This is a genomic window from Maribacter spongiicola (assembly GCF_004364165.1).
GTDB lineage: Bacteria > Bacteroidota > Bacteroidia > Flavobacteriales > Flavobacteriaceae > Maribacter > Maribacter spongiicola.
In genome coordinates, this window is sequence record NZ_SOAY01000011.1 from 288358 (window position 1) to 346028 (window position 57671).

Here is a 57671-nt window from a genome sequence, read left to right on the forward strand (position 1 = left end):
GTCATCAGGGGAATTAAATTTTGTTTCAAGTTTATTTCATTTATAGTTTTAGATTTATAAATAGTTATATGGAATTGAATTTTAAATTTTTTTTGAAGAGATACTTAGTAATCATTATATGGGTTGGTCTAACTTTTTTACCCAAAAGTGTATTCTCACAAACGGTTTTTAAAGGGGTAGTTACAGATGCTGATACAGGTCTTTCATTGCCATACGTGAATATTGGTTTTATAGATAAAGGTCTTGGTACGGTTTCAGATGAATTCGGTGCATTTAATTTTTTGTTTGATACCGCTAAATTATCAGACTTAGATACATTAAAAGTTTCTTCTATTGGTTACAAGGAGTTTAAATTGCCATTTACTATGGTGATTGCTCAAGACATGAAATCAACCAAAATAGAATTGGAGCCTGATGTTGTTAGCCTTAACGAGGTTGTCTTAACGAGTAGTAAGAGAAAGAAAAGAAGTAAAACCGAAAAAATGGTCGGGTATTCTTTTGTAGGGCAGTTGAAAAATGGTTCTTGGGAAGGTGATGGTGCTTTAGGGGGTGAGCTAGTTACTAAAATAAATGTCAATAAGAAAAAAAGGGAACTTAATGCATTCTATTTTTATGTGTTAAAGAATACTTCAGATAGTCTTTTGTTACGGGTAAATGTATATGATGGTACAACAATGGTTCCGGAGAAAAAGCTATCCAACAAGAATATAACATATACCCTTAAAACAAAAATAGGAAAGGTCGGTATAGATTTAACTCCATTTAATATTACTGTTGAAAATGATTTTAGTATCGGTATAGAGTTATTAAAAGTGTACGGAGATAAAATTGACCTTGTAGTTGCTGGTGATGATACGCCTGGGGTCTCGTATCGTAGATATATTAGTCAAGGGGAATGGAAACGATACTCAAAAGATGCTTTGACCTATTTTGTGAGTACAACCATGCTAGAGGAAGAGGATGAAGAAGATGTAGTGTTGCTAGATGAAAAACTAATAACCAATTACACCAACGAGCAATTACTACAAAGCATGGGTAGAAATATTGGTGTTGTCAATGGGTTTGTATTTAAGGATGGAGAAAGAGTACAAGGGGTACAAATTCGAAATTTGACTACTGGCGAAGTAACTACTACCGATGATAGTGGTAGATATAATATCAAAGCTTCTATGAGCGATGAACTAGAATACAGTTATTCAAACTTAGAAACTCAAGTAAAAACTGTATTGGAAACTACTTTCGCCATAAATGTAGCTTTAGAGGAAAAAGTATTAGAACTTGAAGAGGTGACAGTAACAAGTTTGGCTAAGAAAAAGAGAAGTCAAGAAGAGTTGTTTAATGATTATAATGAAGATAAAGGAATCATTAAAACATCTTTTGGGCTTTTTAGTAAGGAAACTTCAGGGTATTCTATGAGTATTGTAGACGAATCAGAATTTGGTAGTACGGCTTCCTCATTAGGCAATTTGTTACGCGGTAAGGTTCCCGGTTTAAGCATGTTGTCCACAGACAATACTGATGGTTCTACACAAATATTTTTAAGACAGCAAGGTACTATGAACCCTATTCCTGCAGCTTATGAGGTAGATGGACTTTTAGTTTCAGGTTTTCCTTCTTTTCTTGATGTAGCGCAAATAAAGCGTATTGCGGTATTATCAGGGTTGGCATCTGTCGCAAAATATGGTACAATGGGTGCTGGCGGTGTTATCATTATTAATACAAAAGCAGCTAATTTTTCATCTTCGCCTTCAGGTTCAACTAAAAAAATGAAGGTGTTTACCCAAGAAATGAATGAGAAGGTAATTACAGAAGAGGAAGCTCGTCGTAATTGGCCCGATTTTTTACAAGAACTTTATGTTAGTGAAAACCTCGTAAAAGCACAAGAGATTTATAATTCTTATGAACCCAAATTTGGCACAAATCCTAATTTTAATATCGATGCAACAAATTACTTTCTCGAATTTTGGGGTAGTGAGGTTTTTACGTCAGAATTGGTTTCTAAGAATATAGATCGTTTTAAAACTGATATCAACTATTTAAAGGCTTTAGCTTTTGTGCTAGATAAAAATGAAAAGTATGACCAATCTGTAATTTTATACAAACAAATTTTACTACTGAAATCTAATTCTGTAGAGTCATATAGAGATTTGGCAAATGCCTATGTCAATAATAACCAGCAAGAAAGAGGAGAAAATCTATATGCTAGATATTTCAACTTAACCAAAGAAGGCTTTTTCTCTAAGCAACCAGAGGCCTTACAGAATGTTATTAACTCTGAAGTGAAAACACTATTAGATATCTCTGAGGACAAATTAGATAGTTCCATATCAAGTTTTATTACTAAAGCAGATACAAAAACGAGAATTGTATTAGAATGGAATGATGATGATGCTGAATTAAACTTTCAGTTCGTGTCACCTGATAATAATTTAAGTACTTGGTCAAATACTATGGATGGGGAATTAAGTGAAAGTCTATTATCTAAAGGCTATACTAGTAAAGATTTTTTCATTTATGGCGATCAACGTAATTGGCGTATTAATGCAGATTACAAAGGAAATAAAACTGGTTTAGCTACTTATTTAAAAATAACGGTAAGTACAAATTATGGTGCTGAGAATCAAAAAGACATTATTAAAATCTTTAGAATGGATGTCAAAAATGTGAATAGAAATTTAGTTCAGCTCCCTTAGTTTTCGAAACTAAACCTGCAAAACTCCCATATTAAAAGGCTTCTCTATAGGTGCATGATCAGCAGCCTCTATACCCATTGATATCCATTTACGGGTGTCTTTTGGGTCTATGATAGCATCTGTCCATAACCTTGATGCTGCGTAATATGGAGATACTTGGTTGTCGTAACGTTTCTTTATTTTATCAAAAAGTTCAGTTTCCTTTTCTTCGGTAATAGTTTCTCCTTTCTTTTTCAAAGAAGCTTTTTCGATTTGTAACAGAACTTTAGCAGCAGAGTTACCACTCATAACCGCTAGTTCTGCGCTTGGCCACGCAACAATTAATCTTGGGTCATAGGCTTTACCGCACATGGCATAATTACCTGCTCCGTAGCTATTACCTATAATAATCGTAAATTTTGGAACAACGGAATTACTTACCGCATTTACCATTTTGGCACCATCTTTAATAATGCCGCCATGTTCACTTTTACTGCCTACCATAAAACCGGTAACATCTTGTAAGAACACTAACGGAATTTTCTTTTGGTTACAATTTGCTATAAATCGGGTTGCTTTATCAGCAGAGTCAGAATAGATGACTCCGCCAAATTGCATTTCACCTTTTGCAGTTTTTACTACTTTTCTTTGGTTTGCTACAATACCAACTGCCCATCCGTCTATTCGAGCATATCCGGTTAATATAGTTTGTCCGTAGCCAGCTTTATATTCTTCAAATTCAGAATCGTCTACTAAACGCTTAATGATTTCCATCATATCGTATTGCTCTGCTCTGGAGCTTGGTAGTATTCCGTAAATATCATCAGGATTTTCCTTTGGCTTCATGCTTTTCTTACGGTTGTATCCCGCTTTAGGGAAATTACCGATTTTATCCATAATATTCTTTATGGTATCCAAAGCGGCTGCATCATCTTTTGCCTTATAATCGGTTACTCCGCTAATTTCACAATGTGTAGTAGCGCCACCTAAAGTTTCGTTATCAATACTTTCGCCAATAGCAGCTTTTACCAAGTAACTACCTGCCAAAAATATACTAGCGGTTTTATCTACAATTAGTGCTTCATCGCTCATTATCGGTAAATAAGCCCCACCAGCAACACAACTACCCATAACGGCAGATATTTGTGTAATACCCATACTGCTCATAATGGCATTATTTCTAAATATGCGACCAAAGTGTTCTTTGTCAGGAAAAATTTCATCCTGTAAAGGCAAGTACACTCCTGCGCTATCTACCAAGTATATAATTGGAAGTTTATTCTCTATCGCTATTTCTTGTGCTCTTAGATTCTTTTTTGCGGTAATTGGGAACCAGGCTCCTGCTTTTACTGTAGCGTCATTAGCAACAACAATACATTGTTTTCCTTTTACGTAGCCAATTATAATAACCACGCCTCCAGAAGGGCAACCACCATGTTCTTCGTACATTCCATCTCCAACAAAAGCACCAACTTCAATGCGTTCAGATTTTGGGTCTAATAGATAATCAATACGTTCTCTAGCCGTCATTTTACCCTGGTCATGTTGCTTGGCAATTTTTGCCTTGCCACCACCCAAATATACCTCGTTAAGTTTGCGTCTTAAGTCCGATAATAACAACTTATTCCTATCTTCGTTTTGATTGAATTTTAAATCCATTCCTTCTATTTTCTTTTCTTTCGATAAAGATAAGGAGTTAATTTTGGTGTTCATGCAACAAAAAACAAAAAGTATGATTAAGTGGGGTATTGTTGGGGCAGGTAACATTGCGCATAGTTTTTCTAAAGACCTAGCCTTGGTAAATGGCGGTAAATTGGTATCTGTAGCTTCAAGAAGCTTAGAGAAAGCTCAAGATTTTGCCAATGAATATGGTGCGCCAAATGCTTACGGTAGTTATGAAGAGTTATTTAATAGCGGTACGGTAGATATCATTTACTTGGCAACGCCACATACATCACATGCAGATTTAAGCATTGCGGCAATGAAAGTCGGTAATGCTGTACTATGCGAAAAGCCAATGGGTGTAAATAAGACTGAAGTGGAGCAAATGGTTGCTATTGCCAAAGAAAATAATGTTTTTTTGATGGAAGCATTATGGTCGCGATTTAACCCTACTATTAAAAAGGTAAAAGAATTGGTTGATAATGGGGCAATAGGTGAAGTGGGATATTTACATGCGGATTTTGCTTTTTATGCGCTGGATAGGGATGAAAAAGGGAGATTGTTAAATGCCAATCTTGCTGGTGGTTCTTTGTTAGATATCGGTATCTACCCTATATTTTTAGCTTATTTAATATTAGGAAAGCCAAAGGATATAAAAGCGACAGCGAATTTTTATAAAACCGGAGTTGAGGTGCAATGCAGTATGATTTTTAATTATGATAATGCTCAGGCTATTTTGTATAGCGGACTCAATTCGAATTCAGAAAAGAAGGCAGAAATTGCTGGTAGCGAAGGTTCTATTTTTATTCACCCCAGATGGCATGAAACTACGGGGTTTTCCTTAGAGAAAGATGGTGAATCAACTTCTAATGAAGTTGGTAAAATGGGTAAAGGCTATGTTCATGAGATTGAAGAAGTGCACGATTGTCTCAACTCTGGCAAGAAGGAAAGCAAATTATGGTCTCATCAAAATAGTTTAGATTTAATTGAGATTATGGATTCTGTTCGTGAAAAAACAGGAATTGAGTTTCCGTTTGAATAATTGCAAGTATAATAGTGGAAAAATATCTTAAAATTTCCGATATTTGATGTTCGCTTAATTTTTAATTGATTCGAAAATGAACAAGAATACCGTGCTCTCTTGGGCAACTTTTATTATGATTTTTGTAGGTCTGGCTCTTATTGCATTAGGTGCTTTTCGCTATGATGATGTTGCAGGTTGGGGTTTTGCATCTGTAGGTATAGGCTTTTTTGCTATTGCTTGGGTGTTTAATGCGCTTAAAGGTAGAGTATAATATATTTTATTGTCGCCATTGAATTTATCTGGTAGGCTTTAATATTTCACTAAACACTATAATTTTATGTCAGACGATAAGAAGGTAATCTTCTCCATGTCAGGAGTTACGAAAACCTATAAAAATGCGAATACCCCAGTTTTAAAGAACATATACCTAAGTTTTTTCTACGGTGCCAAGATTGGTATCTTAGGTTTAAACGGTTCTGGTAAATCTACTTTACTGAAAATTATTGCGGGAGTCGATAAAAACTTTCAAGGTGATGTTGTTTTTTCTCCTGGTTACAATGTTGGTTACTTAGAGCAAGAGCCAGAATTGGATGAAAACAAAACCGTTCTAGAAATTGTAAAAGAAGGTGTAGCAGAAACTGTTGCTATTCTTGATGAATACAATAAGATAAATGATATGTTCGGACTCCCAGAAGTTTATGAGAATCCTGACAAAATGCAGAAGTTGATGGATCAACAGGCTGTTTTACAAGATAAAATTGATGCTGCAAATGCTTGGGAATTAGATACCAAGCTAGAAATTGCAATGGATGCTTTACGTACGCCAGAGCCAGATAAGAAAATTGCAGTACTGTCGGGTGGTGAAAGAAGAAGGGTCGCTTTATGTAGATTATTACTTCAAGAACCTGAAATTTTATTATTAGATGAACCTACCAACCACTTAGATGCAGAGTCTGTACATTGGTTAGAGCATCATTTAGCACAATATAAAGGAACCGTAATTGCCGTAACGCACGATAGATACTTTTTGGATAATGTTGCTGGTTGGATTCTTGAATTGGACAGGGGAGAAGGTATTCCTTGGAAAGGAAATTATTCTTCTTGGTTAGAACAAAAATCGAAACGTTTAGCGCAAGAAAGTAAAACTGCTTCTAAGAGACAGAAAACTTTAGAACGAGAGCTAGAATGGGTACGTCAAGGTGCAAAAGGAAGACAGACCAAGCAGAAAGCACGTCTTAAGAACTATGATAAGTTAATGAGTCAAGATCAAAAACAACTTGACGAAAAACTTGAAATCTATATACCGAACGGACCTCGTTTGGGTACAAATGTAATTGAAGCAAAGGGCGTAAGTAAAGCTTTTGATGATAAATTACTTTACGAAGATTTGAACTTTAAATTACCACAAGCAGGTATTGTTGGTATTATTGGTCCGAATGGTGCTGGTAAGACTACTATTTTTAGAATGATTATGGGAGAAGAGACTCCTGATAAAGGAGAATTTGAAACCGGTGAAACTGCTAAAATTGCTTATGTGGATCAAAGTCACTCTAATATCGATCCTGAAAAAACCATCTGGCAAAATTTCAGTGATGAGCAAGAGATGGTAATGATGGGCGGTAAGCAGGTGAATTCCCGTGCTTATTTAAGTAGATTTAATTTTACGGGTAGTGAGCAAAATAAAAAGGTGAATATGTTGTCTGGTGGTGAGCGTAACCGTTTACACCTAGCAATGACATTAAAAGAAGAAGGAAACGTTCTTCTATTAGATGAGCCTACCAATGATTTAGATGTTAATACATTACGTGCCTTAGAAGAAGGTTTAGAGAACTTTGCTGGTTGCGCTGTGGTAATATCGCATGATAGATGGTTCTTAGATCGTATATGTACGCACATCTTAGCTTTTGAAGGTGATTCGCAGGTTTATTTCTTTGAAGGTTCTTTCTCTGATTATGAAGAGAATAAGAAGAAACGATTAGGCGGAGATCTAATGCCGAAACGAATTAAGTATAAGAAACTGATCAGATAATCACGTAGTTATATAGAAAAAGCCCGCAATTGCGGGCTTTTTTATTTTCAGCTAACAGCTAACAGCTAACCTAATATTCATCATTAGGATACCAATCTAATTGAACAACCTCAATGCCTTGATTGCCAGCGTCGACTAATTGCTTAAATTTTGCAACATCGCTAACATCTGGTTTGCCTCTGTAGTGGTAAGGGTAAACTTGCTCAGGTTTAAAATCTAAGACTGCAGAAGTAGCGCTTTCAACTGTCATCGTGTATGGTAAATTCATACATACAAAAGCCTTATCTATATTTTTCAAAGAACGCATTTCAGGAATGTCTTCGGTATCGCCAGAAAAATAGATTCGCTGCTTATCTATAGTAAGAACATAACCGTTACCGCGACCTTTAGTATGAAAATTTAAAGCTTCTTTTCTCAGGTTATACATAGGTATGGCTTCAATGGTAATTCCTGCTAATTTCTTGCTGGCGCCATTCTCCATAATTTCTAGTTGCTTTGAATATGTTGCAGGTAACTCATCGGCAACTGCTTGCGGTACAATTAAAATTGCATTAGAAGTATCTAAAGCATCAAGAGTTTCTGTACTTAAGTGGTCACCATGTATATCGGTAATCAATATTAAAGTTGGATTTTTTTGACCATCAAAAGCAGTTGCTCCACCAGTAGGGTCAACGTATATAACAACATCGTTCCATTCAATTACTGCAGTTGCATGCTCTATAGGTATAATTTCAATTTCATCAGATTTACGTTCACTCATTTCAACTGGCGCGGCCATATTTTCTTCGATTTCAGTAGTAGAATCTATTTCACCCTCGGATTTTTTAACTTCTTTACAAGAAAAAGAGATAGTACCAATCATTAGTAAAACAAGTAATTCTTTTAGTTTCATTATGTTATGTTTAAAGTGTTAGTTCCATTTTAATATCTGATCTAAGATACTCTAAATTATCCTCTAAAGGAACATTTATAAATCCGAATTTCTTATATATATGCAGCGCCGTGTCTAATTTTGTACTGGAGTAAAGTTCTAAGGTGTGCCAATTTTTATTTTTAGAAAAATCTATGGCATAGGCTAGTAATTTTTGACCGATCTGTAAACCATGGTAATTTTTATCAACAGCCATTTTACCTAAATCGAATCTTCGATTATCTTTTTTAATTAACGCAAAGCATCCTACGGGTTCATTATTCCATAACCCTATAAAAATAAATCCGCCTTTGTCAATAATAGAAGTCTGGCTTTTTTCTAGCAACTCCCTATCTTTTTCTTCCACAGTAAAAAATTCTGTTATCCAAGCTATATTCAACTCTTTAAAGTTTTGAGTATATTTAGATTCATAAGGTACAATGGTAAGCATAATCTTAAATTGGTAAATTTATGACCCTAAGTTATGCCTTATTATATGGTATTTATTATGATCAAGAAAATATTTTAAGGTTAAAAAATCTAAAAATTAAATTAACTCGTATATAACCTGAACAAACAGACACTTATTAAATTTAAAATTATGACTGAAACAAAAAACAATAATGGCTTAAAAGTTTTGACCGCTCTTTTAGGTGTTGTGCTTTTAGGAACTATCATTTACACAGTAAGTCTTTACCAAGATAAAAAGAAGACCGAAGTTGTTCTTTCTAAGGAGAAAGAATTGGTGGTTGAAGATTTAAATAGCTTAAAATCTGAATATGATAAAGCTATTTTGGAGAGCAATGCAACTAACGAGGAGTTAGTTAGTGCTAGAGATAATATTGCAAAATATATTGACTCTGTGAAGACAATGAAAGCTGATATTGGATCTTTATCTAGATACAGAAGACAAGTTGGTGTTCTTAAAGCTGAAAGAGAGCAATTATTAAAGCAAGTTGATTCATTAACTCGTTCTAACTCTATGATTGCTATGCAACGTGACAGTACGTATGTTGAATTAGAGAAGCAAACCGTTTTTAATGATTCTTTAGTGGTACAAAATACAAACTTGGCTCAGGTAGTTGAAAAAGGTTCTGCTTTAAACTTATCTAAATTTAATGTTGATGCAGTTAAAGAGCGTAACAACGGTAAATTAGTTTCTACACAACGTGCTAAAGCAACTGACAAGTTTAAAATTTGTTTTACTGTTGCAGATAACGTTATTGCACAAGCTGGAGATAGAGAGTTTTTCTTAGAGGTTTTAGATCCTCAAGGTAACGTTCTAGGTGGTAGTAACTCTAAAACTAATGAAAATGGAGCTTCTATTACTTACAGTAAGCAAACTGGTTTCTACTATGAGAACAAATCTTTAGATGTATGTGATTATATTAGCAAGCCATCTGGTGACTTCAAAGACGGTAACTATATGGTAAACGTTTATGATGATCAATTAAAATTATTGGGTACTTCTAAATTCATGTTGAAGTAAGATTACCTTAATAGATATAAAAATGGCGACCAATTGGTCGCCATTTTTCGTTTCTACAAGTTTGGTTTTAGTTCTTTAAACTACCAACCATATTTTCTGGTTTTACCCAATCGTCATAATCTTCTGCAGTAACGTAACCTAAGTTTATAGCTTCCTCTTTTAAGGTTGTACCATTTTTATGGGCCGTATTTGCAATTTCAGCAGCTTTATAATATCCTATTTTAGTATTTAAAGCAGTAACTAGCATTAAAGAGTTATTCAATAATTGCTTGATTACTTCGTGATTTGGCTCTATACCAGCAGCACAATGCTCTTCGAAACTAACACAGGCGTCGCCAATTAATTGTGCCGATTGTAATATGTTGGCAGCCATCATCGGTTTAAAAACATTTAATTCATAATGCCCTTGTGTACCTCCAATGCTAATAGCGACATCGTTACCCATAACTTGAGCACATACCATAGTAAGCGCCTCGCATTGTGTAGGGTTCACTTTACCTGGCATAATAGAGCTACCTGGCTCATTTGCAGGAATAATGATTTCACCGATACCTGAACGTGGTCCTGATGCCATCATTCTAATATCATTGGCTATCTTATTTAAAGAAACAGCTAATTGTTTCAATGCACCGTGACTTTCAACAATTGCGTCATGTGCAGCTAGTGCTTCAAATTTATTTTCTGCAGTAATAAAAGGTAAGCCCGTAAATTCTGCTATATATTTTGCTACTAAAACATCATACCCTTCTGGAGTATTCAAACCGGTACCTACTGCAGTACCGCCAAGTGCCAATTCACTTAAATGTGACAGTGTATTATTTAATGCTTTTAGGCCGTGATCTAATTGCGATACGTAACCAGAAAATTCTTGCCCTAAGGTAAGGGGTGTAGCATCCATTAAATGGGTACGACCTATCTTAACTACATTTTTAAATTCAACTGACTTTTTATGAAGTGTATCTCTTAATTGCTTAACGCCAGGTATGGTGACTTCAACAATTTTTTTGTAAGCTGCAATATGCATACCTGTTGGGAAGGTATCGTTAGATGATTGAGATTTATTTACATCATCATTTGGTTGAATTGTTTTTTCGCCTTCACCGATTACTTTACCGGCAATTTCATGAGCTCTGTTTGCAACAACTTCATTAACGTTCATGTTACTTTGAGTACCAGAACCTGTTTGCCAAATTACTAAAGGAAACTGGTCATCAAGCTTACCTTCTAAAATCTCTTCGCAAACCTGTGCAATTAAATCTCTTTTCTCTGCTGCTAAAACACCAAGCTCACAGTTAGCATAAGCTGCTGATTTCTTTAAATAGGCGAAACCATAAACAATGTCTAATGGCATTGAGGCTACTGGACCTATTTTAAAATTGTTACGAGAACGTTCTGTTTGCGCTCCCCAATATTTGTCTTTGGGAACTTCGACATTACCCATAGTATCTTTTTCGATTCTAAATTTCATGATTGTATATTTTAATGAATCTTAAGTTAACTTATTTTATAACTTCAAAAATAAGGTTTACATTTATTTTAATAGTGACAACATTGTTCAGATTAGTGAAATAAATTTTGCCTAACGTTTGCAAAAAATAATTCGTTTATGGTATCTTTGTAATATATAAGTAAAAAGATATGTTTGATTTTGACCAATATTTAGGATTTTTAGCTTTCTTGACCATATTAACCATTGGTTTCTGGCTGATGATGTTTTTGTTATTATTTGTTGTCCCTTACTGGTTAGGAGGTAACATTATAGAGTTATTGAAAGAAAGACGCGACAAGAAAAAAGCCGCAAGAGAAGCATAAAAATATAGTATAAAAAAAGGAGCCAAAAGGCTCCTTTTTTTATACCTAATAATTTTTAACTGTTAACTCCCGTATTCATCATCTCCACCATCATCATTTCTTTCACCTTCTCTTTCTCTTCGCTGTTTTTTCTGATTTAAACGGTAGACAAAGGAAAGTGTTATTTGTCGCTCACGCCATTGAAATTCACTTTCTGATGTAAAAAACGGTGTTTGCGTGGAAGATATTCTTCTTCTTGAATTTAATAGGTCACTTACATTTAATGCCAGTGTGCCTTTTTCTTTAAGAATATCCTTGCTAAACGCCAAGTTCAATGAAAATATACCTTCGTTTACGGTTTGTGCGTTGTTGGTCGGCCCACGGTAAAATGCGTTGGTCTGCCATTCAATTTTACTTGGAAGGGTTACTTTTGAACTAAATCTGGAAAACCAACTTGTATTTCTTGCTCCAAAATTAATACCATTAAATTCTCCGTCTGAGTTGAATTCAAAGAAATTAAAACTACCGTTTAACCTAAGCCATTTAGTAGGGTTGTACAACAAGCCTAGCTCTGCACCCACACGCTCGTTGGTCGCCAGGTTTATTGGTATGGAACGGATCACTACGATACCATCTGTGGTAATCTGACCTGTTTCTTCCTGTATACGTTCAAATGAATTGGTTTCTTTTTGATAATAAACAGATGAGGTCAAGGTTAGCTTATCCCATCTTTTTAAATACCCTAAATCAAATGCATTGGCAAATGCTGGGTCTAAATCAGGATTCCCTTGAAAAATATTCGTGCGACTAGATTGAGATGGAAACGGATTGATAAAGCGCCCTCTAGGCCTATTGATACGACGGTTATACCCAATGCTGATATTTTCGTTTTCCGCCAACTCATAGATTAGGTTTAGGGTAGGGAAAAGGCCTAAATAATTTTTATCAAAATTAACCTCTATACCTTCACCTATAATTTCTTGTAATTGTTCTATATCTGCACCTACAATTTCTCCTTTAAGTTGGGTATTTTCCAATCTAAGTCCGGCAAGAAAAGAAAAATCACCAAGCTTATTTCCGTATTGAGTGTAAAAAGAATTCACGTTTTGATTGAAAACAAAGCGGTTGATTAATCCTAAATTAGGAACGAAAGCACCTGTATCAAAATTAAAATCTTCGAGATAAAAATCGGTATCGGACTGTTCCCAGTTACCTCTGTAGCCTGCTTCAAATTGGGCGTCTCCAATAGGCAATATATAGTCTACTTGGGCTAAATATTCATTTTGTAACTCTAGTTCTTCTATGTTTAGTCTTGCCCCATCAAAGCCTGTATTTGTAATGGTTTCTTGTTCATTTATTGGTGTTGGTTTAAATTCTTCATTGTATGAAAGTTGAAGATCTACGGTTAACTTGTGTCCTTCAGTATTAAAGTCATTGTTGTAATTAAGAGAAAATTGCGCACTCTTTTCTTCTTCTTGTTCATCTTCTATACGTTGTGTAATTCGATTAATATCGTTTCCAACGAAATTTGTAGATACAATTTCGGTAATATCTTCACCATTATTGGTTCTACCAAAAGCGCTTGCTGTAACTGAGGAGGTTTCTGTTAAGAAATATTCCATTCCAAGATTTAGATTAAATCCACTATTCATTCTGTTGATGTCGCGGTCTTCAATAATTCTATCAAATACACTTTCATCGCCCAAATAGATGTTGTCAGCGAATCCATTTCCTGGTGGTGTACGGTAAGAATACCCCAAAGTGGTAAAGACATTGTACTTTTCTTTTCTTAAATTCATATTAGCGGTGAGAGAAGCGGCATCAGGAAACCCAACAGTAGTATTTATAGTACCATTTATACCTCTGGTTTTTTCTTTTTTTAGAACAATGTTCAAAATTCCGGCAGTACCCTCGGCATCATAGCGTGCTGATGGACTCGTAATTACTTCAACTTTCTCAATGGCGTCAGCAGGTAGTTGTTGAAGGGCATCGGTGGAGCCAAATCCGGCAAGTGCGGATGGCCTACCATTTATTAATATTCTAACATTTCCGTTTCCACGGAGGGCAACTGCTCCATCTGCATCAACCGTTACCGAAGGAATATTGTCAAGAGCGTCACTAATAGTTGCTCCGCTATTGGTTAAGTCTTTTCCAATATTATAAATTTTCTTGTCTAAACGAACCTCAACAGTTGTTTTTTCTCCAACAACCTCAACAGCTTCTAGTTGAGCAACATCTAGGGCAAGTCTAACAGTACCTAAATCTTTATTTTCTGTAAGTGTTTGATTAGGTAACTTGAATGTTTTGTATGAAATGTATTCTATAGATATATTGTACTTGCCAGGTGATGCTTCTACTTTGAAATTACCATCAATATCTGTAATGCCACCTGTAATTTGATCAGGATTATTTACACTTTGTAGTACTAGTGTGGCATATTCTAAAGGAAGGTTGTCGTCTTTATCAAGAACCTTCCCGCTTATTGTAATCGGACCTCTTTCCCGGTCTCCTCCCGGTCTTTGACTATATGTATAATTGAAGGATAGTGCTAGGAGTAGGAGTAAGGGAAAAAGTTGTCTCATTAAGTCAGTTTTTAGTTTTCTTTCGTTTTTCTTTTTTGTTCTTTTTATTCTTCTTCAAAGTTTTTGCAACACCATCTTTTTGTAATGCAACAAAAGCCTCGTACTTTTCTAAAGGCAAACCAGCCTTTAATTCTTCATCTTGTCTTTTTGTAATATTCTCATATACCTCTGCCATTTTTTCTGGCGGAAGCTTCAATATTTGAGCTTCTATACGTTCTTGCACATATTTCTTTAAAACAGAACTTAATACAGCCTGTTCAAAATCATTTAATGCTAACGCTTCAGTAATTCTTGGCATTTCGCCGTCAACCAATTCTTCGGCAGTCTTAGGTTTTGGTTCTTCAGCTGGTGTTTGTGCTTGAGGTATTGAACTACCTTGTCTGCCGTAACCGTTGCCACCTCTTGATCCATAACCGCTATTGCCATAACCGTATTGTGCGTAAATTTCAGAACTTCCTAATAGAATTAATAGCAAGCCCAAAAACTTTAGATTGCTACATTTTATTACTTTTTTCATATGATTAGATTATAAAGTTATACTATGGTTTAACTGAAAATGGTTAATACTTTGTTAAGATAATTTACTGCGCAATTATAATGAATTCTATTATAGCAAAACATCAATGTTAGAAGCTGGTCTACCAATAACAGCTCTATTGCCATTTATGACTATAGGCCTTTCTATTAATTTAGGGTATTCTATCATCGCAGTTATTAATTCTTCGTCAGATAAGGGTACGTTTTTAAACTTCTCTTTCCAAATTGCTTCAGATTTACGTACCAGATTAATAGGTTTAATATCTAGACAGCTAATAACATTTCTTAATTCTTCCTTTGTTGGAATTTCTTCTAAATAGTTCACTACTTCAAAAGTCTTGCCAGAATTTTCAAGTACTTTTAGTCCTTCTCTAGATTTGCTACATCTAGAATTATGATATATTTTAATCATGATTTTTTAAATTTAATAAATGTAATGCCAATTCATTACATCCATATGAATTGGCATTACATTTTTATTCTTCTTCTCTCTGACCCATTAACATTAGAAAGGCCTTAAGAAATTGATCAATATCTCCGTTCATTACATTTTCGACATTACCTGTTTCTTCGCCTGTGCGTACATCTTTAATTAATTTATAAGGATGCATTACATAGTTTCTTATCTGTGACCCCCATTCAATTTTCATTTTAGAAGACTCAATTTCTTGCCGTGCTTCCATTTTCTTTCGCAGTTCGATTTCATACAATTGAGACTTTAGCATTTTCATTGCCGTAGCCCTATTTTCATGTTGACTTCTACTATCTGAACAAGAAATTTGAATACCTGTAGGGTGATGGGTTAATTGAACTTTAGTCTCAACTTTGTTAACATTCTGTCCGCCGGCACCACTTGACCTTGCGGTGGTAATGGTAATATCTGCCGGATTTACATCAATCTCTATACTGTCATCTACCAATGGGTAAACATATACCGATGCGAAAGAAGTATGTCTCTTTGCATTACTATCGAACGGAGAAATTCGTACCAATCTATGTACGCCGTTTTCACCTTTCAGCCATCCGAAGGCATATTCACCATCAATTTCTAATGTTACGGTTTTAATACCTGCAACATCACCTTCTTGGTAATTGAGCTCTTTGATCTTGTAACCGTTCTTTTCTGCCCACATCATATACATGCGCATAAGCATTGCGGCCCAATCGCAGCTTTCCGTTCCACCTGCACCTGCAGTAATTTGCAAAACAGCCGGTAGTTCATCACCTTCTTCGGACAACATGTTTTTGAATTCCATCTTTTCAATGGTATTCAAAGCTTTTATATATTGACCTTCAACTTCCTCTTCTGAAACTTCTCCTTCTTGTTGAAATTCAATGAGTATTTCTAATTCTGCAATTAAATTTTCTGCAGTATTATAATCATCTACCCATTGCTTTTTAGATTGGATAAATTTCATATGAGCCTGTGCTTCTTGGGGATTATTCCAAAAATCAGGTGCCAAGGTTTTCTCTTGTTCGTTCTCTATTTCTATTAATTTGCCATCGATGTCAAAGATACCTCCTCAACGCACCAAGGCGATCTATAAGACCTTTGTAGTGGTCCATACTTACGTTCATAAAATTTTTATTTTGGGTAAAAATAATACTCTTTTGTTGATTGCAAAGAATGATTTTTTTGGAATTACTGTTCTTGGCTTTGCACCTTTACAGTATGTGTAGTTTTATTTTTTCCGTACGAATAAATTATCCCTCTTAAAGGTGAACAATCATTATAGTCTTTGCCATGACAAACCTTTATATGATTCGTATTTGCCAAAATGTTATTAGTGGGGTCAAAACCTTTCCATCCAACTTGTGGAATATAACATTCTGCCCATGCATGCATTTGAGAATCTCCTAAAAGGCCATGTTCTTGATTTATGTATCCAGACACATATCTTGTTGGTATACCATTTTGTCTAGCTATAGCACAGAATAAATGTGTAAAATCTTGGCAAACACCCTGTTTGGCTGATATGATGTCAGTCAATTTTGTGTCAACATGAGTTACACCTGTTTTAAATTGTAGATTATTAAAGGTCCAATTGTTTAACTCTTGTAAATTTTCGAAAATTGTATTCGATAAATTAAATTCAAAAATAGAATTTACACCCTTTGGTATATTGGTTAGTGGTGTACTTCTTAAAAAGGATTCGAAATTAATTTTAAAAGTTAATTCCTCAATTTCTTTATACGCCAAAGCATCATTGATGTCTAATGGAAAATTAAAGGGATCTATATGGTCTTTTATAAAACTAAACTTTGCCTCAAAATTTATTTTCTTGAATTTTTTCTTAGGGTGAACTCGTATGGTTCTAAAACCATATCCGTTTATTGAAAAGTCGTTTACAGCAAATAATGAATTGGAAAATTCAACATCGATATGATGTTGTGAATTATTTTCCATAGGAATAATCAGAAATTGCCAATAGGCATCATTTACCCAATTCTCATATGTATTTTCTGTTCTATAGGTTATATTATATTGGTTTGGCATAATAATCAAAGATACCCCTAATAAATGGTCTTAATAGTTAAAAAACTCTTCATCAACTTTGTTACTTATTTTAACTAGACTATCTAAAATATCTTCGATAAATGATTTAATATCTTTTTCTATTTCTTCGACATACTTAAACTCATATTCTGCTCTGACCCTGCCAATTAAAAATGCGGTTGAATCGTTGTTATACCTTTTCTCTGGGTTTAGCATTCTAACATGTTCGTTAACTTGATTTAATGAATTCATAACTGACCTAGGGCAGTTAGGGTTTAAAATCAAAAATTCTAACGTACTTATACTAGTAGGTGTTTTTTTGTAAAACCTACGCATCATATCATATGATTCTGCACATTTTAAGAGTGTTGTCCATTCAAAGCTTTTGCTGAATTTATCGCCATGATTTCCTTGAGATAAAAGCGCATCGTTGTACTTTGAATTTATCATTCTTGTTATTTGTGTAGCCCGCTCAATATTTACACCCATCATAATTATTGCATAGACAGAATCATGTAGTAATGTTCCTCTTATTTTGCCACGTAAAATGGCGGTCATTTCTGAAATATTACTTGTAAAGTCATGAAGACCATTTTTTACAAAAATTTCTTTTGGGTAACTAAGTACAAAATGATAAAACTTATTAATTGCTTCATATAGCTCTGTCGATATTAAATCTCTTGCACTATTAGCATTTTCTCTAGCTAGTTTAACTGTGCTAATGATAGAAAAAGGATTATTAGGGTCTAGACCGATACTATATAATACGTCTTGTTCTTTAAGAAACTTACTTTCATCTTTCTCGGGGTCGCCGAGCATGAACAGCATTGATCTTAATACAAATTGTCTATCTTGCGATTTTATATTAGGTGCATCTAATGATGAAAAATAGTTCACGTTTAAATAACGTGCAACATGTTCTGAGCGTTCAATGTAACGCCCCATCCAGAATAAATTATTGGCTACTCTTGCTAGCATATTTTTTAATTATTTTTTTAATACCCATGTATCTTTCGAACCACCACCTTGAGAAGAGTTTACTATTAAATTTCCTCTCTTTAATGCTACTCTAGTTAATCCTCCTTTTAACACAAATTCTTTGTCCTTGCCTAGAACTGTATATGTTCTTAAATCTACATGGCGTTGTTCAAAAGATTCGGTTTCATCAATGTATGTTGGGTGAACACTTAGCGACATAATTGGTTGTGCCACATACTTTCTTGGGTTCTCCTTAATTTCAGCTTTTACTTTTTCAATTTCTGCTTTGGTTAATTTATTACCTATAGAAATGCCATAACCACCTGCCTCATCAACCGGTTTTATAACTAATTCTTGTATATGTTCTAGTACGTATTTCAACTCATCTGGTCTACTACAATGGTAGGTATGAACATTATTGAGTATTGGTTCTTCGTCTAAATAATACTTAATGATTTGCGGCATGTAGGTATACACAGCTTTGTCATCTGCCACACCAGTACCCGGTGCATTGGCTAAAGTTACGTTTCCTTTTTTATAAGCAGCAAACAAACCTGGTACACCAAGGGCTGAGTCTGCCCTAAATTCTAATGGATCTATAAATTGGTCATCTATTCGTCTATAGATGACATCAACTTTTTCAGGACCTTTTATAGTTTTCATATACACAAAATCGTTCTCCACAAATAAATCGCGACCTTCTACCAATTCTACACCCATGGTCTTTGCCAAATACGAATGCTCATAAAATGCAGAGTTATACATACCTGGTGTTATTACAACCACATTAGGTACATCTACACCTTTTGGTTTAACTGATTCAAGTAGCTCTAATAAATTTTCTGCATAATTGGTAACTGAATGGGTTTGGTAGTGATTAAAAACTCCAAATAAGGCTTTTTTGAGTGCCGTACGATTACATATTACATAACTAACACCAGATGGGCACCTAATATTATCTTCTAAAACATAGTATTTACCATCATTATGTTTAATAATATCAATACCAGAAATATGGTTATAAATACCTCCCGGAGGATTTATTCCGTTCATCTGATCTAAGTAGTTGGCAGAAGAAGTTATTAAATCAATGGGAACAATTTTATCTTTTAGTATTTTCTTGTCATGATAAACATCCCATAGAAATAAATTTAAAGCCTTACTTCTTTGTATAGATCCACGCTCTATAATATCCCATTCTTTATGGTCTATAATACGGGGAAATAAATCAAAAGGAAATATTTTTTCTTGTACATCGCTATCACCATACACCTGAAATGTAATTCCTTGATTAAAAAAAGAAGATTTAGCCTTAGAGTTTAAATTGACATAATCACTTATGGTGTGTTCTCCATAAATTTCGAAAAGCTTTTGGTATATTTCTTTTACTTTTCCTTCCTTATCATAAATTTCGTCATACAAATCTGGGTTTCTCTGATAAGAAGAGAATATTTGATTTTCAATGTTGGTCATAGAAATTGTTTTTGTAAAAGGTACATGATAAAAAGCAATAAACAAATGGCATTTTTATAATAATCGTTAGTATTTTTCTTTATTCTGTAATTATTTGATAGCTTTTTTAACAAGTATAGTATTTATAATTTAGTTAGCTACAGCTGTTTTACATTCATTAGTTTTTCTATACTTTTAAGCAAAACTTATAGAAAATGAGAAAGAATTACGTTCTTCTGCTAGGGCTGGTGTTACTGTCCTTTAATATGCTATCAGCACAGTTTAGTGAACAAAAGAAAAATTTTGTCAAGTACGAAGGTCTATACGATTTCTATTATGACGGCGAAACAGATAAAATTTTTTTAGAGGTCGATAATTTAAATGAAGAGTTTTTATATGTATACTCATTAAGCAGTGGTATAGGTAGTAATGATATTGGTTTAGATCGCGGTCAACTAGGTAATGAACAAGTTGTGTTTTTTAAGAAAGCAGGTAATAAGCTTTTGTTGGTTCAGCCTAATATGAAATATAGAGCAATTACCGATAATGAATTAGAGCGAAAATCTGTTGAGCAGGCTTTTGCTAAATCTGTATTGTTCGGTTTCCCTATTGTAGAAGAGAAAGGTGGTATGTATGTTATTGATATCACCGATTTTTTAATGCAAGATGCTCATGGTGTATCATCGCGTCTAAAAAGAGCGGAACAAGGTTCTTATAGTTTAGATAAAACTAAAAGTGCATTTGCTTTAGATAGAACCAAAGCATTCCCTAAAAATGTTGAGTTCGATGTAACCATGACTTTTACAGGTGAGGCAAAAGGAGCTTATATAAGAAGTGTAGCCCCAAATGCTAATTTGGTAACCGTGGCAGAACACCATTCTTTTATTGAGTTGCCAGATGATAAATATGAGAAACGTGTGTTTGATCCTAGATCAGGTTCTTCTCCTTTTAATTATTATGATTACGCAACGCCGGTTGAGTCAAATATTCTAAAGCAATTTATAAGAAGACATCGATTAGAGAAAAAAGACCCTACTGCTAAAGTTAGTGAGGCGGTTGAGCCAATTATTTATTATTTAGATAATGGTACTCCAGAACCTGTACGTTCTGCTCTTTTAGAAGGTGGTCGTTGGTGGAACCAAGCTTTTGAGGCAATTGGTTATAAAGATGCTTTTCAATTAAAAATGTTACCAGATGATGCCGATCCTTTAGATGTGCGTTATAATGTAATACAATGGGTACATCGTTCTACAAGAGGATGGAGCTATGGTAGTAGTATTACCGATCCAAGAACTGGAGAGATAATGAAAGGTCATGTAAGTTTAGGTAGTTTAAGAATTCGTCAAGATTTTTTAATTGCCCAAGCATTAATGAACAAGCCTTTTGCAGAAAGAGATGATAACTACCAACCAATGTTAGAAATGGCCATTGCCCGTATTCGTCAGTTGTCGGCTCATGAAATCGGACATACGCTTGGTTTTGCACATAACTATGCGGCGAGTACTACTGATAAATCATCGGTGATGGATTATCCACATCCGCAGTTTTCATTAATTGACGGTGAAGTTGATTTTGCAAAAGCCTATGAAGAGGGAATAGGGGATTGGGATAAGGTAACAGTGGCTTATTCATATCAAAATTTTAATGAAGGTGAAAATGAGAAAGAAGGTCTGAACAAAATTTTAGATAAAGCCAAAGCTGACGGACTCCGTTATATCACCGATCAAGATGCACGCCCACAAGGTAGCGCACATGTATTGGCTCATTTATGGGATAACGGAACAGATGTGAGTAAAGAATTAGATGATATGTTGAAGCTGCGTAAAGTGGCTATAGCTAATTTTTCTGCGGATAATATTCAAGATGGTACACCATATTCAGTTCTAGAAGATGTATTAGTACCACTTTATTTCTTTCATAGATATCAGACGGAAGGTGTAGCGAAGGTTATAGGCGGATTAGAATATAACTATGCCATAAAAGGAGACGGACAGGAAGTTGTTGCTATTGCAGATAAAGCGATGCAAGAGGAAGCATTAAAGAGTGTTTTAAAAACTTTAGACGCAAATGAAATTGCAATACCTAAAGATAAATTAAGCTTATTTCCGCCACGTGCTTTTGGTACCCCAAGAACTAGAGAATCTATAAAAGGTAAAACAGGAGTTTCTTTTGATGCATTGTCAGCTGTTGAAACTGCTTCTGATATGACGTTAACGTTTTTATTACATCCTGAGAAAGCATCGAGACTTATTCAGCAAAAAGCAATTGCTACCGATAATGTAGGTTTAGATGAGGTTTTGGATAAATTGATTGCAGCGACTATTAATAAGAAGCAGAAAGATGCTTATTTGAGCGAAGCCCAGACAATCATTAATTTTAGAGTTTTATTTCATATTATGAATTTGGCGGGTCATACCAATGTGCATCCGCAGGTAAATGCTATTGCATCACAAAAATTAAAAGAGTTGAGTATTCAATTAGTAAAAGATTCTGGGTCAAATGCAATTAGTGCAGAAATGGTGAAAAGAATTAAAACATTTAACGAGCATCCAGAATTGTTCAAAGTGATACCTTCGCCTAAGATTCCTGATGGTTCGCCTATTGGAATGAGTTGTTTTCATTAATTCAATCTTTATAATTTTTTATGCTAATTAATCTTATCAGTGATACGGTAACAAAACCTACGCCAGGCATGTTAGATGCTATGCTGTCTGCAGCAGTTGGTGACGATGTTTTTAAAGAAGACCCAACGGTAAATGCTTTGGAAGAAAAAGCGGCCAAGCTTTTTGGGATGGAAACTGCGTTATTTTTCCCTAGTGGTACTATGACGAACCAAACTGCAATAAAATTACATACGCAACCAGGCGAACAATTGATTTGCGATAAATATGCTCATATATATAATTATGAGGGTGGCGGAGTCAGTTTTAATAGTGGTGTCTCGTGTAGGCTGGTTGATGGTGATAGAGGTACAATGACTGCTGCTCAGGTTGAGTCGGTTATTAATCCGCCAGATTTTTATCATAGTCCGCTTACCACATTGGTATGTGTAGAGAATACCGCAAATAAAGGTGGTGGTACTTGTTGGGATTTTCAAGAGCTTCAGAAAATAAGAAAAGTCTGCGATGATCATAAATTAGGATATCACTTAGATGGTGCCCGTTTATGGAATGCCATGGTAGAAAAGAATGAAACCGCATTACAATATGGTCAGTTATTTGATACAATAAGTGTTTGTTTAAGTAAAGGTTTGGGTTGCCCAGTAGGGTCTTTGTTGATAGGTACTAAAGAACATATGGATAAGGCGCTGCGAATTCGTAAGATTTTTGGTGGTGGTATGCGCCAGTCAGGTTTTTTGGCGGCTGCTGCAATTTATGCTTTGGATAATCATGTAGAAAGATTGGCAGAAGATCATAAAAAGGCAAAAGAAATAGGAAAAACATTAGCCGCAAAATCTTTTATAAAAAAGGTAGAGCCTATTGAAACCAATATTGTCATTTTTGAGATAGATGAATCTTATATGACCAGTGATCAATTTGTAAATACTTTAAAAGAAAAAGATATTTTAATTATTGGCATGGGTCAAGGTAAATTAAGAATGGTGACCCATTTAGATTATACAGATGACATGCATAATGAATTATTAAGGCTACTAAAATCTATTTAATTGCTAAATCTATACTGTTAGAAATATTCAATATTCCATTTTCCATACCGGCTTCAGAGGAGTAAAGTCCGCTGGAGCCGATTATTTTTCCTTTAGAATTTTTTAATTCCACCAAAAATTTTCCATCGGTATTTGTTCTACGTTCAAAAAATTTACCGTTGGTATTCTTCAACGCTTTTATATCTTTTAAAGTGTTATCTAATTCGTTCTCAGTACTGAACGATACACTCTTTAATAGTGTGTTGCCATTATCAGACTTTAAAATGAACTGATAAAACCCGTCTTTCTTCTTGTCAATTTTAATCATATCATTAAAGATAATTAATATTTTCTCTGCTTTTTAGTGACTTTTTAAATAATGCTGTGTCTAAATTATTGAGGCGTAAGTCTTATTAGTTTCAAATTAGAGTTCAACACGAAGTTGAAATTAATAAATAGAAAACCTCAAATAAACTATTGTAATAACCAATTATTAATTTTAAACACTATCAAAATGAAAAAAGTATTATTTCTAGTAGTTGCATTTTCAGCTTCTTTTGCAATGGCACAAGATTTGCCGTCAAATCCAGAACCTGGTAAATGTTACGTTCGTTGTACAACTCCTGATGTTTACGTTAACGAGTCAACTACAATTACAACAAATCCGTCTTACAAGATTTTAAAAACGATTCCTGCTACATTCAAGACAGTTACAGAACGTGTATTAGTGAGAGAAGAAGAAAAAGTACTTACAGTAGTTCCTGCTAAGTGGGGAACAGAAACTGTAACGTATGTATCTAAAGGAGGTGGAAATTCTTTACAGGTGATCCCTGCTTCTTTTTCTCCTAGCACACAAACACTAGAAATAAAGCCAGCCTATGCGCAATGGGAATTAGGAGTTGCTGCTCCTGATTGTGAGTCAGGTAACCCTGATGATTGTAGATATTGGTGTTATAAAGGATATCCTGCACAATTTGAGACAGTTTCAACTCAAGTTCTTGCAAATGATGCTTCTACTACAAGTTCTCCATTAGGTTCTAAAAATGGATCTTACACTAAATCAGTTCTAATTTCTCCTGCAACTGTTGTTGAGAAAATTATTCCTGCTGAGTACAGAGAGATTACTAAAACTGTATTGGATAAAGATGCTTATACTGTTGAAGAAATAGTACCTGCTAAGACTACTACACTTACTAAAGAAGTTTTAAAAGAAAAAGGTGGTTTAACTACTTGGAAAGAAGTAGAGTGTGCATTAGTTGAGTACCAAGCTTTACCTATTAACTGGGATTCTGGTAGCGCAACATTAACTGCAGAAGCAAGAAACTTAATCGATAATAGATTATTACCGGTATTGGCACAAAACCCTGGTGTTAAAGTTGAATTAGCATCTCATACAGATTCTCAAGGTGGTGCAGCTTCTAACCAAGACCTTTCTGAAAGAAGAGCTAAGGCGGTTGCTGATTACTTAATCACTAAAGGTGTTAACTCTAGTCTTTTAGTTGCTAACGGTTACGGTGAAACTAAATTATTGAACAGATGTAAAGATGGTGTTTCTTGTACTGCAAGAGAGCACGCTGCAAACAGAAGAACTCAATTTAGATTAATTAATAACTAATTATTAAGATACTTAGTAAAGAAGGGCTTACATAACGTAAGCCCTTTTTTTTATGCTTTATATTTAACTGGTTATAATACTGCCAGTAGCTGATTGATGTATGTTATCATTATTGATTGACATAATTAATTTTGTTCACAGGTAGCTAGTACACTCAGATACCGACACACTTTTATCGGGGTTGTGTTTGAAAATGTTTTAAAATCTACTAGAAGAGAATTTTTTGGTTGCTCTACTGATTATTTGAAGTATCTAACTCTTTATAAAGGCTTGTGGCGCTACAATTGCATGCAGTAATGATTTCTTTACTACTCTTGCTGAGGTTATCCGTCTTGTTTTAAAATGCCATTCTTAATGAACGGTTTATAGTTATGGATAATTACAGAAATTTGTAAATATAAAAAGGGCTTACATAACGTAAGCCCTTTGTTTATAATCTGAAATTTCGCTTATTTATTATTCTCTAACAGTTTAAGGTGAGAATCTATTACACCATTCATGCTGTAACCAGATAATTGGTCTAATTCATTTCCTTTTGAATCTAAAACAGTTAACAATGGAAATACTTTTTTCTTATTAAGCTTGGTCAATAATTCTTTATTGTGAACCATTTGCTTTTCTGATATCAAATCTTTATTCCTTGGAACATCTATATATAGAAGAATATAGTTCCTTGATAATTCTTGAAACTCATGTGTTTCGAACAAATCGGTCTTTAGCATTTTACATGGCGGACACCAGTCGCTACCTGTAAAATAAACGAGCACATTTTTATCCTGCTTTTTTGCTCTAGAAATAGCAGAGTCATAATTAGTAAGCCATTTAGAATCATCTACGTTATTTAAATCTGCTTGAGCAGTTGCCAGCAGCGGAATCATAAACAATAATATAAAGTACTTCATAATCAATATTTTATAGGTTAATACAAATAACCTGCCAATCTTACTTAAATAACGAATCCATTCCAGGAATATTGGGCATGCCGTCTTTGGCTACAGCAGCTAATTCTGTTTCGTTAACGTTAGTTGCCTTTTTAATTGCTTTGTTCAAAGTCATAATAAGATAATCTTCTAATTGTTCTTTGTCTTGCAAAAGACTGTCATCTATTACTAGTTTCTTAAGTTCTCTGTTGGCGGTAATGGTAACTGAAATTAGATTGTCGTTAGTTTTTTCTTCCAAGGTTACGGTATCCAATCTTTTTTTAGTTTCCTCAACTTTTTTTTGGGTCTCTTTAAGTTTTCCCATCATGCCCATCATATCTCCAAACATATTCTCATTTTTAAAATTAGATGGTAAAAGTACTAAAAATAGGAGTATTTCAGTTTTTCAAACTAATAAAACGGGGGTCGATTAATTAGTCTTATTTTTGTTGTCCTATTTTATAATGAAGTTTTTATGACTGCTAAGCATCCGCCAAAGGCGAAAAAAATTCCTAAAGAATTAATTATTCATGATGATGTTCGTATAGATAATTATTATTGGCTAAATGATAAGGAGAATAAAGATGTTATCTCTTATTTAGAGGCAGAGAATGCATATTACAATACATTAACAGGGCATACTAAAGAATTTCAAGAAACCTTGTTTCAAGAAATGAAGGGTAGAATTAAAGAAGATGATTCTTCTGTTCCTTATAAGCTAAATGATTACTGGTATAGTACTAGATATGTAATTGGTGGTGAGTACCCAGTGCATTCAAGATTCAAACAAAATTTAGAAGCAGTTGAAGAAATCATGTTCAACTGTAATGATATGGCTAAAGGACATGATTACTTTAGTTTAGGCGGTATCGCTATTAGTCCTGATAATAAATTGGCTGCTTTTGGTGTAGATATTGTTTCTAGAAGGCAATATACTTTACAGATAAAAAATCTTGAAACAGGAGTTATTTTAGACGATAAAATTGAAAATACAACTGGTGGCGGAGTATGGGCAAACGATAATAAAACATTGTTTTATACAAGAAAAGACCCGGTTACCCTTCGTTCAGATAAAATTTACAAGCATAAATTAGGTACGCCTACTTCTGAAGATGTTCTGATTTTTCATGAAAAGGACGATACCTTTAGCACATTTATTTATAGAACAAAATCAAAGAAGTTTTTGGTGATTGGTTCATTTAGTACCATGACTTCTGAATTTCAAACGCTTTCTACGGATAACCCAGATGGGCAGTTTGAAATATTTTCACCTAGAAAAAGAGGTTTGGAGTATACTATTTTTCACTACGAGGATAGTTTCTATATTTTAACGAATATGGATAAGGCATTGAATTTCAAATTAATGCGTTGTTCAGAAGCGAATACAACATCAGATCACTGGCAAGAATTTATTCCGCATCGCGAAGAAGTGCTCTTAGAAGATATTGATATTTTTAAAGAATACTACGTACTTTCTGAACGTGAAAACGGGCTCAATAAAATTAGAATTATTAGGTGGGATGGTCAAGAAGAATACTTTCTACCATTTAATAGTGAAACATATACTGCGTATGTTGGTAGTAACCCTGATTTTGATACCGAGATTTTAAGATACTCTTACAACTCAATGTCAACCCCTAGTTCGGTTATTGATTTTAATATGCGCACTAAGGAAAAAGAAATCAAAAAAGAACAAGAGGTTCTTGGTGGTTTGTTTAGTAAAAATAATTACAAAGAAGAACGTTTGTGGGCAACTGCTAGAGATGGTGAAAAAATACCTATGTCGGTTGTTTATAGAAAAGATACCGTTTTAGATGAGCATACACCTGTTTTGCAATATGCCTATGGATCGTACGGTTCAACTATTGACCCTTATTTTTCTACTGTAAGGTTGAGTTTACTAGACCGAGGTTTTGTATTCGTAATAGCTCATATTAGGGGAGGGGAATACTTAGGGCGTCGTTGGTATGAGACTGGTAAATTGTTGCAGAAGAAAAATACATTCACGGATTTTATTGATTGTTCTAAGTTTTTAATTGAACAAAAAATGACCAGTGCCAATCATTTATATGCCATGGGTGGTTCTGCAGGTGGTCTATTAATGGGCGCGATTATAAATATGCAGCCAGATTTATATAATGGTGTTATAGCAGCAGTACCTTTTGTTGATGTGGTTACGACTATGTTAGATGATTCTATTCCACTTACTACCGGTGAATATGATGAGTGGGGTAATCCAAATGAAAAAGAATTCTATGAATACATGAAATCTTATTCTCCTTATGATAATGTAATTGCGCAAAATTACCCGAATATGTTGGTTACAACAGGTCTACATGACTCTCAAGTACAATATTTTGAGCCTGCAAAGTGGGTAGCAAAATTAAGAGAGTTAAAAACAAATGATCGTGTTTTGCTTATGGATACAAACATGGAAGCAGGTCATGGTGGTGCTTCAGGTAGGTTTGAGTCTTTACGAGAGGTGGCCAAAGAATATGCATTTCTTTTAGATTTAGAAGGAAAAATAGCATAGTGGAAAAAAAATAGTAGATTTGCATCAGAAATTTTAACAAATTTTGTTTATACAATAACTAAACATTGATCCCCCTTATGAAAAATGAGATCAGGGCTTACAACAATATATTAGAGCTAGTAGGTAATACACCACTAGTTAAATTAAATAAGATAGCTGAAAACCTTACAGGTAATTTTTACGCCAAGGTAGAAGCTTTCAATCCGGGTCACTCTTCTAAAGATAGAATTGCGATTCATATTATTGAGCAGGCAGAGAAGGCAGGTTTACTTACCGAAGGCAGCACAATAATAGAAACAACTTCAGGTAATACCGGTTTTAGTATTGCAATGGCAAGTATCATTAAAGGGTACGATTGCATTCTAGCGGTTAGTTCTAAATCATCTCCAGATAAAATAGATATGCTTCGCTCTATGGGCGCAAAGGTATATGTATGTCCGGCACACGTAAGTGCAGATGATCCAAGGTCATACTACGAGGTCGCTAAAAGATTGCATAAAGAAACTAAAGGTTCCATATACATTAATCAGTATTTCAATAAACTGAATATGGAAGCGCATTATACATCTACCGGTCCTGAGATTTGGGAACAAACTGGCGGACAAATAACGCACCTTATCGCTTGCAGTGGAACAGGTGGTACTATATCAGGTACGGCTCGTTTTTTAAAAGAGCAAAACCCTAATATTAAAGTTATCGGTGTTGATGCTTTTGGTTCAGTATTGAAGAAATATCATGAAACAGGAAAATTGGATACTAACGAAATCTATCCGTACAGAATAGAAGGTTTAGGTAAAAATTTAATTCCTGGTGCTACAGATTTTAGCGCTATAGACGAGTTTATAAAAGTTACCGATGCAGAAAGTGCACATACAGCTAGAGAGATTTCTAGAACGGAAGGTATCTTTGCTGGGTATACTAGTGGTGCTGTAATGCAAGCTATTAAGCAATTAGACGAACTAAATACATTTGATAAGGATAGTAATGTAGTTTGTATTTTTCCTGACCATGGATCTCGTTATATGAGTAAAATTTATAGCGACCAGTGGATGGAAGATCAAGGTTTCTTAAATACCGAAACAGTAGAAGAGACACAAGAGATCCAATATATAAAGTAATTCTTATTATAATATTCAATAAAAAAGTGGGTTTATAGCCCACTTTTTTGCATTATAAATAATTTATGAACTTTTATCAAAATTATTTACTTTTGCAGACAGATCCAAATTAAACAATGAAAGACTTATTTGAAAGAATTTTAGCGAATAAAGGCCCTTTAGGTAAATGGGCTTCACAAGCAGAGGGATATTTTGTTTTCCCAAAATTGGAAGGTCCTATTTCTAATAGAATGAAATTTCAGGGTAAAGATGTTATTACCTGGAGTATCAATGACTATTTAGGCTTGGCAAATCTTCCTGAAATTAAAAAGATTGATGGTGAGGCTGCTGCCGAATATGGTGCTGCTTATCCAATGGGAGCTAGGATGATGAGTGGTCATACTGAGTTTCATGAGCAACTAGAGCAAGAATGTGCTGCATTTGTACAAAAAGAAGCTGCCTATTTGTTAAACTTTGGTTATCAGGGTATCATGTCATGTATCGACGCATTGGTAGGTAAAGATGATATTATTGTTTATGATGTAGATTCTCATGCATGTATTATTGATGGTGTACGTCTACACATGGGAAAACGTTTTACATTCAAGCATAATGATATTGAGAGCTTAGAGTTGAACTTGGAACGTGCTACTAAAATGGCAGAACAAACCGGTGGAGGAATTTTAGTTATTTCTGAAGGTGTTTTTGGAATGCGCGGTGAGCAAGGAAAATTAAAAGAAATTGTTGCTCTTAAGAAAAAATTTAATTTCCGCTTATTGGTTGATGATGCGCATGGTTTTGGTACGTTAGGTAAGACTGGTGCTGGAGCAGGTGAGGAGCAGGGTATACAGGACGATATTGATGTTTATTTTGCAACATTTGCGAAATCAATGGCTAGTATTGGTGCTTTCTTAGCAGCAGATCAAGGTATAATTGATTATTTAAAATATAATTTACGATCACAAATGTTCGCTAAATCATTACCAATGGTTTATGTAAAAGGAGCATTAAAGCGATTAGATATGTTACGTACGCAACCAGAGCTTAAAGCTAAACTTTGGGAAAATGTAAATGCGTTGCAAAACGGATTAAAGGAGAAAGGTTTTGATATTGGTTCAACTACTAGTTGTGTTACGCCAGTTTACCTAAATGGTAGTATTCCTGAGGCAATGGCGTTAGTAAAAGATTTACGTGAAAATCATGGTATTTTTTGTTCTATCGTTGTTTACCCGGTTATACCTAAAGGGTTAATTCTTTTACGTTTAATACCAACAGCTTCACATACATTGCAAGATGTAGAAGAGACGTTAACGGCTTTTTCTTCGATTCGTGAGCGTTTAGAAAATGGTACCTATAAAAGATTATCTGCAGCAGTAGCTGCCGCAATGGGAGAATAATATCTTTTTAGTTTATATTAAAAAAGCCCGAAATCATTTGATTTCGGGCTTTTTGCTTTTGTCTTTTTTAGAGAGATTTTCTATAAGTTCTTCTACGTTTGTACACTACTGGGTCAAAATGTTTCCACATTTGCTTGATAGCCAAGTTTTCTTCAAGTTCGGGAGTTCTGTAGCACATATCAATACCTTTTTCATTAAATGTTTTATGGTATTCATTGAATATAACAGCGGTAACACCTTTATTTTGATATTCGGGATCAATGCCTATCAAATAGAAAATAACATCTTTACTCTTCTTTTTAGCTTTTAGCAAATGGAATAATCCGAAGGGGAACAGCTTTCCTTTTGCTTTTTGCAATGCTTCTGAAAATGATGGCATAACGATCGCAAAGGCTATTAACTTGTCATCTTTATCTTTTACAAACTTTATATATTCAGGATTTATAAAGCTGATGTATTTTTTCTTGAAGTATGCTTTCTGTATTTCTGTAATTGGTACAAATGAAGATAGGTTGGCATATGTAGCATTAAAGAGATCGAACATCTCGTCTGCCATAGGCATCACCTCTTTTGTCTTGGTGAAATTTACTTCTTTAAGCCCGTAACGTTTTTTTACTAAGTCATTCAGTCTGGTAAACAAAGCCGGATCTGCATTTTTTGCTGGAAACTTATTTTCCATGTATTCTTTTTCTTTTACAAAGCCCAAGTTTTCGTAATGACTTTGGTAGTAAGAATGATTGTACCAAGTAATCATGGTGCCAATATGATCAAAACCTTCTACTAGAACTCCAACTTTATCTAGATTTGAAAACCCTACGGGACCTTCCATATATTCTAAGTTGTGTTCTTTTCCTATTTCTGCAACTTTCTCTAAAAGTGTTTTTGATACCTCTGGGTCGTCCACAAAATCAAACCAGCCAAAGCGCATTTTTTTTACGTTTTGTTGATTAACTTCAAGGTGATTGATAACTGCTGCTACACGACCCACTATTTTATCTCCGTCTTTAGCTAGAAAGAACCATGCTTCGGCATCTTTAAAAACGGGATTTTTATCTTTATCAAAGCTTTCTAGCTCATCATTGATAATGGGCGGCACCCAATACTTATTGTCTTTATATAGCGAAAACGGAAAGGTTACAAAGCGTTTTAAGTCTTGCTTTGTTTTAGCTTCATGTAGTGTGATCATTGAACTTCTTTAGAAGTGCCAATATTAGTGATATTAATCAACAAATTAAAGCTGTTGAGAGTGAAAAATAGGGATGAGTAGTGGTTCGTTAAAAGTCTATCTCGCCACTCTCTTTCTTTTTCTTCTTTTCAGCTTTCTTTAATTTTTTAAGTTGCTTTTTAGAAGGACCAAGGTCAATGTCTTCTGCGCCACTGCCTTTTTTATTTTTTTCCTTCTTTTTCTTTTTCATTGCCTTCTTATCAATAGCTCCGCCATTCTGATCAGCCTCTTGATCTTCAATTGGTTTAAGTTTATCTTTATGGAAATCCATTCTATATGAACCACCTATCCCAAAGAAAATACGAGTTGGAGTATTTTTTAAACTGGCTCCCATATTAAAATCTAATTGTAGATTTTCTTTTAATAAATGCGCAATACCACCACGGATCAATAAATCTGAATAACGATCACTGTCTATGCCTTGGTGTTCTACAAACACACTCCATTTAGGGTTTCTAAAGGCGTGTGACAATGAAATAGTATAACTTAATTCTGGGTCATCTGTACTAATGCGATCATATGCTGTGTTGGTTATTAAAACGAACCTTGGTGTTAAGCGACTTTGTGTTGCGATCATACCACGGTAAGAAATAGTTGGTTCGCCAATGTAAAATGGGTTGTCTCCTAGCACGAAATTTGCTCCACCATAAATAGAAACGGCAGGCAAAAGGTTTTTAAATTGAAACTTATGATTCGCTCTCCAGCTATATAAATTTGGTTTGTTAGCTTCAGGGTTTTTAAAAGGATCGTAGACTAAAACTTTTAATCCTAATCTATTTCTAGAAAAATCTCTTCGCTTTGCTATTAGGTCAAAATTAAGATAGGTTAGGTTTTGATCTTGAAAAGTACCTTCGTAATTCAGTTCTAATTTTTCGAATAGCAATCCGTATCGTAATGAAATATCGGTTCCCCAAATGTTAGATTCCGTATTCAAAAGTGTATGGTCTTTTTGCTCATAAAACAGTCCCATTTCTGCTTGTACCACATTTTTTCCAACGGCATATGCACTTACAGAAACTCCTGGTCTATTAGAATTTATTACATCCGTGTACTGTGAAATACCTACCAGTGGTAGAAGAAATAATAAGGTTAATACGTATTGATATGATTTAGAGTAGGCAAAAAGACTATTCATGAACACGATTTTATAATTATTTTAATAGTATGATTCTTTATATACAACGTGATAATTGTATTTTTGATATATCTTAAGTAAGAATAAATGGCTTTTTTAAAAACTATATTAATTATTCTTTTGGTGTATTACTTGCTAAAATTTTTGGCAAAGTTATTTGCGCCGAAAATATTGAACTACGCCGCTAAGAAAACCGAATCTCATTTTAGAGAAGCTTTTGAGAACCAACGTCCCATTAACCAAGAGGAAGATGAAAGTGTAATAATCAATAAAAAACCATCTCGAAAAAAGAACGATTCTGAAAAAGTAGGTGAATACATTGATTTTGAAGAGCTAGACTAGTTATCTTTGTCTAAACACTACTTATTTAGCAAATGAAGCAAGGCTTAAAATTCTTTTTCATCCATTTTTTTGTTGTCGTATTTTTTATCATTGCTGCATTAGCTTATTTCAGCCCAGTACTGCAGGGTAAAGTAATGTATCAGCATGATATTGCCCAGTATACGGGTATGGCTAAAGAACAGAACGATTTTAGAAAATCTAATGATCAAGAACCATATTGGACCAACAGTGCTTTTGGCGGTATGCCAACGTATCAATTAGGGGCGAATTATCCATATAATTATATTAAAAAACTAGACCGTTTAATTCGGTTTTTACCAAGACCTGCAGATTACCTGTTCTTATATTTCATAGGTTTTTATATTCTACTTTGTTGTTTGAAAGTAGATTATAGACTAGCAATTGTAGGGGCTTTGGCATTTGGTTTTTCTACATACCTTATTATTATATTGGGAGCAGGGCATAATGCAAAGGCACATGCCGTTGCCTATTTACCTGTTCTTTTAGCAGGTATTGTGCTCGTTTTTAGAAAAAAATATCTTTGGGGTTTTGTTTTGACAGCCTTGGCAATGGCTCTTGAAATTACTGCCAACCACTATCAAATGACCTATTACTTTATGTTACTGGTGCTCATTTTGGGTGTGGTGTATTTGGTGTATGCGATAAGAGATAAACAATTAAAACATTTTTTCACATCTGTTGGTATTTTACTATTTGCTGTTACTCTAGGTATAGCTGCAAATGCTACTGGGTTAATGGCTACAAAAGAGTATGCCGATTGGAGTACACGGGGTAAAAGTGAATTGACCATAAACCCAGATGGATCGACAAAAGAAGATACTGGCGGATTGAGCAAAGCTTATATTACTAACTGGAGTTATGGTATTACAGAATCATTGAACTTATTTGTACCAAGACTTTTTGGTGGCGCAAGTCAAGAGAATTTGGGTGAGAATTCTAAATCTTATAATTATTTAATTGATAAGGGGTTGGCTAGGTCAAGTGCTTTAGATTTCGTAAGCGGTTTACCATTGTATTGGGGTGAACAACCTGGTACATCGGGTCCGGCATATTTAGGTGCGGTTATATTTTTCCTATTTATTTTAGGATTGTTCTTGGTGAAAGGCAAACATAAATGGTGGCTGCTTTTCGGTTCATTGATGTCTTTAGTATTATCGTGGGGTAAAAACTTTAGTGCATTAACTGATTTTATGATCGACTATTTTCCGCTGTATGATAAATTTAGAGCGGTGTCATCTATTCAAATTGTACTAGAACTTTGTGTACCAGTTTTAGCCATTTTAGCTTTGAAGAAATTATTTAAAGATAAAGTTCCGCAAGCGGATAAAATGAAATCTTTGACCATTGCAGCAGTAATTGTTTTGGGCTTAGGCGTTGTTTTATTCATATTCAAAGGTGCATTTCATTTTGTTGGCGCCAATGATGATAGTCTTAGAATGACTGGCTTAGAAGAATTGCCAGAAATGCTTCGTCTGGATCGTAAGAGTGTTTACACGAGCGATTTGTTACGCTCATTAGGTTTTGCATTGGGTACGGCATTTTTAATTTATATGTATTTAAAAGAGAAATTGAAAATGAATTTCTTGATTATTGCAATTGGTATTTTGGTTGTGGTAGATTTGGTTGGGGTTGATTTACGCTATGTAAATAATGACAACTTTGTGTCTAAACGTAAAATGTTGGAGCCTTTTCAAGAAACTACGGCTGATAAGATTATAGCAAAAGATGACGGAGTATTCCGTGTTTTTGATCAAACAGACGGATTTGATTCCGCCAAAACAGCTTATTTCCACCAGAGTATAACGGGTTATCACGCAGCTAAACCTGCCGGTATGCAAGACTTGTTCAATTTTCATGTGTACAATGGTAACTTGTCGGTTTTGAATATGATGAACATTAAATATGTGATCAGGCAAGATCAAGAGGGTAATGCTTTTCCGATCGAAAACCCGAATGCAAATGGTAATGCTTGGTTTATTTCTGAATTACAACCAGTTGCAAATGCCAATGAAGAAATAATGGCATTAGATAGTTTAGATACTAAGAATATTGCTGTTGTAAATACTACTAAGTTTTCTGACATATACCCATTAACGTATCAAGTTGATTCTACGGCTTCAATTGCTTTAATTGATTATGAGCCGAATCATTTAACATACACATCTAAAAATAGCAATGAAGGTGTTGCTGTATTTTCAGAGATGTATTATAAGAATGGATGGAACGCTTATATCGATGGAAAAGAAAGCGATTACTTTAAAGTTGATTACGTATTAAGAGCCCTTAAAATTCCTTCAGGCGAACATAAGGTAGAATTTAAATTTGAACCAGAAGTTGTAGCAACAGGAAGCAAAATCACCTTAGCGAGTACTATTTTATTAGGACTATTTATTGTTGGCGGATTTGGTTTCTCTTTTTGGAGATCTAAAAAAGAAGACGAAGCATAATGAGAAAGGTGCTGGTCATTACTTATTATTGGCCACCTGCTGGCGGACCGGGAGTTCAACGTTGGTTAAAGTTTGTAAAATACTTTAGAGACTTTGGTATTGAACCGGTGCTTTATATTCCTGAGAATCCTCATTACCCGCTGTTAGATGAATCTTTTTTACAGGATACTCCCGATGATTTAAAAATCTATAAACATCCTATAAAAGAGCCATATCGTATTGCGACCATATTTTCTAGTAAGAAAACAAAGCGTATTAGTTCTGGAATTATTCAGACTAAAAATCAGTCTTTTTTAGAGAAAGCTCTTTTGTGGATTAGGGGTAATCTTTTTATACCAGATGCAAGGAAATTTTGGGTAAAACCTTCTGTTAGTTTTTTAAAAGGCGTACTAGAAAAAGAAGGAATAGACACGATAATTACTACCGGACCTCCACACAGTGTGCACCTAATTGGTTACTATTTAAAACATTCCAAACAATTAAACTGGATTGCAGATTTCCGCGATCCATGGACAACCATAGGCTACCATAAAAAACTAAAATTAACATCCTCTGCAGAAAAGAAACATAAGCAGTTAGAGTCTGATGTTTTAAACACTGCCGATAAAATTATAGTTACTAGTGCTACTACAAAACAAGAGTTTCAGCATATTACTAATCAGCCAATAAAAGTCATTACAAACGGTTTTGATGGTGATATATCAACCGAGGTAGAACTTGATACTAAATTCACTATATCTCATATAGGGTCATTGTTAAGTGGTAGAAATCCGTTGAAGCTATGGAAGGTATTGTCTGAATTAATAACAAAAAATTCAAGTTTTAAAGAAGCGCTTTGTATACAGTTTATTGGTGTGGTAAGTGATGAAATTTTGTCTTCAATTGACGAAATGGGCTTGAAAGATTATATTCAGATTTTAGGTTATGTTTCTCATGAAAAGGCAATTACCTATCAAAAATCATCTCAGGTTTTGTTATTGGTAGAAATAGATTCGCAAGAAACTGTCGGTATTATACCTGGTAAATTATTTGAATATATGGCGGCAAAACGCCCCATAATAGGTGTTGGACCAAAAAATTGGGAAGTTGGTGAAATTGTAGCACAAACGAAAACTGGATATATTTTTGAGCATTCTGATGACATTACTTTGAAAAACGTACTTTTAAATTGGTTTGAGCAGTTTCAAAATAACGAGTTACAGATTTCTTCTAATACCATTGAGAAGTATAGTAGAAGAGAACTCACTAGAAAATTAGTTGAATATATTTAATGGGCATTGTACTTAAACAATCGTTGAACAATACTATTGTAACCTATGTTGGTTTTGCAATAGGTGCTATCAATACCTTGTTTTTGTACACAAATTTTATGCAACCAGATAACTACGGACTTATACAGGTAATCTTATCGGTCTCTGCTGTTTTAATGCCTGTTTTAGCATTTGGTGTGCCAAACAGTTTGGTTAAATTTTACTCTAGTTTTAAAAGTGAAGATAGCCAAAATTCGTTTTTGACCCTTATGTTGCTTCTTCCTTTAGCATTCATTATTCCTATTGCAGCTCTTAGTTATGTAGCCAATGAAGCCATTGGAAATTTGCTTTCAAAACAAAACGATATCGTACGTGACTATGTGTGGCATATTTTTCTAATCGGTTTTGCTATGGCATATTTTGAAGTCTTTTATGCTTGGGCGCGTATAAAGATGAAATCTATGTTCGGCAATTTTATGAAAGAATTGTTCTGCAGAATAGGACAAACTGCATTGTTGATTTTGCTATGGATGAAGATTATTGATATTGAATTCTTTATTAATTCATTGGTCGGGTTTTATTTAATTCGAGCCCTTATCATGAAATTTTACGCTTATAAAATTCGCAAACCTATATTGAATTTCACCTTACCAAAAAATTGGAAGACTATAGTAAATTATAGTGGGTTGATTATTCTTGGTGGTTCTACGGCTATTGTGCTTATGGAGGTTGATAAGGTAATGTTGAATAATTTTTTAGAACTTGAGAATGTGGCGTTTTATGCTGTTGCTGGTTTTATTGCTTCAACCATTGCAGTGCCATCGAGAGCTATGCATCAAATTACATATCCATTAACGGCTAACTATTTAAATGATAATGATAAACCAGCATTAGCACAGTTGTATCAAAAAAGTTCGTTGACGCTTTTTATTGTTTCTGGTATTTTGTTTCTATTGATTTTACTTAATTTAAATGAGCTATATGAATTATTACCCAAAAAATATTCTGGCGGGTTCATGATTGTGTTTTGGGTAGGTCTTGCAAAAGTATATGATGCTCTTCTTGGGAACAATAATTCAATATTGTTCAATTCTGATTACTACCGCTCTATTTTGTTTTTTGGTGTGCTGTTGGCTTTTTTGGCTATTGCGTTTAATCTCTGGCTAATTCCAACCTACGGTATTGACGGTGCCGCTATTGCTAGTTTTAGTGCATTTTTCATCTATAATACCTTAAAAATTGGCTATGTAAAATCGAAATTTAAAATAATTCCGTTTACAAAAGAGACGCTTCAAGTATTATTGTTATTGATAAGTATTGCAGCTATTTTTTCTATAGTTTCATTTCCCTTTCACCCAATTCTAAACATCATTTTAAAAAGTATATTGATGATTGTCTGTTATGTGGGTGTGCTATATCGTTTTAAAATATCTGAAGATGTATATGGCTTTTTAAGCAAGTTCTTAAAACGCTAATTACATTTTGCTTGCAGCTTGTTTATTTGGTTTCTGAATACCATATTGCTGTTTATACATTTTTACGATAATTAGAAATAGATTGATAATTAACGGACCAAAAATGAGTCCAACAAATCCAAATAACGGTATACCAATTAAAACGCCTATTAAGGTAACCAACGGGTGAGTGCTATCTAATTTTTTAAGTACAAATAATCGGATAACATTATCGGTCATACCTACAACTAAAATGCCGTAAAGTAGAATTCCCCAAGCTTGAAAGTCATCTCCGCTGGCTAGACTCAATACAAACACCGGAAAAATACCAATAAACGTGCCTATAAACGGAATCATAGATCCAACGGTTACAATTACAAACCAAAATAAGGGATTTTCTACACCGAATACGAAAAACCCGATTAACGCTATAATACCTTGAGCGATAGCTACTAATGGTATTGCTATGGCATTTGAACGTACCACGCTATCAATTTCTTTACCTAGAGTAATTAAATTCTTATTGCTTAAGGGAATGTATTCTAAAAGAGATTCTTTTAATTGTTTCGGACTTTTTAGCATGTAATAAAGCAGAAATAATAAAATACCTAGAGAAATTAATATATTAAATGTGCCGCTTGCAAAACCTGAAAGATTTTCTGTTAACCAACCCGATGCTTGTTCTGGATCGATGGCAGAAGAAATATCATATTGAACATACTTTTCTAATTGAAATAATTGCTGTTTAAAGGCTTTAGTAACTTGTTCAGATTTATCCGCGAAATCTGCCAATTGCGAACTTAGCATAAAACCAGCGCCGGTTAAGGGAATAAAAATACCTATGAATGAAGCTAAAATTAGAAGCATCGCCGCCCATGATCTTTTTAATCCTTTATTAATTAATTTGAGCATCCATTTTCTAAGTACAACATAAAGGGTAAGTGCCCCCAGTACACCAGATATGTAAGGCAGCATATACTTTATAATGAGTCCGCCTAGAAAAACTATCAATGATAGTATAATAAGCTGTCTAAGAATTTTATGGTTGATTTTTTTCATGATGTTCGTTTGAAAGTAGATTGATTGCCGGTCGAAAATTAAGATTATACGCTAAGGTTCATTAACTCACTTCAATTTTTTAGTAGTTCTAAAATGATTCATGTAGATATGAACTAAAACCTAATTAACTTTAAGGCATATTTATGCATTTAAAAGAAACACATAGCGTACCTGAAGAAATATCACCTTTGAGGTTACAGGAATATGGGGTAGGGATATTTCAGCGAATATCAACTAAATCTGCGTTAAAGAAGGCTATTAAGAAAGAGTTGGTGCTGGTTGATGGTATTGTGGCTACTACTGCGACTATGATTGTTGGTGGGGAGAGCATAGTGTATCTGCATCCATCAGAAAATAGAAAAAAAACAAGACTCATTTTAAATCTTGATGTAATTTATGAAGATGAGTACTTGGCTGTAATCAATAAACCTGCTGGAATATTGGTTAGCGGCAACGGATTTAAAACCGTAGCCAATGCGCTTCCTCAGAATTTAAAAAAAAGTTTTGCCGTTGATGCTGTTTCTCCGCAACCAGTTCACCGTTTAGATTATGCTACTACAGGTATGCTTTTAGTGGGCAAAACAAGTAGTTCTATAATGAAGTTGAACCAGTTATTTGAACATAAAGAAATAGAGAAAATATATTATGCAGTAACTATTGGAGGTATGGATGCCGACGGAAGTATAAATAGTGATATAGATGGTAAACCTTCTAAATCTTCTTTTAAAGTTTTAAAATCAATTGTATCTGAACGCTTTATATGTCTAAACTTGGTGAAACTGAGTCCGCATACCGGCAGAAGACATCAATTGAGAAAGCATATGTTATCTATTGGAAATCCTATTTTGGGTGATGCTACCTATTTTTTGGAGGGATTACAGTTAAAAGGGAAAGGTTTGTATTTGCATGCGAAGTCGCTTCGGTTTCAACATCCTATTACAAATGAAGAAATACGCATATCATCTAATCTGCCTAAAAGTTTTAAGAAACTATTTACTGATATCGTATAGATGTACTAACCGAAAAAGCGCCGCAGTGATTAAATCACTACGGCGCTTTACAACTAACCAACCTAAAAACTTATTTTAATTTCTTCTGCTACTTCTAGTCGCTGAACTTGTTCTTGAACTAGAGCTTCTTGACGGAGCTTTGCTTACCGACCTAGAGCTTGAACTTCTGCTTACTGTACTTCTAACTGGGCTCTGAGTTGCTTTTCTAGCTACGGTACTGCTTCGTTGAGTACGAGTATTTGATGCAGTTCTAGTGTTCGTACTTCTACTAGCAGGTTTGTTATACGTAGTTTTACTTCTTTTTACGGTCGTACTTCTTGGTGTACTGGTTACTTCTCTTTTAGTAACTGTTCTACTTGGTGTGCTACGTATTGCCGAATTATTACTTCTCTTAACCGTACTATTATTCGATGAACTTCTAGTAGCTGTTCTATTTTGAGCAGTTCTGCCATTATTGGTATTGCTACGTTTTACAGTAGTTGATCTATTTACTGTTGAGTTTCTGTTTGCTCTTGCTGTATTGTTAGACGCTAAACTTCTGTTGGTTCTTAGTCCGTTATCTCTTCTTGCAACACTTCTATTACTTCTGTAATCGTTATTTCGAACTGCAACTCGCTTATCATTTCTGTAAATAGTAGATCTGTTATTTCTAGCATTGTCATATCTATGTTGTCTACCGATATTTACATAAGCCTTTCTATAATTGTTTCTATATGGGCTATAGTAAGAATATCTTACTGGTGTATAATACCTTCTGTATGGGGTAGTGTATACAAAGCTAAAACCTACTGCTGGTCTTACAAACCATCTATGAAATGGACGGTATACATAGTTTCTGTTATATATGTTGATATAACCAGTATGGTAATCATAAAAACCACGGTTGTTATAGAATACATTCATTTGACCAACACTACGTACACGGTTATTTCTATAGTTGATATCTACATCGCCAATCTGACTTACACGACCATAATAGTCATAATAAATAGGTACATTTTCAACTTGAATTACCGCACCGTAATCATCATATTGTGCAAACGGACTATAATCATAACCAGAGTTAAACGTTACACCGTTTTTGCGTCCTGAAACTTGATTTTCAATATAAAAATCAAATTCGCCATCTGGGTAAACAGAAAATGTAATTCCGTTTTCTATAAAAATAAATGAGTTTTCGTATCGATAAGTATTGCTGTTGGCAACCTTATCTTCACTAATACCTGTAGCGAAAACACCTGTGGTGCTAAAAATCATCGCTGAAAAAAGGAGTATAAAGTTCTTCATAATATAAGGTTTAAATCTGCCCCTTAGGCAGTTGTTCTAAATGTAATTATTTACATTCTCTTAGTACATTACAAACAGCGTGCCAAAAAACAAAACCTTTGATTATGCAATTGATAATCAAAGGTTTAAATATAAAAATGAAATTTTATTTTTAGATTTTCTAATTTAATTTCTCTTTTAAATAGCTTGCGGTATACGATTTTTTATTTTTTGCAACCTCTTCAGGGGTGCCCTCAGCAAGTAGTTGTCCGCCATTTTCACCACCACCTGGTCCGAGATCAATGATGTAATCAGCACATTTTATAAGTTCGATATTATGCTCGATGACCACAATAGAATGTCCTTTTTTAATAAGGGCATTAAATGATTTCAATAATTTTTGAATATCGTGAAAGTGTAATCCGGTGGTTGGCTCATCAAAAATAAATAGTGCTTTGTCTTTTGTGCTTCCTTTAATTAAGAATGATGCCAGTTTAATACGTTGCGCTTCACCACCTGATAGGGTAGAAGATGACTGCCCTAAAGTTACATACCCCAAACCTACATCTTGTAAAGGTTTTAATTTGGTAACAATCTTAGTCTGCTCTCCGGTTTCAAAAAATTGAATAGCATCGTCAATAGTCATATTAAGAACATCATCAATATTGGCATTATTGAAAGTAACTTCTAATACTTCTTTTTTAAATCTTTTGCCGCCGCAAGTTTCACATTCTAAATGCACATCGGCCATAAACTGCATTTCTACCGTAATTTCACCTTCACCTTTACATTTCTCGCATCGACCGCCATCTACATTAAAAGAAAAATGCTTGGCTTGGTAATTTCTGATTTTACTTAATTTTTGATTGGCATATAGATTTCTAATATCATCATATGCCTTTATATAGGTAACAGGGTTAGACCGTGATGATCTACCGATAGGGTTTTGATCAACAAACTCTGCATGTTTTATATGATTGTATTTACCCTCTACCGATGTATGCTGACCAGCCTTTTCACCATAGCCACCAGTTTCTTTTAATATAATAGGATACAGTAATTTCTTTACCAAGGTACTTTTGCCACTACCAGATACTCCTGTAACCACAGTAAGCATGTCTAGCGGAAATGTAACATTGATATTTTTAAGGTTATGTTCACGTACACCTTTAATAGTTATATGATTTTTAGAAGTTCTGCGTTCTTTCGGAACCTTTATTTCCATTGAACCATTTAAATACTGTGCGGTAAGCGATTTCGATTTCAGAATTTCACTTAGCGTACCTTGTGCAACAACCTCACCACCATGTGTACCAGCTTCAGGACCTATATCGATGACCATATCGGCAGCTTTCATAATGTCTTCATCATGTTCGACCACTATTACGGTATTTCCTAAATTTCGTAGCGATATTAAAACTTCTATTAGGTTTTCGGTATCTCTCGGGTGCAAACCTATACTGGGCTCATCTAAAATATACATAGAGCCTACCAAGCTACTACCTAATGAGGTTGCTAAATTTATTCGTTGACTTTCCCCACCAGATAAAGTATTCGATTTTCTATTTATAGTCAAGTAGTTTAGTCCTACTTTATTTAAGAAGCTTAATCTGGTATTTATTTCAATTAAAAGTCTCTTAGCAATTGTAGCATCATTTTCATTTAGTTGAAGCTCATTAAAGAAAACAATCAATTTTTCAATAGAAAGACCTACTAACGATGAAATAGATGCTCCGCCAACTTTTACGTAATCTGTTTCTGGGCGTAGACGTTTACCGTTACACACATTACATTTTGTTTTGCCTCTATATCTAGAGAGCATCACTCTGTTCTGTATCTTATAACTTTTCTCTTCCAACATTCCGAAGAACTTATGAAGACCTATAAAATGTGCATTACCGTCCCAAACCAATTGTCGTTGGGCCTCAGAAAGTTCAAACCAAGGCTTGTGGATAGGAAAATCGAACTTGTAAGCAGAGTTTACCAATTGGTCTCTGTAGAAACTCATACTTTCACCTCTCCAAGCAAAAATAGCATTCTCAAATACAGATAAAGCAGTATTGGGTACTACTAAATCTTCATCTATACCTATTACATCACCATAACCTTCACATTTTGGGCATGCTCCATAGGGGTTGTTGAAACTAAATAGGTGAACATTAGGCTCCAGAAAGGTCATGCCATCCAGCTCAAACTTATTACTGAAAGGCGTTTGTATACCGTCTGCCAATTCTTCAATAATACATTCGCCCTTACCTTCAAAGAAAGCCGTATCAACAGCATTAGCCAATCGATTATAAAAATCTTCATCCTCTTTGGTAATAATTCGATCGATAACCAAGTCGAACTTTTTACCAATATTTTTGGGTGCCTGGTCTATTCGCAGTACTTCATTTTTATGCTTAATACGTGCATATCCTTGTTTAGAAAATAACTCTAAAGACTTTAAAGCATCTCTATCATCACGAATGGTAATAGGGGCTAAAAGCAATAGTTTTGCACCTTCACCATATGTCTTCACATGATTAACAACGTCTGTAACGGTATGTTTTTTTACTTCTTTTCCAGAAATAGGAGAGAAGGTCTTACCGATACGAGCATATAAAAGTTTTATGTAATCATATATCTCAGTAGTGGTACCTACCGTTGATCTAGGGTTGGTAGAGTTTACCTTTTGCTCTATGGCAATTGCCGGTGCAATGCCTTTAATATAATCGACCTTTGGTTTATCGAGTTTACCTAAGAACTGCCTTGCATATGAAGAAAGACTTTCTACATATCGTCTTTGACCTTCTGCATATAAGGTATCAAAAGCTAAACTAGATTTACCAGAACCAGATAAACCTGTAATTACTACAAGTTTATTTCGTGGAATTACAACATCTATATTTTTAAGGTTATGCAGTTTTGCCCCTTTAATTATGATGTTTTCTTTCGGATTTACTTCGGTGAGTGTAGGCATACAAATATCTAAGGATACAAAGATACGCTTTGACTTATTTCTGAACTAAAAAATGCCAGTTATCTAAAAATAGTAGAAGAAATTTTCACATTATTATAAGAGTATTTATTTTTTTATATCTTTGGGATCTCATAAAAATTCAATTAGCCTATAACGCAACATTACTTTTAAAAGTTAGAATTTAACCACAAGACCCTAATTCATTAGAATTTGGGGCTGCATTTTAACCCTATAAGTAACGTTATGGTAGTACAAATTGAAGATTCCCAATTAGTAAAACAATACATTCAAGGAGATGAACGAGCGATCGAAGCCCTAATCAATCGTCATAATTCTCGCTTAACAGGTTTTATCTACTCTAAAGTAGGTGACCGCGAACTTACCGAAGACATTTTTCAAGATACATTTATGAAAGTTATACGTACCCTTAAAAAAGGTGCCTATAATGAAGAAGGTAAATTTTTACCTTGGGTAATGCGAATTGCGCATAACTTGGTTATAGACCATTTTAGAAAGCACAATAGAATGCCAATGTATAATAGTAAAGAAAGCTATAATATATTTTCATTACTTGGTGATGACAAGTTGAATGCAGAAAAGCAATTGATCAAAGAACAAATTGATTCTGATTTACTTCGTATGATCAAAGAGCTGCCAGAAGATCAACAAGAAGTTTTAGAGATGCGTATATATAAGGATATGAGCTTTAAGGAAATTTCTGATAATACAGGTGTGAGTATTAATACTGCTCTAGGCAGAATGCGCTACGCTTTAATTAACTTGAGAAAGCTGGTAGAGGCCAATAATATAGTTTTAACGAATTAATTGGTCGCAGGTCGAGTGGATCTACTATCTTCATACTTGTGTCGTTCTTTAGATGAACCTAAACAACACCTAGCATGGAAAAATTATACACAACAGATCAGAATAAAACCAAATTAGTAAAAGCAAAGCCGGAAACAATTCAGTTTTTGCTTTCTTATTCTAAATCTTTAAATATAACAGAAGTAGACGGATTGCAGTTTGAGAGTAATTTAAACTAAAACAGTCTTTACATATATATATATAAACCCTTAAGCTTTGCTTAAGGGTTTTTCTGTTTTAAAAAGGCTTATTTCTATTATTTACTGCCGGTAAACATTGTTTTGCTTGTAAGGCAACCTAGTTTTATATATCATATTATTTTTAAGTATTGTAATACAGGGCTAATAATTAAAGGCATTTACATCATTTTAACCTTTCCTACAATTTGCCGCTGAACTTTCTGAAATACTATTTATTGTATCGAAACATACTTTTTCGATGTTTCACATCAAAAAAGCGCAGTTTGACAACATACTTTTTCTCACAGCCCCCCTTTTATCTAGTTTTATATCAGAAATAAGAAACAAACCAATTAACTAACAAGATTTTCCCAATCTTAACCAATAAAGAAAATAACTCGTATGAAACTACAAATTGAAGACTCAGAATTAGTTAAGGATTATATCAACGGTAACGAAGGTGCCCTTGAAATTTTAATTAACAGACACAATCAACGTATTACTAGTTTTATCTATTCGAAGGTTTTAGATAGGGATATTACTGAAGATATTTTTCAAGATACTTTTATTAAGGTTATTAAAACTTTAAAAAGAGGTAAGTATAGTGAAGAAGGTAAATTTTTACCTTGGGTAATGAGAATTTCTCACAACCTTATTATCGATCACTTTAGAAGAAACAAAAGAATGCCAATGTTTGAAGGTAGCGATGACTTTAATATTTTCTCTGTAATAGGAGATGATAAGTTAAATGCCGAAAAACAATTAATAAAAAATCAAATCGATACTGATCTTAGACAATTGGTTGAAGAATTACCTGACGATCAAAAAGAAGTTCTTTTAATGCGTATCTATAAGGATATGAGTTTTAAAGAGATCTCCGAAAACACTGGGGTAAGCATTAATACTGCATTAGGGAGAATGCGTTATGCATTAATTAACCTTAGAAAAATTATAGAAAAAAACAATATCGTTCTTACCAATTAATTTGAGGTTGAAAATTAAATAAACAATATTTCCAAATTTGTTGCGTTATTTTAATGTAACAACATAGGAAGTATGGAAAAAATTTACTCTAATTACCAAGAACAGACCGGATTTAACAAAGTTTGTCCGAAGACAATAAACTTCTTATTGAGCTATTCACAGGCTTTATTTGAGTTTGAATACGAAGATTTAGAATTCGAAACATTTTTGAATTAATAAAAAAGCCCGCATTAGCGGGCTTTTTTATTTTTATAGTAGTCGTTTAGTACTGTTTTTCTACCAATAGTCTTAGTAATAATATCTTTATCCATATCCCAGCCTCTTGCCGGTGAATATTCTCGACCATACCAAATTATTTGTAAATGAAGGTCGTTCCAAATTTCTTTAGGGAATAATCGCTTTGCATCTTTTTCAGTCTGCACCACATTTTTTCCGTTGGTAAAGCCCCATCTATATAGTAATCTATGAATATGTGTATCTACAGGAAATGCCGGTATACCAAAAGCTTGCGATACTACAACACTTGCTGTTTTATGGCCAACAGCCGGTAATTCTTCTAAATATTCTAATTCTTTTGGTACCTTCCCATTGTGTTTATCAATTAAAATATGAGATAACCCATGAATTCCCTTGGCTTTCATTGGCGATAAACCTACAGGTTTTATAATTTCACGTATTTCTTCTACGCTTAATTTTATCATATCATACGGGTTGTCGGCTTTGGCGAATAGGAGGGGGGTAATTTTATTTACTCTCACATCAGTACTTTGTGCTGACATTAATACTGCAATTAATAACGTGTACGGATCTTTGTGATCTAGCGGCACAGGAATTTCTGGGTATAACTCTTGAAGTGTAGAAATTGTAAATGCTATTTTTTCGGCTTTCGTCATTAATTGTTTAATTTTGATTGCAAATATTTAAACACAAATTTATAAAACTTCATGTATGAATACGTTAAAAGTTGGTGATAAAGTTCCTTCGTTTTCTGCCAAAGATCAAGATGGCAATACCATTTCTTTAAAAGACTATACAGGTAAAAAATTAATTGTTTTTTTCTACCCTAAAGCCAATACGCCTGGTTGTACAGCTGAGGCGTGTAATTTAAGGGATAATTATAAAGAATTACAATCTGAAGGGTATGAACTTTTAGGTGTAAGTGCCGATTCTGAAAAAAGTCAGGCAAAATTTAAAGAGAAATATGACTTTCCATTTCCATTATTGGCAGATGAAGATCATAACGTGCTTAATGCTTTTGGTGTATGGGGATTAAAGAAATTTATGGGTCGTGAGTATGAGGGTATCCATAGAAAAACTTTTGTAATTGAAGGTGATGGGGTAGTGGTAAAAGTGATTGATAAGGTGAAAACCAAAGATCATGCAGCTCAGTTATTAGAATAGAATTACACTTTTTTTAGAATAAAAAAACGCCCATTGTAAATGGGCGTTTTTAATTATTATTAATTTGATAATCAACTATTTAAGTCAACTATTGTTCTTCTGGTTTTCTAGTAAATAATTGCTTTTTCTTAATGATTTCGGCAATACCTTCAGGTAGCATTTTTTCCCATCCTTCGTCATTGTTCATTAATTTTTTAAGAACATCTCTAGAGAAAATATGCATTACTTCTGGTTCGTAGTCTATAATGTCCATAACCTTGCCATTATACTTAAAGAACTTGTATAATTCTTTCATACGCGGGTGAACCTTAACATTATTACTTGTCATAATCTGACCCGTATCTGGGTTCTTCATTGGGTATAAATACACCTGTAAATCTTTAAAGAATAATTTACCGAAAGCTTCTAGTATACCACCACTTAAATGACGGTAATATTTTTCATCGAAAATATCTACTAGGTTATTAACACCCATGGTCAAGCCAATTCTGTTTTTGGTATAATTATTAAAGTATTCTACCAATTTGTAATATTCTTGAAACTTAGAAATCATAACCGAATGCCCTAGTGAGCATAGTAATTCTGCCCTGTCCATGAAATCTTGTTCATCAATTTCTCCTGATGCTTTTAGGTTAGAAAGTGTGATCTCGAATATTACAATTGTATTATTTTGATCCACCCCTTTATCGCGAATGAAAATGTCATATGACTTCTCAAACATGTCTAAATTTACTTTGGTAACAGGTCTAAAACTACCACGTAAAGCCAAGATATTCTTTTTGTAAAGAATGGCTGCAGGTAGTAAGTTATTGCCGTCAGGACCGAACATAACGGCATCTGTCATGTCATTTTTAATAAGTTGCAAACTCATTAAACGATTATCGACCTCTTTAAAATTTGGTCCAGAGAAATTGATCATATCAATCTCTAAGGTATCTTTATCTATATGGTCATATAGATATTTCAACATTTTTTTAGGCTTGTCATATTTATAAAACGCCCCATAAATAAGGTTTACCCCAAGAATACCAAGTGTTTCTTGCTGCAATCTTGCCTCATTCTGTTTAAAACGAATATGCAAGACTATTTCATCATACTCTTTCTGCTTTGAATCTAGTTGATAACGAATACCGATCCAACCGTGACCTTTATAGCGTTTAGAGAAATCAATAGTCGCTACTGTATTCGCGTATGAAAAGAACAATCTGTCAGGGTGGTTTTCGCGACTAATACGCTCTTCCATCAATTGCATCTCATAGTCAAGCATGGTTTTTAATCGCGCTTGGGTTACATATCGCCCATCTGTCTCAATACCATAAATTGCATCACTAAAATCTTTGTCGTAAGCACTCATTGCTTTTGCAATAGTACCCGAGGCACCACCCGATCTAAAGAAATGACGTGCGGTCTCTTGTCCGGCGCCAATTTCTGCGAAGGTTCCATATATATCCGGATTCAGATTTATACGAAGGGTTTTTGCTTTAATAGAGGGAATATTTTCAAAAACACTATCTCTTTTTAATACCGATGCCATTTTTTACCTGTTTAGCTTTGAACAAAGTTATAAAGAATGGTTGTTACAAAGGGCAATAGCCAGAAAAAAATGGAATAACTTTCGGTTATTGTTTTTATTCCCTTTTAAATACAGTGATCTTATAATTTTCAATTGCCATTTTTATTAAAAAGGAATTAAATTTGTAGCACATGATTAACAACTTACGTGTTACATTTTTAGGAACTGGAACTTCTCAAGGTATTCCAATAATTGGAAGTACACACCCTGTATGTTTAAGTGATAACCCAAAGGATAAAAGACTACGGGTCTCTGTTTTACTTTCTTGGGATGATTATAACTATGTTATTGATTGCGGACCAGATTTTCGCCAGCAAATGCTTACCCATAATGTTCGTCATTTAGATGGAATCTTATATACCCACGAACATTCTGACCATACTGCAGGGCTTGATGATATACGCCCTTTTTTCTTTAGACAGGGTAATATTCCTATTTACGCACATAAAAGGGTGGTGGAGTCTTTAAAAACACGTTTTGGGTATATATTTCAAGAAAAGAACAAATACCCAGGTGCACCGACAGTTAATATCAACTTTATTAATAATAACGAGTCTTTTAAGATCGGTAATAGCAAGGTTATACCAATTAATGTCTTGCATAACGAACTACAGGTCTTCGGCTTTAGGTTAGGAGATTTCACGTATTTGACCGATGTAAAATCGATTGAACACAAAGAAATAGAAAAAATAAAAGGATCTAAGGTGGTAGTGGTCAATGCACTTAGATTAGAGCCACATATTTCTCATTTTAATTTAGAAGAAGCTATAGCCTTTATTAAAGATGTAAACCCAGATAAAGCATATTTTACACATATAAGCCACTTGCTTGGTTTTCACGACGAAGTAGAAAAAATACTTCCGAAAAATATACATTTGGCATACGATAATTTAACTATTACTATATAACTATGAAGAGCAAAATATACCTTTATTTATTTCTATTTGTATCCTTAATCTGTTTATACCTAGTGGTAAGTAGTGGCAATATGACTAAAGCCAATGCTAAAACAATTACAAGACTAGAGCGTAAAGTGGAAAATTTGAAAGACTCGGTTCAAAAATCCTCTTTGAAAGTACTTGATATGCAGTATTTCTCTTTAGAGAACAATGACGACGCACTTGCTTATTTCGAACATTTAGATTTAAAAAATCCCGCAGCATACGTTGCCGATAAATTATTGGAAACAAATGCCCAAAAAGGGGATAATCCATTAGTGCCATATGAGGGAATGCAGAGCGAATTTAAGATTAATAAAATAAAAGTATTGAATCATAAATGGATACTTACCGACTTTTCTGATGGTAAATATTGGGGAGAATTATTGATCAAATATGAATTAAAAGATGATCTAGGGGTGGATTTTACCTTGATAGATCACCTTTTATATACGCGTAGTAACTAGATTTTATCTGAAATCCATTTTTTAAGGGAGTAGAAATTTTGCGGTGCAACACCATGCCCTGCAGGAAACTCTTCATATACATGTTTAATACCTAAAGATTGTAGTATTTCGGGGGATTTTCTTGCCCAATCTACCGGTATCACTTGGTCCATATCGCCATGAGAGCAATAGAAATTAAGATTGTCGAAGTTATTATCCTTATAAGAATCAATTAGAATTTCTTCATTAATATATCCGCTTAAAGCGATAATATTCTTTACTTTTTCAGGATATGATAATGCCACTGCATAACTAAGAATGGTACCTTGACTGAAACCTAAAAGGTTGACATTATTTTCATCTAGCCCATAAGTAGAACAGGCTTCATCAATGAAATTCTTGATTTTGTCACGAGATTCAATGGCTTGATCATCATCACTCCATTTTCCTTTTTCATCATCAAAATTAATGGCGTACCAAGCATACCCATAAGGCTGCAATATATAAGGCGCACGAACGGCGATAATACATAGTTCTTCTGGTAGTTCTGGTGCGAAAGAGAATAAGTCTTCTTCATTGCTACCGTAACCATGCAGCATAAAAAGTACTGGTGGTTTTTTATCGGTTAGACTAGAAGGTCTAATGATATGTTCTAAAGATAGGGGAGCTGTTGTCATTATATTATTTAATAAAAGTGAACCATTTTTGAAAGTAAGGTCCCAAAACGGGAACTTCTTGTTCTTTGTTTGCCAATAGGCCTATAAAGGCATAAAACCAAAGTACAATATAAAATATGTATAGCCCGTAAAAGCCATACTCATTACCCCATTGTGCATTTAATATGGCAAAAGCAAGAAAGATAATATGAAGTCCGAAAGCCTGTCTTGTGTGAAAACGAGCAAATTTGTTTTTTGGTTCTGAATTCATACTAATCGCAATTAGTGCGCCTACAATTGTAAGATAAGCCACAATAGCAGTTGTTTTTCCTGGTAATTCGGGAGCTTTCTCCATGTTACTTATTTAATACTAATTGGTTATTTGCAATTGATCCAACTACTTTTCCTTTCATTGGTTTGCCTATTGTGATGGAGTTTTTGCTTGAGCTTAGAATCTGATCTTTTGAAAATTCATAAGTGTCATCTGTAGTAAAAAGAGAAAGGTTTGCTGGTTGTCCAACTTTCAATTCTGGCTCTTTCATTCCAAAAACTGATCGTCCTTTTGTAAGCAGTTCAATAGTGTCTTCAATACCTAATAGTTCGTTCAACATACCAAAGGTACTTTCTAGACCTATGGTGCCAAAATCAGCATTGTCAAACTCTACATGTTTCAGTTCAACATTCAATGGTGTGTGATCAGATGTTACCAAATCTATAGTTCCGTTTTTCACTCCTTTTTGAAGTGCCTTTAAATCTACTGCCGTTCTCAGTGGTGGCATTACTTTATATTGTGTGTCGAAATCTTCTAGCTCACTATCGGTAATAACAAGGTTGTGTGCTGCTACGCTGCAGAATACTTGCAATCCCTTTTTCTTGGCATCGGCTATCAATTTTACAGAACTTGCCGTAGAAATGGTTGGGATAAATAATTTTCCGCCTGTATATTCTAAGATAAATAAATCTCTTGCAATCTGTAATTCTTCCGCTAGGACAGGTATCCCTTTTAGTCCTAATTTGGTACTAGTAATACCTTCATTAACGATGCCTTTGCCAGCGATGCTTTTATCTAACGGAAAAGAAAATACGAGTCCGTCGAAATTCTGAGCATACTGCAACGCAATTTTTAATAGGTTGGCATTTGCCATTGGGTGCTTGTAGTCATAAAAGCCTAATGCACCAGTATTTTTCATGTCATAAAGTTCTGCAAGTACTTCGCCATCACCCTTTACAGTTAAGTTGCCTAAAGGGTGTAAACCAGTTAATTGATTTTTGGCAGCATTTTTTAAATAGACAATATCAGAAGCTGAATCTGGTGTTGGGTAGCTGCTGGTATTTAGGACGACATCTGTAAATCCGCTTTTGGCAGCCGTTAACAATCCGTTTTCAATAGTTTCTCTCTCTTCATACCCAGGCTCACCAAAACTAACGCCGCTATCAAACCATCCTAAAGAAACATGTAAATTTTTAATATCGATGACCTTTATTTTACCGCTTGGCTCTAAAGTAGTTTCAATAGCATCTATAACTCCGTTTTTAATAAGAATATCCCGCTTCTTTAAATGAAGACTCTTTGTGTTCCCATTTACTATCGTAACTGATTTTAAAAGTATATTCATAGGGTTATGGCTGGTTCGTTACTAGTTTATTTTAAGAATCTTTGAAGTGCCGTTTCTATTAAAACAAATGCTAATGCTAAAATAGCAAACCATTTCCAAAACTCGTTTATGGCATTGTTTTTTTGACTTTCTAAAAAGAAATTCGATAGTGATGTATCGCTGTTATTTTCTGGTAAAGTAGCGTAAATTAATGCACTCTCTTCTCTGTTGTTATTAAAACCGATGCTTCTAATGGTTTTGTTATTATGCATAATTTTATAGATGCCGGCTTCTTTCGGATTCTCTATAAAATTGACCTGTACTTTTTTTGGCAATACGCGCTGTTGCGGTATGAACTCATTGGTTTCGTTGGCGATTTTAATGATATCGTCTTGCTGTAAGGTAATCGGTAATTCTATTTCAACGTCAGTGCCAATAGTTGCATACAGTGGCGGTAGCTTTAAACTGTTCATACCCATATTGTAAAATGCAGGTACTATTAAAGGTGAATTTTTGAAATTTGAATTATCGCTACTAATCGCTGCAGTAAAGAAATACCCATTTTTATTCCCTATTAAAAACGGCTCTTTATTTTGAAAAGAAAGTGCTGTCGGTGCTTTAGAATTAATTTTGAAATATTTTTTTACAGTAGGAAATTGAAAATCGTTAACCTTTTTATCAAACACATTTATAAACAAAGGATGTGCTGTTTTTACCTCGGAAATTGCAATCTCTTGTGATACTCCGTTTAAAAATCTACTATTGAAATATGCGGATGTTAATTCGTTATAAGAAGCTATATCGCCATCAACTGAGGGAATCAAAACGAAACTGCCGCCATTATTACTTAAAGACTTCAGAGCGGTATTAAGAGCGCTTGGTATTTTTTGAATTTCGTTAAGTATAACCAAATCTTGATTCTCTATAGTGCTGTAATTCAATTGATTTAATGTACTTTCTGTAAGGTTAAAATCATCTTCGGTATAAATACGCCTTAAGAAATCTGCCGACGAATCACCGATTGCCAATACCTTAATTTTTGATTTCTTATCAATATTAAAGAAGAATTGGTTGTCATAATCCAAGCCGGCATCTGTAATAGTTACCTTGCCTAAAACAACATCGTTGGCGTTGACAGTAAACCGGACTTCAGCCGTATTACTAGTATCAAATTTAGCAGATGTTTTAGCGATAAGCTTGTTATCGTTGTATAAAGAAACCGGTATAGTTTCATCATTAGCATTGGTAGATAGTAGCGCAACCAATTCAATATTATCATTAGTCCGTTCGGCAATAAATACAGAATCAATAGACGTATTCGTAATTGGTGCGTTAGAAGGCTTTATGTACTGAATATTGATATTCTTTGTCGTATCAACCTTGCTAAGGTCTCCCATACGTTGCTGAAAATCTGAAATAACCACTAGGTTTTTTTGAGATGCGGCATTATCGCTGAAATAGGTATTTCCTTTTAAAATAATTTTGGTAACACCCAACTGATCGGCAGTAACGGTAAGATTTAACAATTCGTTTTGAATATCTTTTACTTCAACATCTTTAAATACTTGTTTGTTGGTGAATAGAGTAAAGCGCTGGTCTTTGGGTATGTATTTTATAAAATCTTGTATGGTGTTTTTAAAGAGGTTGCTATTTTCAATTTGCCCGTTCATACTAAAAGAATCGTCTAAGTAGAAAACAGTTTCTTTTTCTTGAAGTGCATCGTCATTTGCAATAAATGGCTGTGCAAATGCTAGTACTAAAGCTGCTAATAAGCCCATTCTAGTAAAAAGTAATAACCACTTTTTTAAGGTGCTGCTTTTTCTAGATTCAGAAACTACTTGTTTTAAGAACTTTACGTTGGTAAAGGGCGTTTTCTTAAATCGGCGTAATTGAAAAAGGTGAATAATGATCGGAATGAGTAGTAGTAAAAGACCCCAAAGAAGTTCTGGATATTTAAATTGCATTCCTGATTTTGCTTATGCCAAAGATAATTATTTTGAATTTAGAAGCTTGTGAGAATGCAACTATTATTTTTATGAAGATTAGTTAGCAAAAGAAAAAATAATCTACAGCAGGTTTTAAATTCAATTCTTTAAAAAAAGAGGTAATGCTCATTTGGTCTTCTTCATTGGCAACCGTAATCATACACTTTGTATTTTTTATATTTTGAAGTACGTTGAAGTGTTCAAGGCGTACACCATAAATATCTTTACCGATTTTCTTTTCATTATCGCAAACCCAATGAAAGTTAATATTCTTTTCTACGAGCGAGTTGGCAATAGTTTTTCCTTTTTTACCAGCGCCCCAAACCACTAAGTTGTTTGTTGGTTTAAATTCTAATTTTAAAAAGTAATGAAGCTTTATATCTAAAAAATAATTCTGTGCATAGTGCTGGCTTGTTCGTGATGTTCGGTTATCATAATCTCTCCAATAGTGCAGGGTAGTGGAGCAGGGTATACATTTCAATCCGTATTCATAGAAACGAAAAGCAAGGTCATAATCTTCAGGGTATCTGTCTTGCATAAATGCTCCGCAGTTGTCAAAGTCTTTTTTATGAACCATCCAACAGGGCGATGGTATTACACACTCTTTATATATCTCTTTAAAGTTTTCACCGGTTGCAGTCAGTTTGTTGAGCCACTTCTCGTAACGATTGTAGCCATCGTTTACTCCCACCTTAGAAAAATACTTGACTTTACCCACGGCGAGAGATCCTAGACCTTCTTTTACCAAAGAATCGACCATTATTTTAATGCGGTCTTTGGTCATGTGGTCATCGGCATCCATACGAGAGATAAAATTACCAGAACTATTTATGTACGCTTTTCTGAGAGCGGTTATAATGCCCGATTCATCATTAGAGAATATTTTAAAACGATCGTCTTCAGCAGCAAATTTATTTGCAATTAATAGACTATTGTCGCTAGAATTATCATTTACCGCAATGACTTCCCAATTTTTATAGGTCTGATTTTGGATGGATTTCAGACATTCTTCAAAATATTCTTCAACATTTTTAAAAGGAATCAATATACTCACTAGCGAATTTACCATTGCGGCAAGGTAATAAATAACTGAATTTCAACCTTTTCATTTCGTTTGAAAAGTTTAGAAATAAATGAGTTGAAAAATAATTAAGAAAAGGCTTTAATAGATAAGAAAACCTTTATATATTTGCACCCGCATTCAGGGAATACCTGATGAGGCACTCAGGAGAAATGGCAGAGTGGTCGAATGCGGCAGTCTTGAAAACTGTTGAGGGTCACACCTCCGGGGGTTCGAATCCCTCTTTCTCCGCTTAGAGCAAAGCTCAATATCGTTAAGATATTGGGTTTTTTTCTTTTACGACATGTTGAAAACATAGTTTTCATAAATGGAGTGAAAGAAAAAAGACCTAAAATTGTTTTTACAATTTGAGCTTTATTGTCATGTTCGGAGATTGAGGGATGCACAGGGTGAATCCCTTGTCAATAATAATTTAAATATCCAGGTTAGAGAATTATCTCTGATGATATCCTACGTAAGCGTAGATAAATTCAACTGATGTTAACCTATTCTTTCAATTTTTCAATTTCGTTATTATAACTTTTTTATAGTCACATCATCCTTTATATATTCAAAAAATAGTCTCTAGTTATTTTATAGTTTTAAGAAAAATTTGTTGGTCTTTCAAAAATAGAAATGAAGTTTAATCTTTATTTAAAACTGGGTAGAATTGTATATTTACAACAGCTATTTCTTCTTAAATAAATAAAAATTAAAGTACTCTTGCACAAAGCAAAACTGAATATTGTATGGTTGAAACGTGATCTACGTTCGCAAGATCATGAACCTTTGTTCAATGCTGAAAAAGCAGGTATTCCATATATAATTATCTACTTATATGAACCAACTCTAATACAATACCCAGATACCAGTTTAAGGCATTTACAATTTATTTATCAATCTATCTTAGATTTAAATATAACCTTAAAACCGTATCAAAGAAGTGTAACGCTTTTTTATGGTGAAGTCGAGTATATTCTTGAATACC

Annotated in this window: 52 protein-coding genes and 1 tRNA gene (2 of these 53 only partly in view); 27 read left to right on the forward strand and 26 right to left on the reverse strand. The window is 34.2% G+C overall.

What is annotated here, in order from left to right; genetic code table 11:
• Nucleotides 1-17, forward strand: partial view of a M24 family metallopeptidase gene (locus CLV90_RS09440; protein ID WP_133687240.1) — the 3' portion only. The gene continues 1330 nt to the left of window position 1, outside the view; 17 of the gene's 1347 nt are visible here — the last part of the coding sequence; the start codon falls outside the window, past its left edge; the stop codon is at nt 15-17.
• A gap of 75 nt (nt 18-92) precedes the next feature.
• Complete coding sequence (locus CLV90_RS09445) at nt 93-2693, forward strand: carboxypeptidase-like regulatory domain-containing protein (protein WP_166638561.1); 2601 nt, start codon at nt 93-95, stop codon at nt 2691-2693.
• Nucleotides 2694-2702: 9 nt separating this feature from the next.
• Here the strand turns inward: CLV90_RS09445 and CLV90_RS09450 are convergent, their stop codons facing one another.
• On the reverse strand, nt 2703-4331 hold the full coding sequence (locus tag CLV90_RS09450) for an acyl-CoA carboxylase subunit beta (RefSeq protein WP_133687961.1): 1629 nt from the start codon (nt 4329-4331) through the stop codon (nt 2703-2705).
• A 52-nt stretch (nt 4332-4383) separates the two neighbouring features.
• Here CLV90_RS09450 and CLV90_RS09455 point away from each other — a divergent pair, with 52 nt between their 5' ends.
• The 3 genes from CLV90_RS09455 (at nt 4384) to ettA (ending at nt 7387) form a co-directional block, all read left to right on the forward strand.
• A complete protein-coding gene (locus CLV90_RS09455) occupies nt 4384-5376 on the forward strand; it encodes a Gfo/Idh/MocA family protein (RefSeq protein ID WP_243835339.1) in 993 nt (330 codons plus the stop codon).
• Between the two features lie 76 nt (nt 5377-5452).
• Nucleotides 5453-5629, forward strand: coding sequence for a CAL67264 family membrane protein (locus tag CLV90_RS19235; RefSeq protein ID WP_091904100.1), 177 nt, complete (start codon nt 5453-5455; stop codon nt 5627-5629).
• Between the two features lie 66 nt (nt 5630-5695).
• Nucleotides 5696-7387: an energy-dependent translational throttle protein EttA gene (gene ettA, locus CLV90_RS09460; protein WP_133687242.1), complete on the forward strand. Its 1692-nt coding sequence runs from the start codon at nt 5696-5698 to the stop codon at nt 7385-7387.
• A gap of 70 nt (nt 7388-7457) precedes the next feature.
• Here ettA and CLV90_RS09465 read toward each other — a convergent pair whose 3' ends face one another.
• Complete coding sequence (locus CLV90_RS09465) at nt 7458-8279, reverse strand: MBL fold metallo-hydrolase (protein ID WP_133687243.1); 822 nt, start codon at nt 8277-8279, stop codon at nt 7458-7460.
• Between the two features lie 10 nt (nt 8280-8289).
• A complete protein-coding gene (locus tag CLV90_RS09470) occupies nt 8290-8748 on the reverse strand; it encodes a GNAT family N-acetyltransferase (protein WP_133687244.1) in 459 nt (152 codons plus the stop codon).
• A 150-nt stretch (nt 8749-8898) separates the two neighbouring features.
• Between CLV90_RS09470 and CLV90_RS09475 the strand changes: the two genes are divergently transcribed.
• Nucleotides 8899-9786, forward strand: coding sequence for a hypothetical protein (locus CLV90_RS09475; protein ID WP_133687245.1), 888 nt, complete (start codon nt 8899-8901; stop codon nt 9784-9786).
• Between the two features lie 67 nt (nt 9787-9853).
• Here CLV90_RS09475 and fumC read toward each other — a convergent pair whose 3' ends face one another.
• Nucleotides 9854-11254, reverse strand: coding sequence for a class II fumarate hydratase (fumC, locus tag CLV90_RS09480; RefSeq protein WP_133687246.1), 1401 nt, complete (start codon nt 11252-11254; stop codon nt 9854-9856).
• Nucleotides 11255-11424: 170 nt separating this feature from the next.
• On the opposite strand from fumC, the gene CLV90_RS19240 reads away from it, so the two are divergent.
• Complete coding sequence (locus CLV90_RS19240; protein WP_091609002.1) at nt 11425-11598, forward strand: hypothetical protein; 174 nt, start codon at nt 11425-11427, stop codon at nt 11596-11598.
• 62 nt (nt 11599-11660) lie between these two features.
• Here CLV90_RS19240 and CLV90_RS09485 read toward each other — a convergent pair whose 3' ends face one another.
• The 7 genes from CLV90_RS09485 to CLV90_RS09515 all read right to left on the reverse strand — a co-directional run bounded on the left by CLV90_RS09485 (nt 11661) and on the right by CLV90_RS09515 (nt 19644).
• Nucleotides 11661-14159, reverse strand: a complete 2499-nt coding sequence (locus CLV90_RS09485; RefSeq protein WP_133687247.1) for an outer membrane beta-barrel family protein — start codon at nt 14157-14159, stop codon at nt 11661-11663.
• A 4-nt stretch (nt 14160-14163) separates the two neighbouring features.
• On the reverse strand, nt 14164-14676 hold the full coding sequence (locus tag CLV90_RS09490) for a hypothetical protein (RefSeq protein ID WP_133687248.1): 513 nt from the start codon (nt 14674-14676) through the stop codon (nt 14164-14166).
• Between the two features lie 90 nt (nt 14677-14766).
• A complete protein-coding gene (arsC, locus tag CLV90_RS09495) occupies nt 14767-15108 on the reverse strand; it encodes an arsenate reductase (glutaredoxin) (RefSeq protein WP_133687249.1) in 342 nt (113 codons plus the stop codon).
• A 64-nt stretch (nt 15109-15172) separates the two neighbouring features.
• Nucleotides 15173-16262, reverse strand: a protein-coding gene (gene prfB, locus CLV90_RS09500) for a peptide chain release factor 2 (RefSeq protein WP_407943382.1) whose coding sequence is annotated in 2 segments (ribosomal slippage) — nt 15173-16207 and nt 16209-16262 — 1089 coding nt in all. Because the reading frame shifts where the segments join, the coding sequence is not laid out codon by codon here.
• A gap of 76 nt (nt 16263-16338) precedes the next feature.
• Nucleotides 16339-17193, reverse strand: coding sequence for a transglutaminase-like domain-containing protein (locus tag CLV90_RS09505; protein ID WP_133687251.1), 855 nt, complete (start codon nt 17191-17193; stop codon nt 16339-16341).
• 30 nt (nt 17194-17223) lie between these two features.
• Entirely contained in the window at nt 17224-18171 is a 948-nt protein-coding gene (locus CLV90_RS09510) for an alpha-E domain-containing protein (protein ID WP_133687252.1), read from the reverse strand.
• Between the two features lie 9 nt (nt 18172-18180).
• On the reverse strand, nt 18181-19644 hold the full coding sequence (locus tag CLV90_RS09515) for a circularly permuted type 2 ATP-grasp protein (protein ID WP_133687253.1): 1464 nt from the start codon (nt 19642-19644) through the stop codon (nt 18181-18183).
• 194 nt (nt 19645-19838) lie between these two features.
• On the opposite strand from CLV90_RS09515, the gene CLV90_RS09520 reads away from it, so the two are divergent.
• Nucleotides 19839-22247: a zinc-dependent metalloprotease gene (locus tag CLV90_RS09520; protein WP_133687254.1), complete on the forward strand. Its 2409-nt coding sequence runs from the start codon at nt 19839-19841 to the stop codon at nt 22245-22247.
• 20 nt (nt 22248-22267) lie between these two features.
• The gene (locus CLV90_RS09525; protein WP_133687255.1) at nt 22268-23290 is read left to right on the forward strand and encodes a threonine aldolase family protein; all 1023 of its coding nucleotides are present in this window, start codon (nt 22268-22270) and stop codon (nt 23288-23290) included.
• On the opposite strand, the gene CLV90_RS09530 is transcribed toward CLV90_RS09525, so the two are convergent.
• Nucleotides 23283-23597 (reverse strand): YegP family protein, encoded by a 315-nt coding sequence (locus CLV90_RS09530; protein WP_133687256.1) that lies wholly within the window; start codon nt 23595-23597, stop codon nt 23283-23285. The two genes, CLV90_RS09525 and CLV90_RS09530, sit on opposite strands and share 8 nt — an antisense overlap.
• Before the next feature lie 186 nt (nt 23598-23783).
• Between CLV90_RS09530 and CLV90_RS09535 the strand changes: the two genes are divergently transcribed.
• On the forward strand, nt 23784-24884 hold the full coding sequence (locus CLV90_RS09535) for an OmpA family protein (RefSeq protein WP_133687257.1): 1101 nt from the start codon (nt 23784-23786) through the stop codon (nt 24882-24884).
• A gap of 449 nt (nt 24885-25333) precedes the next feature.
• Here the strand turns inward: CLV90_RS09535 and CLV90_RS09540 are convergent, their stop codons facing one another.
• Nucleotides 25334-25786 carry a thioredoxin family protein gene (locus CLV90_RS09540; RefSeq protein ID WP_133687258.1) on the reverse strand — a complete coding sequence of 151 codons (453 nt, stop codon included), beginning with the start codon at nt 25784-25786 and terminating at the stop codon, nt 25334-25336.
• A gap of 40 nt (nt 25787-25826) precedes the next feature.
• Nucleotides 25827-26153: a YbaB/EbfC family nucleoid-associated protein gene (locus tag CLV90_RS09545; RefSeq protein WP_133687259.1), complete on the reverse strand. Its 327-nt coding sequence runs from the start codon at nt 26151-26153 to the stop codon at nt 25827-25829.
• A 126-nt stretch (nt 26154-26279) separates the two neighbouring features.
• On the opposite strand from CLV90_RS09545, the gene CLV90_RS09550 reads away from it, so the two are divergent.
• The 3 genes from CLV90_RS09550 (at nt 26280) to CLV90_RS09560 (ending at nt 30831) form a co-directional block, all read left to right on the forward strand.
• Nucleotides 26280-28337, forward strand: a complete 2058-nt coding sequence (locus CLV90_RS09550; protein ID WP_133687260.1) for a S9 family peptidase — start codon at nt 26280-26282, stop codon at nt 28335-28337.
• A gap of 77 nt (nt 28338-28414) precedes the next feature.
• Complete coding sequence (locus CLV90_RS09555) at nt 28415-29455, forward strand: PLP-dependent cysteine synthase family protein (protein WP_133687261.1); 1041 nt, start codon at nt 28415-28417, stop codon at nt 29453-29455.
• 116 nt (nt 29456-29571) lie between these two features.
• On the forward strand, nt 29572-30831 hold the full coding sequence (locus CLV90_RS09560; RefSeq protein WP_133687262.1) for an aminotransferase class I/II-fold pyridoxal phosphate-dependent enzyme: 1260 nt from the start codon (nt 29572-29574) through the stop codon (nt 30829-30831).
• A 67-nt stretch (nt 30832-30898) separates the two neighbouring features.
• Here the strand turns inward: CLV90_RS09560 and CLV90_RS09565 are convergent, their stop codons facing one another.
• Both CLV90_RS09565 and CLV90_RS09570 read right to left on the reverse strand, forming a co-directional pair.
• On the reverse strand, nt 30899-32017 hold the full coding sequence (locus tag CLV90_RS09565; RefSeq protein ID WP_133687263.1) for a GTP cyclohydrolase: 1119 nt from the start codon (nt 32015-32017) through the stop codon (nt 30899-30901).
• Nucleotides 32018-32105: 88 nt separating this feature from the next.
• Entirely contained in the window at nt 32106-33191 is a 1086-nt protein-coding gene (locus CLV90_RS09570; protein ID WP_133687264.1) for a transporter, read from the reverse strand.
• A gap of 87 nt (nt 33192-33278) precedes the next feature.
• On the opposite strand from CLV90_RS09570, the gene CLV90_RS09575 reads away from it, so the two are divergent.
• Genes CLV90_RS09575 through CLV90_RS09590 form a run of 4 tightly spaced genes read left to right on the forward strand, consistent with a single transcriptional unit; the run spans nt 33279 to nt 38726 of the window.
• Complete coding sequence (locus CLV90_RS09575; RefSeq protein ID WP_133687265.1) at nt 33279-33533, forward strand: DUF4834 domain-containing protein; 255 nt, start codon at nt 33279-33281, stop codon at nt 33531-33533.
• 32 nt (nt 33534-33565) lie between these two features.
• The gene (locus CLV90_RS09580; protein WP_133687266.1) at nt 33566-36001 is read left to right on the forward strand and encodes a YfhO family protein; all 2436 of its coding nucleotides are present in this window, start codon (nt 33566-33568) and stop codon (nt 35999-36001) included.
• The gene (locus CLV90_RS09585) at nt 36001-37272 is read left to right on the forward strand and encodes a glycosyltransferase family 4 protein (protein ID WP_133687267.1); all 1272 of its coding nucleotides are present in this window, start codon (nt 36001-36003) and stop codon (nt 37270-37272) included. The genes CLV90_RS09580 and CLV90_RS09585 overlap by 1 nt, the downstream gene beginning before the upstream one ends.
• Nucleotides 37272-38726 (forward strand): oligosaccharide flippase family protein, encoded by a 1455-nt coding sequence (locus tag CLV90_RS09590; protein ID WP_133687268.1) that lies wholly within the window; start codon nt 37272-37274, stop codon nt 38724-38726. The genes CLV90_RS09585 and CLV90_RS09590 overlap by 1 nt, the downstream gene beginning before the upstream one ends.
• On the opposite strand, the gene CLV90_RS09595 is transcribed toward CLV90_RS09590, so the two are convergent.
• The gene (locus CLV90_RS09595) at nt 38727-39764 is read right to left on the reverse strand and encodes an AI-2E family transporter (protein WP_133687269.1); all 1038 of its coding nucleotides are present in this window, start codon (nt 39762-39764) and stop codon (nt 38727-38729) included. It abuts the gene before it with no gap.
• A gap of 143 nt (nt 39765-39907) precedes the next feature.
• On the opposite strand from CLV90_RS09595, the gene CLV90_RS09600 reads away from it, so the two are divergent.
• Entirely contained in the window at nt 39908-40774 is an 867-nt protein-coding gene (locus tag CLV90_RS09600) for an RluA family pseudouridine synthase (protein WP_133687270.1), read from the forward strand.
• Between the two features lie 75 nt (nt 40775-40849).
• Here CLV90_RS09600 and CLV90_RS09605 read toward each other — a convergent pair whose 3' ends face one another.
• A complete protein-coding gene (locus CLV90_RS09605; protein ID WP_133687271.1) occupies nt 40850-42061 on the reverse strand; it encodes a hypothetical protein in 1212 nt (403 codons plus the stop codon).
• 160 nt (nt 42062-42221) lie between these two features.
• Entirely contained in the window at nt 42222-45002 is a 2781-nt protein-coding gene (uvrA, locus tag CLV90_RS09610; RefSeq protein ID WP_133687272.1) for an excinuclease ABC subunit UvrA, read from the reverse strand.
• 243 nt (nt 45003-45245) lie between these two features.
• Between uvrA and CLV90_RS09615 the strand changes: the two genes are divergently transcribed.
• The 4 genes from CLV90_RS09615 to CLV90_RS19250 all read left to right on the forward strand — a co-directional run bounded on the left by CLV90_RS09615 (nt 45246) and on the right by CLV90_RS19250 (nt 47245).
• Nucleotides 45246-45827: an RNA polymerase sigma factor gene (locus CLV90_RS09615; RefSeq protein WP_133687273.1), complete on the forward strand. Its 582-nt coding sequence runs from the start codon at nt 45246-45248 to the stop codon at nt 45825-45827.
• 74 nt (nt 45828-45901) lie between these two features.
• Nucleotides 45902-46045, forward strand: a complete 144-nt coding sequence (locus CLV90_RS19245; protein ID WP_166638562.1) for a hypothetical protein — start codon at nt 45902-45904, stop codon at nt 46043-46045.
• Nucleotides 46046-46447: 402 nt separating this feature from the next.
• On the forward strand, nt 46448-47029 hold the full coding sequence (locus CLV90_RS09620) for an RNA polymerase sigma factor (protein WP_058103181.1): 582 nt from the start codon (nt 46448-46450) through the stop codon (nt 47027-47029).
• Nucleotides 47030-47101: 72 nt separating this feature from the next.
• Nucleotides 47102-47245: a hypothetical protein gene (locus tag CLV90_RS19250; protein ID WP_166637476.1), complete on the forward strand. Its 144-nt coding sequence runs from the start codon at nt 47102-47104 to the stop codon at nt 47243-47245.
• A gap of 14 nt (nt 47246-47259) precedes the next feature.
• Here CLV90_RS19250 and CLV90_RS09625 read toward each other — a convergent pair whose 3' ends face one another.
• Nucleotides 47260-47922: an endonuclease III domain-containing protein gene (locus CLV90_RS09625; protein ID WP_133687274.1), complete on the reverse strand. Its 663-nt coding sequence runs from the start codon at nt 47920-47922 to the stop codon at nt 47260-47262.
• A 55-nt stretch (nt 47923-47977) separates the two neighbouring features.
• Between CLV90_RS09625 and bcp the strand changes: the two genes are divergently transcribed.
• The gene (bcp, locus tag CLV90_RS09630; RefSeq protein ID WP_133687275.1) at nt 47978-48430 is read left to right on the forward strand and encodes a thioredoxin-dependent thiol peroxidase; all 453 of its coding nucleotides are present in this window, start codon (nt 47978-47980) and stop codon (nt 48428-48430) included.
• An 88-nt stretch (nt 48431-48518) separates the two neighbouring features.
• On the opposite strand, the gene CLV90_RS09635 is transcribed toward bcp, so the two are convergent.
• Nucleotides 48519-49964 (reverse strand): nucleotidyl transferase family protein, encoded by a 1446-nt coding sequence (locus CLV90_RS09635; RefSeq protein WP_133687276.1) that lies wholly within the window; start codon nt 49962-49964, stop codon nt 48519-48521.
• A gap of 170 nt (nt 49965-50134) precedes the next feature.
• Here CLV90_RS09635 and CLV90_RS09640 point away from each other — a divergent pair, with 170 nt between their 5' ends.
• Nucleotides 50135-50911, forward strand: coding sequence for an MBL fold metallo-hydrolase (locus tag CLV90_RS09640; RefSeq protein ID WP_133687277.1), 777 nt, complete (start codon nt 50135-50137; stop codon nt 50909-50911).
• Between the two features lie 2 nt (nt 50912-50913).
• Nucleotides 50914-51408, forward strand: a complete 495-nt coding sequence (locus CLV90_RS09645) for a hydrolase (protein WP_133687278.1) — start codon at nt 50914-50916, stop codon at nt 51406-51408.
• On the opposite strand, the gene CLV90_RS09650 is transcribed toward CLV90_RS09645, so the two are convergent.
• The 5 genes from CLV90_RS09650 to CLV90_RS09670 form a co-directional block, all read right to left on the reverse strand.
• Nucleotides 51405-52064: an alpha/beta hydrolase gene (locus tag CLV90_RS09650; protein WP_133687279.1), complete on the reverse strand. Its 660-nt coding sequence runs from the start codon at nt 52062-52064 to the stop codon at nt 51405-51407. The two genes, CLV90_RS09645 and CLV90_RS09650, sit on opposite strands and share 4 nt — an antisense overlap.
• Before the next feature lie 4 nt (nt 52065-52068).
• Nucleotides 52069-52398: a hypothetical protein gene (locus CLV90_RS09655; protein WP_133687280.1), complete on the reverse strand. Its 330-nt coding sequence runs from the start codon at nt 52396-52398 to the stop codon at nt 52069-52071.
• A 1-nt stretch (nt 52399) separates the two neighbouring features.
• On the reverse strand, nt 52400-53659 hold the full coding sequence (locus tag CLV90_RS09660) for a dihydroorotase (RefSeq protein ID WP_133687281.1): 1260 nt from the start codon (nt 53657-53659) through the stop codon (nt 52400-52402).
• Between the two features lie 26 nt (nt 53660-53685).
• Entirely contained in the window at nt 53686-55602 is a 1917-nt protein-coding gene (locus tag CLV90_RS09665; RefSeq protein ID WP_133687282.1) for a BatA domain-containing protein, read from the reverse strand.
• A gap of 82 nt (nt 55603-55684) precedes the next feature.
• A complete protein-coding gene (locus CLV90_RS09670) occupies nt 55685-56692 on the reverse strand; it encodes a glycosyltransferase family 2 protein (protein ID WP_133687283.1) in 1008 nt (335 codons plus the stop codon).
• A gap of 158 nt (nt 56693-56850) precedes the next feature.
• Between CLV90_RS09670 and CLV90_RS09675 the strand changes: the two genes are divergently transcribed.
• A tRNA-Ser gene (locus CLV90_RS09675) sits at nt 56851-56935 on the forward strand.
• Nucleotides 56936-57406: 471 nt separating this feature from the next.
• Nucleotides 57407-57671 carry the beginning of a cryptochrome/deoxyribodipyrimidine photo-lyase family protein gene (locus CLV90_RS09680; protein ID WP_133687284.1) on the forward strand. Its footprint extends 1208 nt past the window's final position, so the window shows 265 of its 1473 coding nt (coding positions 1-265); its start codon is at nt 57407-57409; its stop codon lies beyond the right edge, outside the window.

What these genes read in the sequence shown, in the direction of transcription:
- CLV90_RS09450 (WP_133687961.1), bottom strand. Translation starts at nt 4,331, where the DNA reads ATGGATTTAAAATTCAATCAAAACGAAGATAGGAATAAGTTGTTATTA.
- CLV90_RS09455 (WP_243835339.1), top strand. Translation starts at nt 4,384, where the DNA reads ATGCAACAAAAAACAAAAAGTATGATTAAGTGGGGTATTGTTGGGGCA.
- CLV90_RS19235 (WP_091904100.1), top strand. Translation starts at nt 5,453, where the DNA reads ATGAACAAGAATACCGTGCTCTCTTGGGCAACTTTTATTATGATTTTT.
- ettA (WP_133687242.1), top strand. Translation starts at nt 5,696, where the DNA reads ATGTCAGACGATAAGAAGGTAATCTTCTCCATGTCAGGAGTTACGAAA.
- CLV90_RS09465 (WP_133687243.1), bottom strand. Translation starts at nt 8,279, where the DNA reads ATGAAACTAAAAGAATTACTTGTTTTACTAATGATTGGTACTATCTCT.
- CLV90_RS09470 (WP_133687244.1), bottom strand. Translation starts at nt 8,748, where the DNA reads ATGCTTACCATTGTACCTTATGAATCTAAATATACTCAAAACTTTAAA.
- CLV90_RS09475 (WP_133687245.1), top strand. Translation starts at nt 8,899, where the DNA reads ATGACTGAAACAAAAAACAATAATGGCTTAAAAGTTTTGACCGCTCTT.
- fumC (WP_133687246.1), bottom strand. Translation starts at nt 11,254, where the DNA reads ATGAAATTTAGAATCGAAAAAGATACTATGGGTAATGTCGAAGTTCCC.
- CLV90_RS19240 (WP_091609002.1), top strand. Translation starts at nt 11,425, where the DNA reads ATGTTTGATTTTGACCAATATTTAGGATTTTTAGCTTTCTTGACCATA.
- CLV90_RS09485 (WP_133687247.1), bottom strand. Translation starts at nt 14,159, where the DNA reads ATGAGACAACTTTTTCCCTTACTCCTACTCCTAGCACTATCCTTCAAT.
- CLV90_RS09490 (WP_133687248.1), bottom strand. Translation starts at nt 14,676, where the DNA reads ATGAAAAAAGTAATAAAATGTAGCAATCTAAAGTTTTTGGGCTTGCTA.
- arsC (WP_133687249.1), bottom strand. Translation starts at nt 15,108, where the DNA reads ATGATTAAAATATATCATAATTCTAGATGTAGCAAATCTAGAGAAGGA.
- CLV90_RS09505 (WP_133687251.1), bottom strand. Translation starts at nt 17,193, where the DNA reads ATGCCAAACCAATATAATATAACCTATAGAACAGAAAATACATATGAG.
- CLV90_RS09510 (WP_133687252.1), bottom strand. Translation starts at nt 18,171, where the DNA reads ATGCTAGCAAGAGTAGCCAATAATTTATTCTGGATGGGGCGTTACATT.
- CLV90_RS09515 (WP_133687253.1), bottom strand. Translation starts at nt 19,644, where the DNA reads ATGACCAACATTGAAAATCAAATATTCTCTTCTTATCAGAGAAACCCA.
- CLV90_RS09520 (WP_133687254.1), top strand. Translation starts at nt 19,839, where the DNA reads ATGAGAAAGAATTACGTTCTTCTGCTAGGGCTGGTGTTACTGTCCTTT.
- CLV90_RS09525 (WP_133687255.1), top strand. Translation starts at nt 22,268, where the DNA reads ATGCTAATTAATCTTATCAGTGATACGGTAACAAAACCTACGCCAGGC.
- CLV90_RS09530 (WP_133687256.1), bottom strand. Translation starts at nt 23,597, where the DNA reads ATGATTAAAATTGACAAGAAGAAAGACGGGTTTTATCAGTTCATTTTA.
- CLV90_RS09535 (WP_133687257.1), top strand. Translation starts at nt 23,784, where the DNA reads ATGAAAAAAGTATTATTTCTAGTAGTTGCATTTTCAGCTTCTTTTGCA.
- CLV90_RS09540 (WP_133687258.1), bottom strand. Translation starts at nt 25,786, where the DNA reads ATGAAGTACTTTATATTATTGTTTATGATTCCGCTGCTGGCAACTGCT.
- CLV90_RS09545 (WP_133687259.1), bottom strand. Translation starts at nt 26,153, where the DNA reads ATGTTTGGAGATATGATGGGCATGATGGGAAAACTTAAAGAGACCCAA.
- CLV90_RS09550 (WP_133687260.1), top strand. Translation starts at nt 26,280, where the DNA reads ATGACTGCTAAGCATCCGCCAAAGGCGAAAAAAATTCCTAAAGAATTA.
- CLV90_RS09555 (WP_133687261.1), top strand. Translation starts at nt 28,415, where the DNA reads ATGAAAAATGAGATCAGGGCTTACAACAATATATTAGAGCTAGTAGGT.
- CLV90_RS09560 (WP_133687262.1), top strand. Translation starts at nt 29,572, where the DNA reads ATGAAAGACTTATTTGAAAGAATTTTAGCGAATAAAGGCCCTTTAGGT.
- CLV90_RS09565 (WP_133687263.1), bottom strand. Translation starts at nt 32,017, where the DNA reads ATGATCACACTACATGAAGCTAAAACAAAGCAAGACTTAAAACGCTTT.
- CLV90_RS09570 (WP_133687264.1), bottom strand. Translation starts at nt 33,191, where the DNA reads ATGAATAGTCTTTTTGCCTACTCTAAATCATATCAATACGTATTAACC.
- CLV90_RS09575 (WP_133687265.1), top strand. Translation starts at nt 33,279, where the DNA reads ATGGCTTTTTTAAAAACTATATTAATTATTCTTTTGGTGTATTACTTG.
- CLV90_RS09580 (WP_133687266.1), top strand. Translation starts at nt 33,566, where the DNA reads ATGAAGCAAGGCTTAAAATTCTTTTTCATCCATTTTTTTGTTGTCGTA.
- CLV90_RS09585 (WP_133687267.1), top strand. Translation starts at nt 36,001, where the DNA reads ATGAGAAAGGTGCTGGTCATTACTTATTATTGGCCACCTGCTGGCGGA.
- CLV90_RS09590 (WP_133687268.1), top strand. Translation starts at nt 37,272, where the DNA reads ATGGGCATTGTACTTAAACAATCGTTGAACAATACTATTGTAACCTAT.
- CLV90_RS09595 (WP_133687269.1), bottom strand. Translation starts at nt 39,764, where the DNA reads ATGAAAAAAATCAACCATAAAATTCTTAGACAGCTTATTATACTATCA.
- CLV90_RS09600 (WP_133687270.1), top strand. Translation starts at nt 39,908, where the DNA reads ATGCATTTAAAAGAAACACATAGCGTACCTGAAGAAATATCACCTTTG.
- CLV90_RS09605 (WP_133687271.1), bottom strand. Translation starts at nt 42,061, where the DNA reads ATGAAGAACTTTATACTCCTTTTTTCAGCGATGATTTTTAGCACCACA.
- uvrA (WP_133687272.1), bottom strand. Translation starts at nt 45,002, where the DNA reads ATGCCTACACTCACCGAAGTAAATCCGAAAGAAAACATCATAATTAAA.
- CLV90_RS09615 (WP_133687273.1), top strand. Translation starts at nt 45,246, where the DNA reads ATGGTAGTACAAATTGAAGATTCCCAATTAGTAAAACAATACATTCAA.
- CLV90_RS19245 (WP_166638562.1), top strand. Translation starts at nt 45,902, where the DNA reads ATGGAAAAATTATACACAACAGATCAGAATAAAACCAAATTAGTAAAA.
- CLV90_RS09620 (WP_058103181.1), top strand. Translation starts at nt 46,448, where the DNA reads ATGAAACTACAAATTGAAGACTCAGAATTAGTTAAGGATTATATCAAC.
- CLV90_RS19250 (WP_166637476.1), top strand. Translation starts at nt 47,102, where the DNA reads ATGGAAAAAATTTACTCTAATTACCAAGAACAGACCGGATTTAACAAA.
- CLV90_RS09625 (WP_133687274.1), bottom strand. Translation starts at nt 47,922, where the DNA reads ATGACGAAAGCCGAAAAAATAGCATTTACAATTTCTACACTTCAAGAG.
- bcp (WP_133687275.1), top strand. Translation starts at nt 47,978, where the DNA reads ATGAATACGTTAAAAGTTGGTGATAAAGTTCCTTCGTTTTCTGCCAAA.
- CLV90_RS09635 (WP_133687276.1), bottom strand. Translation starts at nt 49,964, where the DNA reads ATGGCATCGGTATTAAAAAGAGATAGTGTTTTTGAAAATATTCCCTCT.
- CLV90_RS09640 (WP_133687277.1), top strand. Translation starts at nt 50,135, where the DNA reads ATGATTAACAACTTACGTGTTACATTTTTAGGAACTGGAACTTCTCAA.
- CLV90_RS09645 (WP_133687278.1), top strand. Translation starts at nt 50,914, where the DNA reads ATGAAGAGCAAAATATACCTTTATTTATTTCTATTTGTATCCTTAATC.
- CLV90_RS09650 (WP_133687279.1), bottom strand. Translation starts at nt 52,064, where the DNA reads ATGACAACAGCTCCCCTATCTTTAGAACATATCATTAGACCTTCTAGT.
- CLV90_RS09655 (WP_133687280.1), bottom strand. Translation starts at nt 52,398, where the DNA reads ATGGAGAAAGCTCCCGAATTACCAGGAAAAACAACTGCTATTGTGGCT.
- CLV90_RS09660 (WP_133687281.1), bottom strand. Translation starts at nt 53,659, where the DNA reads ATGAATATACTTTTAAAATCAGTTACGATAGTAAATGGGAACACAAAG.
- CLV90_RS09665 (WP_133687282.1), bottom strand. Translation starts at nt 55,602, where the DNA reads ATGCAATTTAAATATCCAGAACTTCTTTGGGGTCTTTTACTACTACTC.
- CLV90_RS09670 (WP_133687283.1), bottom strand. Translation starts at nt 56,692, where the DNA reads ATGGTAAATTCGCTAGTGAGTATATTGATTCCTTTTAAAAATGTTGAA.